The 57,671-nt window shown below is 39.0% G+C and carries 57 protein-coding genes and 3 riboswitches (2 of these 60 cut by a window edge); of the genes, 40 read left to right on the forward strand and 17 right to left on the reverse strand.

Features of this window, described 5'->3' with window-relative positions; genetic code table 11:
• The 3 genes from BFM98_RS00285 to BFM98_RS00295 all read left to right on the forward strand — a co-directional run.
• Positions 1 to 415, forward strand: the 3' end of a protein-coding gene (locus tag BFM98_RS00285) for a M20/M25/M40 family metallo-hydrolase (RefSeq protein WP_066036221.1). 701 nt of this gene lie to the left of the window's left edge; 415 of the gene's 1,116 nt are visible here — the last part of the coding sequence; its start codon lies beyond the left edge, outside the window; its stop codon occupies positions 413 to 415.
• A gap of 23 nt (positions 416 to 438) precedes the next feature.
• Positions 439 to 927 carry a chemotaxis protein CheW gene (locus BFM98_RS00290; protein ID WP_004231214.1) on the forward strand — a complete coding sequence of 163 codons (489 nt, stop codon included), beginning with the start codon at positions 439 to 441 and terminating at the stop codon, positions 925 to 927.
• A 137-nt stretch (positions 928 to 1,064) separates the two neighbouring features.
• A riboswitch (cyclic di-GMP riboswitch) is annotated at positions 1,065 to 1,156 on the forward strand.
• A 43-nt stretch (positions 1,157 to 1,199) separates the two neighbouring features.
• Positions 1,200 to 2,081, forward strand: a complete 882-nt coding sequence (locus tag BFM98_RS00295; RefSeq protein WP_066036258.1) for an amidase — start codon at positions 1,200 to 1,202, stop codon at positions 2,079 to 2,081.
• A 45-nt stretch (positions 2,082 to 2,126) separates the two neighbouring features.
• Here BFM98_RS00295 and nspC read toward each other — a convergent pair whose 3' ends face one another.
• The 3 genes from nspC to BFM98_RS00310 form a co-directional block, all read right to left on the reverse strand.
• Positions 2,127 to 3,266, reverse strand: coding sequence for a carboxynorspermidine decarboxylase (gene nspC, locus BFM98_RS00300; protein ID WP_004231219.1), 1,140 nt, complete (start codon positions 3,264 to 3,266; stop codon positions 2,127 to 2,129).
• Positions 3,263 to 4,492 carry a saccharopine dehydrogenase family protein gene (locus BFM98_RS00305; RefSeq protein ID WP_048392314.1) on the reverse strand — a complete coding sequence of 410 codons (1,230 nt, stop codon included), beginning with the start codon at positions 4,490 to 4,492 and terminating at the stop codon, positions 3,263 to 3,265. The genes nspC and BFM98_RS00305 overlap by 4 nt, the downstream gene beginning before the upstream one ends.
• A 426-nt stretch (positions 4,493 to 4,918) precedes the next feature.
• Entirely contained in the window at positions 4,919 to 5,125 is a 207-nt protein-coding gene (locus BFM98_RS00310) for a hypothetical protein (RefSeq protein WP_054549177.1), read from the reverse strand.
• Between the two features lie 202 nt (positions 5,126 to 5,327).
• On the opposite strand from BFM98_RS00310, the gene BFM98_RS00315 reads away from it, so the two are divergent.
• From BFM98_RS00315 to BFM98_RS00325, 3 genes are all read left to right on the forward strand, one after another.
• Positions 5,328 to 7,040, forward strand: a complete 1,713-nt coding sequence (locus BFM98_RS00315) for a methyl-accepting chemotaxis protein (RefSeq protein ID WP_054549178.1) — start codon at positions 5,328 to 5,330, stop codon at positions 7,038 to 7,040.
• A gap of 90 nt (positions 7,041 to 7,130) precedes the next feature.
• Positions 7,131 to 7,874, forward strand: coding sequence for a tetratricopeptide repeat protein (locus BFM98_RS00320; RefSeq protein WP_066036222.1), 744 nt, complete (start codon positions 7,131 to 7,133; stop codon positions 7,872 to 7,874).
• Between the two features lie 102 nt (positions 7,875 to 7,976).
• Positions 7,977 to 8,609, forward strand: a complete 633-nt coding sequence (locus BFM98_RS00325) for a LysE family translocator (RefSeq protein ID WP_048392317.1) — start codon at positions 7,977 to 7,979, stop codon at positions 8,607 to 8,609.
• A 30-nt stretch (positions 8,610 to 8,639) separates the two neighbouring features.
• Here BFM98_RS00325 and BFM98_RS00330 read toward each other — a convergent pair whose 3' ends face one another.
• Positions 8,640 to 9,689, reverse strand: coding sequence for a Cj0069 family protein (locus BFM98_RS00330; protein WP_066036223.1), 1,050 nt, complete (start codon positions 9,687 to 9,689; stop codon positions 8,640 to 8,642).
• Between the two features lie 160 nt (positions 9,690 to 9,849).
• On the reverse strand, positions 9,850 to 10,767 hold the full coding sequence (locus BFM98_RS00335) for a DMT family transporter (RefSeq protein ID WP_066036224.1): 918 nt from the start codon (positions 10,765 to 10,767) through the stop codon (positions 9,850 to 9,852).
• 106 nt (positions 10,768 to 10,873) lie between these two features.
• Here BFM98_RS00335 and BFM98_RS00340 point away from each other — a divergent pair, with 106 nt between their 5' ends.
• The 5 genes from BFM98_RS00340 to BFM98_RS00355 all read left to right on the forward strand — a co-directional run bounded on the left by BFM98_RS00340 (position 10,874) and on the right by BFM98_RS00355 (position 18,886).
• On the forward strand, positions 10,874 to 11,767 hold the full coding sequence (locus BFM98_RS00340; protein WP_066036225.1) for an AraC family transcriptional regulator: 894 nt from the start codon (positions 10,874 to 10,876) through the stop codon (positions 11,765 to 11,767).
• 98 nt (positions 11,768 to 11,865) lie between these two features.
• Entirely contained in the window at positions 11,866 to 12,909 is a 1,044-nt protein-coding gene (locus tag BFM98_RS00345) for a beta-carotene 15,15'-monooxygenase (RefSeq protein WP_066036226.1), read from the forward strand.
• 230 nt (positions 12,910 to 13,139) lie between these two features.
• The gene (locus tag BFM98_RS00350) at positions 13,140 to 13,364 is read left to right on the forward strand and encodes a hypothetical protein (protein WP_066036227.1); all 225 of its coding nucleotides are present in this window, start codon (positions 13,140 to 13,142) and stop codon (positions 13,362 to 13,364) included.
• 20 nt (positions 13,365 to 13,384) lie between these two features.
• Positions 13,385 to 13,549: a hypothetical protein gene (locus BFM98_RS23750; RefSeq protein ID WP_175400689.1), complete on the forward strand. Its 165-nt coding sequence runs from the start codon at positions 13,385 to 13,387 to the stop codon at positions 13,547 to 13,549.
• A 201-nt stretch (positions 13,550 to 13,750) separates the two neighbouring features.
• A complete protein-coding gene (locus BFM98_RS00355; protein ID WP_066036228.1) occupies positions 13,751 to 18,886 on the forward strand; it encodes an ATP-binding protein in 5,136 nt (1,711 codons plus the stop codon).
• Between the two features lie 21 nt (positions 18,887 to 18,907).
• On the opposite strand, the gene BFM98_RS00360 is transcribed toward BFM98_RS00355, so the two are convergent.
• Positions 18,908 to 19,609 carry a response regulator transcription factor gene (locus BFM98_RS00360; RefSeq protein ID WP_048392324.1) on the reverse strand — a complete coding sequence of 234 codons (702 nt, stop codon included), beginning with the start codon at positions 19,607 to 19,609 and terminating at the stop codon, positions 18,908 to 18,910.
• 177 nt (positions 19,610 to 19,786) lie between these two features.
• Complete coding sequence (locus BFM98_RS00365; RefSeq protein ID WP_054549185.1) at positions 19,787 to 20,251, reverse strand: hypothetical protein; 465 nt, start codon at positions 20,249 to 20,251, stop codon at positions 19,787 to 19,789.
• Positions 20,252 to 20,390: 139 nt separating this feature from the next.
• Here BFM98_RS00365 and BFM98_RS00370 point away from each other — a divergent pair, with 139 nt between their 5' ends.
• The 6 genes from BFM98_RS00370 (at position 20,391) to BFM98_RS24360 (ending at position 24,845) form a co-directional block, all read left to right on the forward strand.
• Positions 20,391 to 20,573: a DUF4177 domain-containing protein gene (locus tag BFM98_RS00370; protein ID WP_048392326.1), complete on the forward strand. Its 183-nt coding sequence runs from the start codon at positions 20,391 to 20,393 to the stop codon at positions 20,571 to 20,573.
• A 191-nt stretch (positions 20,574 to 20,764) separates the two neighbouring features.
• Positions 20,765 to 21,469 carry a dethiobiotin synthase gene (gene bioD, locus BFM98_RS00375; RefSeq protein ID WP_066036229.1) on the forward strand — a complete coding sequence of 235 codons (705 nt, stop codon included), beginning with the start codon at positions 20,765 to 20,767 and terminating at the stop codon, positions 21,467 to 21,469.
• Positions 21,450 to 22,826: an adenosylmethionine--8-amino-7-oxononanoate transaminase gene (gene bioA, locus BFM98_RS00380; protein WP_066036230.1), complete on the forward strand. Its 1,377-nt coding sequence runs from the start codon at positions 21,450 to 21,452 to the stop codon at positions 22,824 to 22,826. The genes bioD and bioA overlap by 20 nt, the downstream gene beginning before the upstream one ends.
• Positions 22,819 to 23,412, forward strand: coding sequence for a biotin transporter BioY (locus BFM98_RS00385; protein ID WP_048392329.1), 594 nt, complete (start codon positions 22,819 to 22,821; stop codon positions 23,410 to 23,412). The genes bioA and BFM98_RS00385 overlap by 8 nt, the downstream gene beginning before the upstream one ends.
• Positions 23,409 to 24,404: a biotin synthase BioB gene (gene bioB / locus BFM98_RS00390; protein ID WP_066036231.1), complete on the forward strand. Its 996-nt coding sequence runs from the start codon at positions 23,409 to 23,411 to the stop codon at positions 24,402 to 24,404. The genes BFM98_RS00385 and bioB overlap by 4 nt, the downstream gene beginning before the upstream one ends.
• Positions 24,405 to 24,722: 318 nt before the next feature.
• On the forward strand, positions 24,723 to 24,845 hold the full coding sequence (locus BFM98_RS24360) for a hypothetical protein (RefSeq protein WP_004231260.1): 123 nt from the start codon (positions 24,723 to 24,725) through the stop codon (positions 24,843 to 24,845).
• 41 nt (positions 24,846 to 24,886) lie between these two features.
• On the opposite strand, the gene BFM98_RS00395 is transcribed toward BFM98_RS24360, so the two are convergent.
• Positions 24,887 to 25,474, reverse strand: coding sequence for a LysE family transporter (locus BFM98_RS00395; protein ID WP_066036232.1), 588 nt, complete (start codon positions 25,472 to 25,474; stop codon positions 24,887 to 24,889).
• Between the two features lie 113 nt (positions 25,475 to 25,587).
• Here BFM98_RS00395 and BFM98_RS00400 point away from each other — a divergent pair, with 113 nt between their 5' ends.
• A complete protein-coding gene (locus tag BFM98_RS00400) occupies positions 25,588 to 26,142 on the forward strand; it encodes a helix-turn-helix domain-containing protein (protein WP_066036233.1) in 555 nt (184 codons plus the stop codon).
• Positions 26,143 to 26,184: 42 nt separating this feature from the next.
• On the opposite strand, the gene BFM98_RS00405 is transcribed toward BFM98_RS00400, so the two are convergent.
• Positions 26,185 to 27,348: an aminotransferase-like domain-containing protein gene (locus BFM98_RS00405; protein WP_048392333.1), complete on the reverse strand. Its 1,164-nt coding sequence runs from the start codon at positions 27,346 to 27,348 to the stop codon at positions 26,185 to 26,187.
• Positions 27,349 to 27,476: 128 nt separating this feature from the next.
• Here BFM98_RS00405 and BFM98_RS00410 point away from each other — a divergent pair, with 128 nt between their 5' ends.
• From BFM98_RS00410 to BFM98_RS00420, 3 genes are read left to right on the forward strand one after another with little or no spacing between them, the layout of a single operon-like run.
• Positions 27,477 to 28,874: an aminotransferase-like domain-containing protein gene (locus BFM98_RS00410; RefSeq protein WP_066036234.1), complete on the forward strand. Its 1,398-nt coding sequence runs from the start codon at positions 27,477 to 27,479 to the stop codon at positions 28,872 to 28,874.
• A gap of 48 nt (positions 28,875 to 28,922) precedes the next feature.
• On the forward strand, positions 28,923 to 30,161 hold the full coding sequence (locus BFM98_RS00415; protein WP_066036235.1) for a DNA polymerase IV: 1,239 nt from the start codon (positions 28,923 to 28,925) through the stop codon (positions 30,159 to 30,161).
• Between the two features lie 24 nt (positions 30,162 to 30,185).
• Positions 30,186 to 30,938 (forward strand): alpha/beta fold hydrolase, encoded by a 753-nt coding sequence (locus BFM98_RS00420; protein WP_066036236.1) that lies wholly within the window; start codon positions 30,186 to 30,188, stop codon positions 30,936 to 30,938.
• A 47-nt stretch (positions 30,939 to 30,985) separates the two neighbouring features.
• Here the strand turns inward: BFM98_RS00420 and BFM98_RS00425 are convergent, their stop codons facing one another.
• Genes BFM98_RS00425 through BFM98_RS00435 form a run of 3 tightly spaced genes read right to left on the reverse strand, consistent with a single transcriptional unit; the run spans position 30,986 to position 33,495 of the window.
• A complete protein-coding gene (locus BFM98_RS00425) occupies positions 30,986 to 31,840 on the reverse strand; it encodes an SDR family oxidoreductase (RefSeq protein WP_054549191.1) in 855 nt (284 codons plus the stop codon).
• Positions 31,837 to 32,865 carry a polysaccharide biosynthesis protein gene (locus tag BFM98_RS00430; protein WP_054549192.1) on the reverse strand — a complete coding sequence of 343 codons (1,029 nt, stop codon included), beginning with the start codon at positions 32,863 to 32,865 and terminating at the stop codon, positions 31,837 to 31,839. The genes BFM98_RS00425 and BFM98_RS00430 overlap by 4 nt, the downstream gene beginning before the upstream one ends.
• A gap of 30 nt (positions 32,866 to 32,895) precedes the next feature.
• Positions 32,896 to 33,495, reverse strand: a complete 600-nt coding sequence (locus BFM98_RS00435) for a glycosyltransferase family 2 protein (protein WP_066036237.1) — start codon at positions 33,493 to 33,495, stop codon at positions 32,896 to 32,898.
• Positions 33,496 to 33,751: 256 nt separating this feature from the next.
• Between BFM98_RS00435 and BFM98_RS00440 the strand changes: the two genes are divergently transcribed.
• Positions 33,752 to 34,840 carry a glycosyltransferase gene (locus tag BFM98_RS00440; RefSeq protein WP_066036238.1) on the forward strand — a complete coding sequence of 363 codons (1,089 nt, stop codon included), beginning with the start codon at positions 33,752 to 33,754 and terminating at the stop codon, positions 34,838 to 34,840.
• A 118-nt stretch (positions 34,841 to 34,958) separates the two neighbouring features.
• A complete protein-coding gene (locus BFM98_RS00445) occupies positions 34,959 to 35,399 on the forward strand; it encodes a GNAT family N-acetyltransferase (RefSeq protein ID WP_066036239.1) in 441 nt (146 codons plus the stop codon).
• Between the two features lie 93 nt (positions 35,400 to 35,492).
• On the opposite strand, the gene BFM98_RS00450 is transcribed toward BFM98_RS00445, so the two are convergent.
• The 5 genes from BFM98_RS00450 to BFM98_RS00470 all read right to left on the reverse strand — a co-directional run bounded on the left by BFM98_RS00450 (position 35,493) and on the right by BFM98_RS00470 (position 41,775).
• The gene (locus tag BFM98_RS00450; protein ID WP_066036240.1) at positions 35,493 to 38,993 is read right to left on the reverse strand and encodes a S8 family serine peptidase; all 3,501 of its coding nucleotides are present in this window, start codon (positions 38,991 to 38,993) and stop codon (positions 35,493 to 35,495) included.
• A 147-nt stretch (positions 38,994 to 39,140) separates the two neighbouring features.
• Positions 39,141 to 39,977, reverse strand: coding sequence for an energy-coupling factor ABC transporter ATP-binding protein (locus BFM98_RS00455; RefSeq protein ID WP_048392341.1), 837 nt, complete (start codon positions 39,975 to 39,977; stop codon positions 39,141 to 39,143).
• Positions 39,974 to 40,747, reverse strand: coding sequence for a cobalt ECF transporter T component CbiQ (cbiQ, locus tag BFM98_RS00460; protein WP_066036241.1), 774 nt, complete (start codon positions 40,745 to 40,747; stop codon positions 39,974 to 39,976). Before cbiQ ends, BFM98_RS00455 begins: the two co-directional genes overlap by 4 nt.
• Before the next feature lie 5 nt (positions 40,748 to 40,752).
• Complete coding sequence (locus tag BFM98_RS00465) at positions 40,753 to 41,025, reverse strand: energy-coupling factor ABC transporter substrate-binding protein (RefSeq protein ID WP_009370241.1); 273 nt, start codon at positions 41,023 to 41,025, stop codon at positions 40,753 to 40,755.
• Positions 41,026 to 41,028: 3 nt separating this feature from the next.
• Positions 41,029 to 41,775, reverse strand: coding sequence for an energy-coupling factor ABC transporter permease (locus tag BFM98_RS00470; RefSeq protein ID WP_048392343.1), 747 nt, complete (start codon positions 41,773 to 41,775; stop codon positions 41,029 to 41,031).
• Between the two features lie 149 nt (positions 41,776 to 41,924).
• Positions 41,925 to 42,109, reverse strand: a riboswitch (cobalamin riboswitch).
• A 251-nt stretch (positions 42,110 to 42,360) separates the two neighbouring features.
• Positions 42,361 to 42,542, forward strand: a riboswitch (cobalamin riboswitch).
• A gap of 146 nt (positions 42,543 to 42,688) precedes the next feature.
• Here BFM98_RS00470 and BFM98_RS00475 point away from each other — a divergent pair.
• The 17 genes from BFM98_RS00475 to BFM98_RS00555 all read left to right on the forward strand — a co-directional run.
• The gene (locus BFM98_RS00475; protein WP_004231296.1) at positions 42,689 to 43,060 is read left to right on the forward strand and encodes a (2Fe-2S) ferredoxin domain-containing protein; all 372 of its coding nucleotides are present in this window, start codon (positions 42,689 to 42,691) and stop codon (positions 43,058 to 43,060) included.
• 4 nt (positions 43,061 to 43,064) lie between these two features.
• Entirely contained in the window at positions 43,065 to 44,732 is a 1,668-nt protein-coding gene (gene cobJ, locus BFM98_RS00480) for a precorrin-3B C(17)-methyltransferase (RefSeq protein WP_048392344.1), read from the forward strand.
• A 14-nt stretch (positions 44,733 to 44,746) separates the two neighbouring features.
• Positions 44,747 to 45,682, forward strand: coding sequence for a sirohydrochlorin chelatase (locus BFM98_RS00485; RefSeq protein WP_066036242.1), 936 nt, complete (start codon positions 44,747 to 44,749; stop codon positions 45,680 to 45,682).
• Complete coding sequence (gene cobK, locus BFM98_RS00490; protein ID WP_004231302.1) at positions 45,679 to 46,440, forward strand: precorrin-6A reductase; 762 nt, start codon at positions 45,679 to 45,681, stop codon at positions 46,438 to 46,440. Before BFM98_RS00485 ends, cobK begins: the two co-directional genes overlap by 4 nt.
• A 12-nt stretch (positions 46,441 to 46,452) precedes the next feature.
• A complete protein-coding gene (locus BFM98_RS00495; protein ID WP_004231303.1) occupies positions 46,453 to 47,112 on the forward strand; it encodes a precorrin-8X methylmutase in 660 nt (219 codons plus the stop codon).
• Entirely contained in the window at positions 47,112 to 48,245 is a 1,134-nt protein-coding gene (locus tag BFM98_RS00500) for a cobalt-precorrin-5B (C(1))-methyltransferase (protein WP_004231305.1), read from the forward strand. Before BFM98_RS00495 ends, BFM98_RS00500 begins: the two co-directional genes overlap by 1 nt.
• Positions 48,220 to 49,422 (forward strand): precorrin-6y C5,15-methyltransferase (decarboxylating) subunit CbiE, encoded by a 1,203-nt coding sequence (gene cbiE, locus BFM98_RS00505; protein ID WP_254659971.1) that lies wholly within the window; start codon positions 48,220 to 48,222, stop codon positions 49,420 to 49,422. The genes BFM98_RS00500 and cbiE overlap by 26 nt, the downstream gene beginning before the upstream one ends.
• On the forward strand, positions 49,415 to 50,122 hold the full coding sequence (gene cobI, locus BFM98_RS00510) for a precorrin-2 C(20)-methyltransferase (RefSeq protein ID WP_004231310.1): 708 nt from the start codon (positions 49,415 to 49,417) through the stop codon (positions 50,120 to 50,122). The genes cbiE and cobI overlap by 8 nt, the downstream gene beginning before the upstream one ends.
• Entirely contained in the window at positions 50,122 to 50,907 is a 786-nt protein-coding gene (gene cobM / locus BFM98_RS00515; RefSeq protein WP_004231312.1) for a precorrin-4 C(11)-methyltransferase, read from the forward strand. The genes cobI and cobM overlap by 1 nt, the downstream gene beginning before the upstream one ends.
• Positions 50,900 to 52,021: a cobalt-precorrin 5A hydrolase gene (locus BFM98_RS00520; protein ID WP_066036244.1), complete on the forward strand. Its 1,122-nt coding sequence runs from the start codon at positions 50,900 to 50,902 to the stop codon at positions 52,019 to 52,021. Before cobM ends, BFM98_RS00520 begins: the two co-directional genes overlap by 8 nt.
• An 11-nt stretch (positions 52,022 to 52,032) precedes the next feature.
• Entirely contained in the window at positions 52,033 to 53,400 is a 1,368-nt protein-coding gene (locus BFM98_RS00525; RefSeq protein WP_048392351.1) for a cobyrinic acid a,c-diamide synthase CobB, read from the forward strand.
• Positions 53,393 to 54,031 (forward strand): precorrin-2 dehydrogenase/sirohydrochlorin ferrochelatase family protein, encoded by a 639-nt coding sequence (locus BFM98_RS00530; RefSeq protein WP_009370253.1) that lies wholly within the window; start codon positions 53,393 to 53,395, stop codon positions 54,029 to 54,031. The genes BFM98_RS00525 and BFM98_RS00530 overlap by 8 nt, the downstream gene beginning before the upstream one ends.
• Positions 54,028 to 54,795 (forward strand): uroporphyrinogen-III C-methyltransferase, encoded by a 768-nt coding sequence (gene cobA / locus BFM98_RS00535; protein ID WP_054549204.1) that lies wholly within the window; start codon positions 54,028 to 54,030, stop codon positions 54,793 to 54,795. The genes BFM98_RS00530 and cobA overlap by 4 nt, the downstream gene beginning before the upstream one ends.
• 33 nt (positions 54,796 to 54,828) lie before the next feature.
• Positions 54,829 to 55,389 (forward strand): nitroreductase family protein, encoded by a 561-nt coding sequence (locus tag BFM98_RS00540; RefSeq protein ID WP_048392353.1) that lies wholly within the window; start codon positions 54,829 to 54,831, stop codon positions 55,387 to 55,389.
• 13 nt (positions 55,390 to 55,402) lie between these two features.
• Entirely contained in the window at positions 55,403 to 55,939 is a 537-nt protein-coding gene (locus tag BFM98_RS00545) for a cob(I)yrinic acid a,c-diamide adenosyltransferase (protein WP_048392354.1), read from the forward strand.
• Between the two features lie 88 nt (positions 55,940 to 56,027).
• Positions 56,028 to 57,527, forward strand: a complete 1,500-nt coding sequence (locus BFM98_RS00550) for a cobyric acid synthase (protein ID WP_066036245.1) — start codon at positions 56,028 to 56,030, stop codon at positions 57,525 to 57,527.
• On the forward strand, positions 57,524 to 57,671 hold the 5' portion of the coding sequence (locus tag BFM98_RS00555; RefSeq protein ID WP_048392356.1) for a class I SAM-dependent methyltransferase. 689 nt of this gene lie beyond the right edge of the window; the window shows 148 of its 837 coding nt (coding positions 1-148); the start codon lies at positions 57,524 to 57,526; its stop codon lies beyond the right edge, outside the window. Before BFM98_RS00550 ends, BFM98_RS00555 begins: the two co-directional genes overlap by 4 nt.

A 57,671-nucleotide genomic window follows, 5' to 3' on the forward strand; every position in this document is an offset into this window, starting at 1 on the left:
GAATATTGTTTGTGACGAAGTGACAATCCTTGCAGAAGCACGCTCTATAGACAAAGCTAAATTGGATGCGCAAACAAAGCATATGCAAGATACGTTTGAACAAGTAGCTGCTTCTTTAGGCGCACGTGCAGAGGTAGAAGTGAAGCTAATGTATCCAGGCTTCCGTGTAACGGAATCGGATAAAGTAGTTCAGGTAGCTATGGCTGCTGCACGCAATATTGATCGTACACCGACACTAGGCATTTCTGGTGGAGGCTCAGATGCAAACGTCATCGCAGGCTTTGGTATTCCTACAGTTAATTTATCTGTTGGATACGAGGATATCCATACAACAAATGAAAAAATACCAGTAGAAGAACTTGAAAAATTAGCAGATTTACTAGTAGAAATCGTCAAAGAATCGGCGAAAAACTAACAGTCGAATAAGGATGTGACCCTATGGAAAGTGTCAAAGCAGTCGTTTTTGCTTGTGGGACAGAGGAGTATGCTGTGCCTGTGGAGCAAGCGATTTCAATTGAAAAATTAGAGCAAGTAACACCTATTCCTCATTTACCTAACTATCTTCTAGGCTTTACAAGAATTCGCGGTGAGCTTGTACCTGTTCTTGATTTTGAACGCATACTGTACAATCGTTCATCGAATACAGCAACTGCTCGTATCATTGTGTTGAATACAGATGTTGTTAATTATGGATTACTTGTTACAGAAGCACGTGAAATTCTTGATTTCGATGAATCAGTACTTCAGCAATTGGGTCTAGTCAATTATAGTAAAACACGCTATTTTACTGCGGTAGCTAATCTTGAAAATCGAATGATAACATATGTTGATCCAAAAATACTGGTTAATTCATTAGAGGGAATTAGGGAAATTATCGATTATTTACACAAAATGCTTGAAAATGAAAAGGAAAACGTAGAGGCTTAAGTACTCTACGTTTTTTTATGTTTGAATAGTAAATTTAACCTGTATTTTGTCGTTTTTACCTGATCATACATGTGACAATTATGCATTATACCTACAGACAAACAATTACTAACCGCGTATGATAATGATTAAGAAAAAACTGAAAAAGGCAAACTTCACCGAAAGGGAGGGACGCAAAGCCATGAGTCTAAACACTATAATTTCAGTGCAAGATTGTCAGGTTGCCAGGTTCTGTTCTAGGAGCCGTGGCGAGTAGAATGGAGTTAGTTCGTATGAAGAGACAATTAAAAGTATGGACCGCACTAATCGTCATCATGATTAGTTCATTAGCTTTATCAAGTGGAAAGGTTGATGCAATGTCTATACAGGAAAAGGCTACTTGGCTGTGGGATACATCCCTCATCATTGATGACCAAGAAAAAATATTATTATTTTTAGAACATAACGATGTCAATAAAGTTTATCTGCAAATCGATCAAGGCATAGCGAGCAATGACTATAAGCATTTTATTAGTAACGCTTCTCACAGAGGTATTCGCATTTATGCATTGGATGGTGCTGCAAGCTGGGTTTCAGCTGAGGGTAGTCGAAGCCAAGACGAATTGTTTAATTGGTTACATACATATAATGAGAATTCAACTGAATCTGAGCAATTTTCTGGGGTTCATCTTGATGTAGAACCTTATTTAAATAGTGGATGGAGCTTACATCAAGCACAAACGATAGAATCCTATCAAACACTAATAATGAAAGCAAGTGAGAAAGCAAGTCAGTTACAACTTACTTTAGAAGTAGATATGCCATTTTGGTTTGATGAAGTTCAGTATAATAACCAATTTGGAAAAGGGTTATTAGCTGATTGGGTCATTGAGCATACGGATAGTGTGACGATCATGGCCTATCGTGATGCTGCAAAAGATATTATCTCTATTGTAGAACATGAAATCGCGTATGCTTCCACTGTGAATAAATCAATTGTAATTGGTGTAGAAACAGGCGCTTCAGAGGAAGGGGAAAATATTACTTTTTATGATAATGGAGAAGCCTTTATGAATGAACAGCTTATACTTGTTCAGCGACATTTTTCAAATAACGATGCTTTTCATGGAGTAGCCATTCATTATGTGGAGAATTGGATGACCATGCGTCCATAAAAAAAGTCCTTCCAGTGTTAAACTGGAAGGGCTTTTCTATTGGTATTAGGACAGTCGACCACTGTAGTCCTCGAATTTAAATTCACGAATGACTTTAATACCTTCTTCATCATTATAAGAAACGATAGATGGTAAGTTGACACCGTTAAACATATGGTTTTTCACCATTGAATAATGAGCCATATCTGTGAATACAAGACGATCACCTGGTTTTAATGGCTGTTCAAACGAATAATCGCCAATCACATCACCAGCTAGACATGTTAGTCCACCTAAGCGATACGTGTGTGCTAATTCATTTGCTTGTCCAGAACCAATAATCATTGGACGGTAAGGCATTTCAAGTACATCAGGCATGTGACATGTTGCTGATGTATCTAAAATAGCAAGATCCATTCCATTTTCTTGAATATCTAGCACCGTTGCTACTAAATAGCCTGTATTAAGGGCTACTGCTTCACCTGGCTCAAGATAAACAAGCAGGTTATACTTTTCTTGAATATAATTAATGATGTTCACAAGTTTTTCTACATCATAATCATCACGTGTAATATGGTGACCGCCACCGAAGTTTAACCATTTCATTTGGTGTAAAACATCACCAAATTTTTCCTCAACTACTTCAATAATACGCTCTAATGTATCAGAATTTTGTTCACACATCGCATGGAAGTGTAAGCCATCGATACCATCAAGCTGTGATTTATCAAAGTTAGCCAATGTTGTACCAAGGCGAGAGTTTGTGTAACAAGGATCATAAAGAGCTGTTTCAATTTCAGAGTATTCAGGATTCACACGAATACCACATTCAATTGTTTTACCAGCAGATTTAACTTTATCCTTGAACTGAGCCCATTGGTTAAATGAGTTAAATACGATGTGGTCCACATAGCCTAGAAGCTCGTCCATTTCATGCTCAATATAAGCAGGTGCATAAACGTGAACTTCTTTGCCCATTTTTTCATAGCCAAGACGTGCCTCATGCAGTGAGCTAGATGTAATGCCCGCTAAATATTCCCCTACTAGCGGGAATGTTGAATGCATAGAGAAGCCTTTAAGGGCTAATAAAATGCGGCAGCCTGTTCGATCTTGAATTGATTTTAAAAGCTCAAGATTCTTTGTTAATAATCGCTCATCCACTACATAAGAAGGGGATGGAACTTTTGAAAAATCAATTGGTTTCATCGGCTTAATTCCTTTGCATCTAAATCAAGGTCTAATAATTCTGGGTTATGGCTTTCTTGCCATGGTAGACCCCATTTATTTAGTGCATCCATGAATGGATCTGGATTGAAATCTTCCACATTCCATACACCTGGTTTACGCCATTCACCGTTCATCACAAGCATTGCACCGATCATAGCTGGTACGCCAGTTGTATAAGAAATCGCTTGTGAACCAACCTCGTTGTAGCACTCTTCGTGGTCACATACGTTGTACACATAGTACGTTTTTTCTTTGCCATCTTTTAGACCGCGAATGATACAACCAATGTTTGTTTTACCTTTTGTACGTGGTCCAAGTGAAGCTGGATCTGGTAATACCGCTTTAAGGAAGTGGATTGGTTGAATCATTTGTCCTTCAAATTCGATTGGCTCAATTGACGTCATACCTACGTTTTCTAACACTTTTAAGTGTGTTAAGTATTTTTCAGAGAACGTCATCCAGAAACGGATTTGTTTTAAACCTTTGATATTTTTTGCAAGGGATTCAAGCTCTTCATGGTATAGAAGGTAAATATCTTTTGGTCCGATTTCAGGTAGGTTATACACTTCTTTTTTCTCAAGTGGTGCAGTTTCAATCCACTCGCCTTCTTTCCAGTAACGACCATTCGCTGTAATTTCACGAATGTTAATTTCTGGGTTGAAGTTTGTTGCGAAATGATATCCATGATCTCCCGCATTGGCATCCACGATATCGATATAGTGGATTTCATCAAATTCATGTTTTTGTGCATGAGCTGTGAAAACGCCTGTTACACCTGGGTCAAAACCGCTTCCAAGTAATGCAGTTAAGCCAGCTTTTTCAAACTTCTCTTTATAAGCCCATTGCCATTTATATTCAAATTTTGCCGTTTCAGGTGGCTCGTAGTTTGCAGTATCCACATAGTGCACACCTGTCGCTAAGCAAGCATCCATAATCGTTAAGTCCTGATAAGGTAGAGCCACGTTAATCACTACATCTGGTCCGAAAGCTTTAATAAGCTCAATAACCTCTTCTGTATTGTCTGCGTCTACCTGTGCAGTATGAATTTTTGTTTTTCCGCCGTCTAGTTTTTCTTTTAGAGCGTCACATTTTGAAACAGTTCTACTTGCGATACAAATTTCCTCAAATACGTCCGAATTTTGAACACACTTGTGTACCACAACACTGGCAACTCCGCCAGCTCCGATAATCAATGCTTTACCCAATTGTCTACCCCCAAGTTCATATAAAGTATTGTCAAACAAGCTGATTATACAGAAAATTGATATACTACTCAATCATTGTTTTAAAATTTTCTACAAAAAATTTTATTTTTCTACAACAATTAGACGTATACGGAGGGGATTGCCTCGGAAAAGAAGGGAATCATGAATAAATCTACAACGCCATTTTAGTAAAAATAGCTGTTGTATAGACTTAAATAATTGGTGAAGTTTCATCACAATTCATCCAAGATACTACGACATCAAGTAAATATTTTTCTAAATGAATGTTTTGACATAGTATCTCTTCCGATTGACGATTTGATACCATCTACTAAATCATTTCTACTAACTTTACATAAAAAAATCCCTCTACATATAGAAAGGGAAGGAACCACATTAAATCTGTGTACTGGAAAATGATGCATATTATTTCAGAAAACGATTGGATACTTGTTGTTTTTCTTCCCCCCATATATAGAAGAAAATCACAAGCAAAGTACTAAAAAAACCCATCACAAGAGCATACGTACTGAGGGCTACTCCCACTTGACTTTGCATGGCATAAATAAAAATGGCCCCTATTGTTAACAAGTTGCCTGTAACAATCGATACTAGATGAAAGCGTTTATTCATAGCAAGCCCTCCTATTAGATGAATTGGTAATGCTCAGGATTTAAGATAATTAACTTCAATTATCGCACAATTCAGAACTTTTTCCAATGTTTTTATCTTACTAGAATAATTAAAGATGCTTTTTTAATACATCTTTTTGTAGTATGATGAAACACAAAAGGAATATTCATAGATTATTACAAGAAAGGGGAGAGGATGGATCGTGAAATTACGCAATTCATTAACTTTTCAACTTGGGACGATTATCGCTGGTATTTTAGTGGTGATGCTAGGGATTACTTCGTTCGCTACATACATAACTGCTTACAATAAACTTTATGATGCTGCTGGTGTTGAGGCCTATGGCTGTGCCAATATTACGACAGGTTTGATCAATCCGCAACAATTGGACAAGGCCATTCAAGGCGACAAGGCTGTACAGGAAAGCATTGGGAACGATTTGAACTGGACAACAGGTCATAAAGATATTTTCCAAACACAATATATTTTATCGTTGGATGGCACATTATTAGCGCTTGATGATCATTTGGCTGAAAAAGGTTATGCCCCTGGTGATCAATTTTATTTAGATAAAGAAGCTATTGATATGTTGCTTACACATAAGCATCCAACATATTCACAGCCTTATACCTATGCAGGGATGGACCGTTTATCTGGCTATGCCCCTATTTTTAAAGACCATGATTCCAGTAAAGAAATTATTGCCATTAGTGTCATCGACTTTGATGCTAATATCGTGAAGGAGCGAACATGGGATGTTGTACGAAATGGGATTTTAATTAGTATTTTCCCTATGCTAATTGCTTCCATCATTACAGGCTTTTTAATTCGTCGTAAAGTAAGACCGATTAGTGTGCTGATTCAGCAGGCGAAAGAAATTGCCAATGGTAATTTAGCTGTACCTGAAACAAAAATTAACAGTAAAGATGAAGTAGCGGATTTAGCGAATACATTAAATCGAATGACAGCTAATTTACAAAATATGATTATGACGATGCGTTCCACTTCTAACACTTTAACGAATAACGCAGATGAAACCGCTTCCACCCTGAACGATATGAGCAATACCATTCAAGGTGTCGCTAATAATATCGAAGAGGTAACAAGTGCCGTGACGGCAGGGATGCACCATGCTGAAAATGCGACAGATGTTCTTACTTCTTTAGCGCAGGACCTTCAAATGATTCAAAGCAATACCAATAACAGTGCTGATAATGCTAGACAAACGATGGAATTAGCAACAGAGGGTGAGCGACTAGCAAAAGATATAAGCAATGATATGGCATTAATCCACAGCGGATCGGGTGAGGTACAACAAACAGTAGAAAACTTGGTTACATCTGCAACCAAAATTCAAACGATTACAACGTCTATTGCAAACATCGCATCACAAACAAATTTGCTAGCACTGAATGCTTCCATTGAAGCGGCTAGAGCAGGGGAGCATGGCAAAGGCTTTGCTATTGTTGCTGAGGAAGTACGGAAGCTTGCTGAGCAATCTAATCAAGAGGTATTGCAAGTTGAACAGCTTATTCAGGATATAATGAAGCATGTGCAGCAGGTCATGTCATCTACGAATGATAATACGCAATATATTGAAAAAGGAACAGAGACAGTACGTCTAACCGCACAATCTTTAGGAAATATTTCTACAGCAGTGGCTGCCACAGTAGAAGAAATGATTACCATTTCTAATGCTATGACCGCTGAAAACGAAAAATCTACACGTATTGTGCAGATGATTCAACAATTAACAGAATCTATTCGTGATATAGAAGAAACGATGAATATGATTACTGTCGCAGCACAGCAAACAACTGCAAGCATTGATGAGGTGGCACATGGCTCTAATGAAACAAATCACATGGCACACACACTCGAACAGCATGTAAAGGCGTTTAAATTAAAAGAATAATAGAAAGATTAGGACATGTTGGCTTTTGCTAATACTACTTAAATGGTAAACTAGCAATAAGATTTTTCTTTTGCGAAGGTGAGGATTTTAATGGTGGTAAAACAAATGAACGAGCAAGTTCAACAAGTCAATGACTTATTTTTGAGTGGTCAAGTAAAGGAAAGTTATCAACTAGCCAAAGAAATATTGGGCAATGATACAGCGATCGCAGAAGAGGCCTATCAAGTCATTCAGCAGCATGTGGCAATGCTAGAGGCAAATGGGTATGCAAATATGCCTCAGCCTACTGATGACAAAGCAAAGCAAAGTGTGGAACGTATAGATGGTTCATATCCAGAACGAGATGTTCTCGCAGCTTATATAGGTAGTCAGGATGATGAGCAATTTGGTAAAGTGGTCGATGAATTATTAGCAGGACCTATAGAAGCGCAGGCGAACGCCTACTATACAATGGCAGAATATTATGTCCTTGCAAAAGAACAGGATAAGGCATCAGTACAGTATGCGGAGGCAATCAAATTGCAGCCTAATAAGGCATTGTATTGGGGAGCATTTGCACAGTTTTTAAATCGTCACGAAGGTAGCCCTTATTTGGCATTAAGACTGATTGAAGAAGCAATACTCCTAGATGGAATGAATCCTCGTTGGCACTATATTCAAGGTAATATATTTTTCCAGCTAGTAGCAGCGACAAAAAATTTAAGCTATTTACCTGCCTTGGAAGAAGCATGGGAGAAAGCTAAAAAACGTTGTACAGCTAAGCAGGTCACATTGAAATTGGATTTGGAGAAGTCAAAAGATTTGTTAGCGCAATGGAAAAAGCAAATGCTCTAACAGGTATCTATTAATAATTATTTCCTTTCAAGTATAATTATGCTATAGTGAAACCATAAACGGACGTATGAAGCTTATCGATGACATGAAAGAAGTGTTTTTTTGAGTTTATATGTAGCGTATGTATTGGTAGGACTTGCCATTGCCATGCCTGTAGGAGCTATTACAGTAGAAATGACAAAGCAAGGACTCAAAAATGGTTTTATGCACGGCTGGGCAGTTGGACTTGGTGGCATGACCATTGATATTGTATTGGTTTTTGCTTTGTATATGGGACTAGCTTCCATCTTGGCTATGCCTTTAATTCAACTACCTATGTGGATTATTGGAGCGGGCTTTTTATTCTTGTTAGGCTATGATTCTATCAAGAACGCTGACCATGATATTACATTGGCAGGAGAAAAAGTAACCAAATCGTTTTTTGCCTCTTATTTTAACGGCTTACTAGTGGCCATTTCGCCTGGTAATCTTGTTTTTTGGGTCAACGTATTTGGTGTGGTGCTAGCAAAATCTTATGGACAAGGGGAGTCAACGAGCTTTTTAATTATTGCTGCTGGTGTTTTAAGTGGAATTTTACTCCACGATATCGGTTTGCTGACCATTGTCTCGGTTACTCGTAAAGCTATGAATCGGAAGATGATTAGGACATTTACCATTGTCGCAGGATTCTTATTGATTGGTTTTGCTTGTTATTTTATCTATGAATTTATACAAGGAATTAAGATTTATATATGAAAAGTGCGATCCCTAAAGATCGCACTTTTTTTATTGCGCAATAGCCTCAGTATGCTCTTTTAAACAAGCTAAAATTTCTTCTGCTACTTCATGCGCTAATGCTAGTTCTGAAGTAAAGCCCACACAAGAACAATTCATCTCACCTAAAATATAGCAATCTTCTCCGACTTCATTGGTATCTAGCATAAAGTCGGCTGTCCAGATTAGCGGTAAATCATAATTGCCTAGTAGGTTTGTTACTTGAGGGAGCTGCTTTAAAAAGTTTTGTACCAGCTCTTGCCAGTCTTCAGGTTTGTCATAGCGATATTGAGCGCCAGAGAATAGAGTTGCACTAAAGGCATCCTCGGTAGCAGCTGGTTTTTTATGTACGACGTGTACAGGATGATCGCGCAACATGAATAAGCGGATTTCGCCTTCTGTAATCCTTGGAAGAAAGCGCATATCGATTAACATACCATTCGTCCCTGTAATATACTGCTCACAAAATGTCATAAAGTCGCCAAGCTGCCAATATTCTACATGATTATCTTTTGCTTCAGTACATTTGATTTGTGCATCAAGTGGCACTTCAGTGATACCCTCTGCTAGCGGTTCCACCAATTTTACACGCCAAATACCTTCTCCAGTTGAACCACGATTTTGCTTCAAAACACGCTCTGTTAAGGCTAAGGAAGTAGGGAATTGTTTTTTGAATGCTTCGATTGTGTAGTGGGCAAATGTATCATCAGGTACTAAATTTGTTGTCGTCAGTTTTGATAATACGTCTTTTGAACCATAGCTAATCATGGCGTCTGGATGTGGCATCCCTATAACGCCAGCTTGGCATAGCTCTCGTAGCATAGCAAAGTACTCTTCCTCATGCTGTAAGTTGCCTGGGTTAATGCGAGATACATAGGCAATACCATGTTCCTTAACATAGTGATAGATTTCCTGCTTTTTTGTGATATCAAAGAAGAGTACCTCTGCATCCTGTCCACGTTGCTGTAGCGCTTCCACCATTGGCATTGTATCTGGGCGATAGCCATCTGGTCCTTTATCTGTGCCGCCTTCCACCTCGAAAAAAATAACTTTTTTATCCATAAAATACCTCCTTATATCTGTTGTTATGTTCAGTATAGTAGACAAATAAGGAGAAAAGATAGATAAAATATGTAAATTTTATGTATAAATTCATATATTACTATCTCGGTAATAGGAGGTATTGACTATTAAAATTCATAACTCTCTTAATTTTCTGTTTTCAAGCTTGCTTTTTCTGAAATACTGTAAGGTATAAAATCATAAGAAGAATTAGCAATGTACCAATAAACTGATAGCCACCAAAAGCAATCTTTAACCACCAAACACTTGTGATGACAGCCATTAATGGTTCAAGACTACCTAGTAGGCTTGACTCCTTTGGTGAAAGATAGTGCAAGCTAGCAATATAAAACCAAAAAGCGAGCATGGTCCCAAAAATAACAATAAAGAGAAAATAGGCAATGGTTGAAAACGTCCAATTAGATAGATCGATAGCCCATGGTGGGTGAGCTATACTCATTACTATACCACCGATGATCATCGACCAGCCGACAACTAGTAATGAATGGAATTGTTGTAAAAGTGGGACGGCATAAATGGTATAAAATGCAACAGAAAGACCAGATAAGATACCCCATAACACAGCCATAAAAGGAACGGACAATGTTGAAAAAGAACCGTTTGTTAATAATAAAAAGGTCCCCACAAGTGTAAGTGACACAGCTATACCATCCTGCTTTGTCAATGGACTTTGCCTCGTTAGAAAGTAATAAGCCATGATAAACAGTGGTGCTAAATATTGCAATAATGTGGCTACAGCTGAATTACCAATAGCGATTGACATCATATAGGTGTATTGGACAGCAAGCATGCCGAGTAGGCTAAATAAAATTTGTCTAAAAGCATTTTGCTTTGTGCGCCATATGACGAAAATGGATTCATGCCGATGGGTCATTTTATATATAGCTATTAGTAACAGACCTGCTAAAAGTAAACGACTAGAAACAAGCCAGCCGACCTCTAAATTGTCCTGCTGAAATAGTCGTTGGGCAACGGTCCCTCCGATTCCCCAGAAACTTGCTCCAAGAATAACTAGTAGAAAGCCCAGTGTACGTTTATTTTGGATAATTTGATTCATCTGTTTACATCTCCTAAACTATCAATATAAGATGATTATAAAGTGACTAAGTGGAAATAAATATCGATTTAATCCAATAAAATATCAATATATTGAGGTGTTAGAGATGCCGTTAACACATATTAAAATTGCCAAGGATTTACAAGAATTAACCTTGCATGGAACAAAAGAATTTCCAGTTGCCTTGTATGAAACGATTATGCGATTAGAAAGCATGGATTTTCTACCTCTCCATTGGCATAAAGAAATACAATTTGTTTTGATAAAAAAGGGATGTGCTCAGTATCGAGTGGGGACCGACGTTTTTGTTTTGAAGCAAGGCGAGGGGCTTTTTATTAATGCCTCTGGATTACATGAAGCAAAGCCTTATCAAATCGAGCAAGCGATCGTTTATTGTGTAAATGTCGATCCAAAGTTAATGGGGGGGCATGAGGGCAGTATCTTTTTCTCAAAATATGTAGAACCGTATATTACAAGTAATCGAATACCTTATGTCAAACTAACAGGAGAGTTGGCACAGAAAGTAGCAACGATTGCGGAATTAATGCGAGAGCAAACCGCTTTTTTTGAGTTAAAGGTACGGAGAGAGCTTCTATTTATTTGGGAATCCATGCTAACCCAATCCTTATTGACAGAACAAATAATGGATTCTGCCACTATTGTGCAGCATGAACGAGCAAAAGCTATGCTAGATTTTTTACATGCACATTATCAGCAGAAAATAGCATTAGAAGATTTAGCTAGCCATGTGTATATAAGTCGCGCTGAATGTAGTCGTTTTTTTAAGAAAATAGTGGGCATGACACCGTTTACCTATTTATGCCAATATCGACTGCGCAAAAGCATAGAATTATTGAAGGGTAATGAGCTATCGATAACAGAAATAGCTGTTAATACAGGCTTTAGTACCGTCAGTTATTATATTGAAAAGTTTAAAGAATACACTGGCTATCCGCCACATGTTTATCGTAAGAAGTTTTTAAGTGTGAAAAATAATTGAACGTGAATGGAAATAGGACCATCTTTTATTCTCAAATTCTATACAAGATGAACCATTTGGCATAAAGTAAAATTATTAGTAGAGAGGGGGCATTGAGAATGATGGTCTTAAAAAGTAAGCAAAATATTTGGCTAGCCTTATTATTAGTGGTATTAGCGAGTAACTATACACTCTATAATACAGGATTTGGCACATCCCTTTTACCTATCGAAACAAATGGTGTTGTCATGGGCTCATTAATTGACTGTATTGTGGTGGTGCCTGTGCTATTTATGCTTTATAAAGGTAAATTTTCATTAAAGCAAGCCATCCTATTAGCTGCAGCTGGCTGTATTGCTGCACGTTTTATCATTCCTATGGAACACCTTCAGCCTTATGTGGCAGTGACATGGGCTGGCTTTGCGATTGAAGGGTCTATTATTCTATTAGAAATTATCCTAGTGGCAACACTTGTACGATACCTGCCAAAAATCCTAGGGGAAGTGCGGAGAAGCTCTTTACCAGATCTCTTTTCATTTTCAAAAGCTGTAGAAAAACATGCACCTAAGCATCCAGTTATTCAGATGATCTGTGCTGATTTATTAGTGCTTTATTATGGTTTCGCGAGTTGGAAAAGACAAGAACGACAAGGTTTATCTTTGCATAAAAATTCTAGCTATATCGCTTTTCAGCTCATGATTATTCATGGGATTGCTATTGAAACGATTGGTATTCACTGGTTGCTACATGAAAAGTCAATGATACTTTCCATTGTGTTGCTTGTTTTTAATATTTATTCAGTAATCTTCTTTCTTGCGGATATGCAGGCTATTCGCCTAAACCCTGTTTATGTCACAAATGATACATTGTACTTATCTCTGGGATTAATGAAACGTACTGAAATTCCTTTTGCTCATATTGCTGAAATCATCGAAGACAAGGAGCGGTTAGAGGGAAAATTATCAAAAGATACGATAGACTTTATAGCACGTGATTTTGGTGAGGCCTATCCGCATTTTATTTTGAAAATGAAGGAGCCTGTGAAAGTAACGTTTATGCTAGGGATCAAGAAGCACTATAGTCACATAGCCATTAAAGCAGACCAGGTTCAAGAATTTAGACAAATGCTTGTAGAAGGAATGGCAATGAGCCAACATCATTAAAATTACTTATAAAAAAGTAGTAGTCAATGTTTTGTCATCAAAACATTGACTATTTTTTTATTGATTGATTTTAATACTATTTAAACTAATTTTAACCTTCGGATTTTATAGTTTTAATGTACTGAGAATGATTGATTTACAGGAGGGCTTTGTTTTAGCGAAAGATTGATAGGTTGAAAATTGTATACCTGAGATAAAAGGGGAAGTGTATTAACAGCACGAATTAGTACATGATTACAAAACCGCAATGTTCAACATGGCTATATGGAAGTACCAATAACGAAGAGATCAATCAAATACAGTCTATGACAGAGCAACAGCCTTTGGTATGTAGTGAACGGATTGAAATGACAAAATTCCAGCCTGCACTAGCAGAATTAAGCACAGAAAGACGATATGAGCAGATTACATATTATGTAGAAACACCAGATCACTTGTTCCAAAATTTTCTTTAATAAAAGGCGAAGCGCATTTATTGGAGAAATATTATAATAAGCTTATTGAGCAACATACCATTTCTGACAGCATTACAAAAATTTTTATTCCCGTACATCCAATCGATGTTCTTAAAGAACAAGTAATGTTAGAAAATGTAAGAGTAACAAAAGATACGAAAACAAAAACCTCTGCATCTTTCTAGTCAATCAAAATCTACGAGCAAGTATTCCTTTACTGGTGTTTTTTATGTAAAGGATATCTGTCCTATTATGATCGACACTACAACAAGTAAAGAGGAGTTATTGAGAAGCGCTACTATCTGTTCATTCGAAGAGTAGCATTGCAAAAATATAAAGCGGTTACAAAGATGATAAATACTAGCATAGAAGAGGAGGGATTGTGTATGAACGATTGCATTCTTTTACAGTCTAGTCAAGATTGGCATCTACAGAGAATGTATATGAAGAAGTTTAACAAACTGGTACTGGTAAAAAGTGTTCATCATAATTCAGCAGAGACAAGAGCCAAACTACAATATGAATTTTCCTTGTTTTCGAATGAGCAAAATCCTTGGTTATTAAAGCCAATAGCTATTGATTATATAGATGATCAATATGCGATCATCTATGAAAATTTTAATGGAGTCCCCTTAAAGCAATTCAGTAATAACTTGATTTCTTTGCATCAATTTCTCCAGATTGCCATTGACCTTGTTAATATTTGTATGAAAATGCAACAAAGTGGTTTACTTTATCTACACCTACATCCTAATCAAATCTTAATCAATCCTAATTCTTTAAAAATAAAACTATTAAGCTCTGAATTTAGTACAAAATATGATGTAGAATCTCCAGTTGTGATTGAAAATCCCTATGAACGACTAGAACAGCTACCCTATTATGCACCTGAGCAAACTGGCAGACTACATTTAGAGGTAGACTATCGGACAGATTTATATGCACTGGGGACCATTTTTTACGAAATACTGGGCGGTCAATTGCCTTTTCAAGCAAAGGATGCCGTCGATTTGATTTATGAAATCATCACAAAAAAACCAGAACCATTGGTAAGTATAGACAGTCATTATCATTCATTGCTTTGGGAAATGATTGAAAAGCTATTAGCTAAAAACCCAGCTGATCGTTATCAAAGTGCCATTGGTTTGAGAGAGGATTTGCTACAAATCCAACAGAAACTTTTAGTAAACGAACCGCTTGAAAATTTCCTGCTTGGTGAACAGGATTTGCATCTGAATACGGGACTGTCTACTAAGCTTTATGGGAGAGAATCGCAATTCGCAGAGCTTTCCTCTGTTTTTCATCAGGTTGCAAAAGGTGACAAAAAGATGGTTACGATATCAGGACAAGCAGGGTATGGAAAGTCCAAGTTAGTTCAAGAATTAAAGGGTGAAATAGCGGCCGCAAAAGGCTATTTTATTACAACTAAGTATGAGCAATTGCAATTAGAAAATGACTATTCCATTGTTATCCATCCTTTAAGGAGTTTATTGAAATTTATTTATATGGAAGGTGAAAGGTCTGTCCATTTATGGAAAAAATTATTTCAAGAGGTTAAATTAGTTGTGACAGATGAACTTATCCATCTATTACCTGAACTTAAATGGTTTGTGAAGGAGGAAGTACACTTCCAAAAAGAAGTTAGCCAAAATACAAAACAGCTCCATTCCTATACGTTTATATCGATTCAAAAAATTTTATTAACATTTGCTATGCAGAAGAAACCAGTTATATGGTTTGTAGATGATTTGCATTGGGCCAATCAAAGTACAGTTGAAATTATGACCCAAATTTTTGAGCAACACCGAGCAGGATACTTTATGATGATTGGTACATTCCGAGTGAATAAGGACAGCGCAGAGGAGGAAAATCAGCAAAGAACTTCTAGTTTTTCGAGCGGTCATCATATCCATTTACCCTTGCTTCAGGAACAACATGTTCAACAATGGTTGGAGGCGTCTTTCCATGCAAAGCCTCATACCATACAGATAATTGCCAAGCAATTATTTAATTTGACCAAAGGGAATCCGTTATTTGTGAAAGAGGCGTTTCGATCACTCCAGCAAGATAACACAATTTATTTTAATGCAACAACAAAAGAATGGGAGTTTAATCGTAAGAAATTTAATTTATCCCGATTGAACAACGAGCTACTTGTCTTTATTGAAACTAGAATGGCTAATTTAACAACAGAAGCCCATGAGATTTTACGCATAGTTGCATGTTTTGGTCAGCGCTTTGAATTTACAGATGTCTTAAAGCTCGTGTCCTTATCAGCTCAAGCGTTATTAAAACACCTGGAAACACTTGTTGAGAATGGCTTTATTATTCCGTTAGATGCCCATTATAAATGGGCAAGTACGTTAGAGCATGAAGGAATTTTACATACATTTTCTACCAAATTCCAATTTGTTCACGATCGTATCCAACAAGTAGCTTATCAGGACTTATCAGGGCAATTGCGTGCTAAATACCATTATCAAATTGGCCAGCTTTTAACAGATGACTCTCAAATGGCTGCAGATCATGATCGATTAAGCGAAATCGTCATGCATTTCAATTACAGTCGCCACTTATTGACTGGGGAAGAAAAGCAAAAGCTGGCTATCTGGAATTATCAACTCGGTATTGAGGCTAAAAGAATAGGGCTCTTTGATAATGCGCTAAAATTTTTTACAACTAGTAAAGAACTATTGACGCCTGATCATTGGGAGACTAGGAGAGAACAGTCGGTTAAATTATATGCAAATTTAGGTGAATGTGAATATTTAACTGGCCACTACGAACAATCGGAAATGCATTTAACAGAAGCTTTGCAACATGCAGAGACAAAATTAGAAAAACTGATGATTAACAATTTGAAAACGGTATTATACATTGAGTCCGATAACCCTACTATTGGTCTAGAAGCAGGCTTGGCAGGTTTTCAAGTTGCGAATCTTAAAATTTCAGCATATCCTAAAAAGTCACAGCTTCTAAAAGAGTATCTATTGTTGAAATGGGCATTGCGACATATGTCTGACCAAGACTTGTTGCAGCATCCGCCAACGAATAGTAAAGAAATTGATATTTTGATTCATTTAATTATTAATATGACGGCAAGTGCTTTCCTATTAAATCCTAACTTAACAGGCATTCTTTTAATGAAAGGGCTGCGTTTACAGTTGAAGTATGGCGCTACATCGAAAAGCGGCATGGTATTGATTAACTATGCTATGCTTTTAAATGCAGGTTTTGCCAATATAAAAGAAGCCACTCGCTTTGGCAAACTTGCCATCATTGTTGCGGATAACCAAGAAAGCATATATATCAAGGGCCATACTTATTATGTGTATGGCGTGTTTATCAGTCATTGGACAGAGCCCTATGAAACCAGTATTCAATATATTAATGAGGCTCAAGCAAAAAGCCAAGAGCTCGGCTTATATCATTTAGTATCCTCAGCATCATGTTTTATTGTCGCTATACGCCTTATTCAGGGTGTTAACCTAGAGGATTTACAACAAGAAATTAGACGACAACAAGATGAATTTTCTATTCATGCAAGTACCCTTTCGATTGACTTTTTAGCCGAAATGGGGAGATGGATGAATATCCTCCGCTCTCCTCATCATCCTGTACATTGGGCCTGTCCTATCACAATACAGGATCAGCCTGCTATTAAAATCATGCATTATTCAGTGCGTTTAAAAATGTCCTTTTTATTAGCGGATGAAATACAAGGGAAAGCGATTCTGGTTGAATTAAAGAAGCTAAGTAAGGACAGTTATACATTACCAATCACCACAGTCTATTATTTTTATCGGGCCATGTGGCAATTTCACTTTCTGCATAGTCAAAATTGTCAGGTACAGGAGCAGAGGTTATTTTTAACGGATATACGTCAAAGCCTCAAGAAATTTAAGAAATGGGCTGTTTATTCTTCAGAAAATTATGAGCATCTCTATGCTTTATTAATGGCAGAGAATTACCGTTTACACAATAACGACAGTGAGGCAGAACTCTATTATGACCGAGCAATACGATTAGCAAGTATGAATGGTTTTGTACAGGATACAGCATTAGCATATGAACGAGCTGCAAACTATTATCTCGCAAAACAGCAAAAGAAAACGGCAAGGCATTATATATTGAATGGTATTCAAAGTATTGAAACGTGGGGAGCAGAAACAGTTGCTAGAAAATGGGCAAGAGAATATCAAGTGCATCGCAAACTGGAGAATCACAGTAGAGAATCACTCACGTTTGATATGATGACGGTTTTTGAAACGACTCAATCATTTGCAACAGCTATTCGTATGGAAGATTTACTGCATAAAATATTGTTTTCACTGTTAAAGCATGTGGGGGCAGATAGTGGCTATTTCATTCATAAACAGCAGCAGGAATTATTGGTGTTAGCAAAGGCGGAAGCTGCGGAAAAAACATTTACGATGTATGATCAACAAAGTATGGAGAATTTTAATGCGAATATGCAATCGATTATACGCTATGTTCTTAATAGTAAAGAGCATGTGATTATCGACAATACACAAATAACACAGCATCCTCTTTTCTCCTATTCGACGGCTAAATCTATTCTTTGCCTGCCGATTATCCATCAAAATGAAATTATTTCGATATTGTATTTTGAGAATACTTTAATGACGAATGCCTTCCATCCATCTCATGTTCAGCTATTGAAAGTGATTGCGGCTCAAATTGCCGTTTCTTTTGAAAATGCGAAAATATATGGAGATTTAGAAAAACGTGTTCAGTTGCGTACTAGGGAGCTAGATGAGACGAATCGGCATTTGATAAAAATGAATGAACGTTTAGAAAAAAATGAACTGGAACGTAAAAAACTCTTGCATAGTATTTCCCATGAATTACGCTCCCCGTTAACCTCTACATTAGGGTATATAGAACTTATGCTAGAGGGCGTGATTGATGACGCAGTAGCCAGAAAGAAATATTTAATACGAAGTAAAGAAAGGCTATTATCATTAAATAACTTAATTCAAGATTTGTTTGATTTAGCAAATCTAGAAGCTGGTAGAGCAGAATTTTCTTTTACAGAGGTAAAGGCAAAGGAATTATTTTTACAAATGGCAACCCGTTATGAGGATGAAGTAAAACAATCAGGATTAACATTCAGTGCTCACTTTTACGGTCATGAAGAAGCTCAGCTACTGATTGATAAAACGCGAATCAATCAAGTGATTGAAAATATCATGACCAATGCAATGAAATATACATCAAATGGTGGTATTCAATTGTCCTTCCATGTAGAGGACAAGCACTTGTTTTGTTCGATTGCAGATAGTGGCATTGGTATTGCTGAGAGTGATCTTCCCTTTATTTTTGATAGCTATTATCGAGCAACTAACACTCATGAAGCACATTCGCATGGCATTGGCTTAGCTATCTGTAAACAAATTGTTCGCCAGCATAATGGTGAGATTTTTGTTGAAAGTCTTGAAAATGAAGGAAGCATATTTAGCTTTACATTACCACTAGTTAAGGTATTGGCAAAAAATTAAAAAGGGGTGGTGAGTGTTTTCTTACTTCTCACCACTCTCTTTTTTATAAACGAATTGGTAGCCAAAACCTCTCACTGTTTGAATCCATTTCGGCTTTGAGGGGATATCTTCAATTTTACGACGAAGCGTACTAATATGGACAGATACGGTTTTCAAATCAGTGACACCGTCATAGCCCCACACATGATCAATGAGTTGATCGACACTAATCACTTGATTCGCATGCTCAATTAGAAAAAAGAGGAGTAGCTTCTCCTTCGTAAATAAATTTAAAAGCTGTCCATCCTTATAAACATTTTTCTCATCTAAATGTATGGACAAATTATCTATATGTACGATATTACTTTTCTTTGTTGGGTTTCTTCTTTTTAAATTTGCTTGGATACGGGCCAATAATTCTTTTGGAATAAATGGCTTTGTCATATAATCATCTGCCCCCACCTCAAAGCCCTCAAGTTTCTGTTCAATTAGATGATTGACGGTCACAAAAATGATAATGACATCCGATACATCACGGATTCTTTTGGCTAACTCGAAGCCTGTACCATCTGGTAAATTAACATCTAACAAGATTAAATCTGGTTGTTGCGTGACAGCGAGATGCCAGCCACTGGATAGAGATGATGCCTTTAATACATTATAGTTAGCATTAGCTAGCGTGAGCGATAAAACCTCCATAATATCTATATCATCTTCCACTATTAAAATTTTCTCGTTCGACATATCTATTAATCACCTTCCTATTTCAAATATACCAACTTTTGTCTAGGTTGGGAATTAGAAGGCTTAGGACTCGAATGATTTTAGAATCCCTCATAACCTTAGTCAAAATAATCATGCGAGTTTACTAAAAATAAATAAAGACTTCTATTTCCCATTAGAAATGAAGTCTCTAAAAAATTAATCTAAGTGTGCGATAGCTCGGAGTAGATCATCACGGATGGCCTCCCAAAATTGCTGTTGAACACTATCACTGTACGTATAAAGCTCTTTATGTTGAACATGGTCATAGATGGCAGCAATTGTTTCTTGATGAAAAGAGAGACGATGGTTTAATAGCTTTCGTTCTTCTTCAATACAAAATAGTTTATAAATATCGGATAAGCGTTCAAACTTTGCTAATTTCTGTGTCATCACTTCATATTGTGTTTGATGAAAACGCCCTACGGCAGAAGTCATTGAGATTTTTGCCCGATGCTCTGCTTGTAATGTCCGATACTCTTCTTGACGGATGGCCACACGATACCAAAATTCATAACGATTAGGTAATTCTTTTAGTTCATAGGTAAGTAATGATTTTAAAATTGAATGCACTTGTTCATATGTATCGATGATCTTCGCTGGTTCTTTAAAAATGCCAAACATACTACCACCCCCATGTAGTTTAATACTACGAGTGAAGATTAAAATCCTTTAAAATAATCATAATATTCAAAAGCGAGAACCTGCTAATTATTGAAACCCTGACTCCGTAGTTACGTAAAGATTTACAGGGGGTGAGTCAATGTATGAGTATAAATTTGTACAAACACATTTAGGTAGCTTTTTTCAGGAATCTACCTATCGGAAAACAATCGAAGAATACGCGAAGCAAGGTTGGCGTTTAGTGCAAGTATTGCCGATTGCTTATAATGGTCATGGGAAACCAACAGACTATGAAATCATTTTTGAGAGATTATTATCATGACTATCAATGAACGCTAGATTTCTGCCATAAATGGTGGGAGTTTAGCGTTTTCTTATTTTAATACAAAATTTGCTGTTTTTATTAACAAAAATAGTGTATTCAGAAAAATATAGAATTAGCATTTACAAAACAAAAATATATGTGTTAACTTAAATAGTGTTAATGGTTAACTTAAAAGAGGGAGGTTAACAATGCAACATTTTTGGGTTGTCGGTACAGATACGGATGTTGGGAAAACAATTGTCACCACCATGTTGATGTGTCATTTACAAAAACAAGGCTTGAAAGTTTCACCATACAAGCCTGTGCAAACAGGAGAGGTATACGAAAACGGTCGTGGCTATTATCATGATACAGCCATGTATGAAAAGTATTCCTTACAAAAGCTTCAACAAGAGCATCTCAATAGCTATTCATTTAGAGAAGCTGCATCGCCACATTTTGCTGCACAACTGGAGGGGCAGCAAATTGATGTCAATGAGCTATTATTGCGGATTCAATTATTACAAGCGTCCTATGATGTTGTGATATGTGAAGGAGCGGGTGGGCTTTTTGTTCCTTTTACTGCTCCCCATGGGATGACGCTGCTTGATGTCATCGTCAGTAGCAAGCTGCCAGTAGTGCTTGTTACAAGGACATCCCTAGGAACGATCAATCACACATTATTAACAATAGATGCATTGCGCTCTCGTGAAGTTGACGTTCTTGGCATAGTGTTTAATGGGAACACAGGTAGCAGTATGGAGCAAGATAATATACAAACGATTTTACAGTACCATCCCTTGCCCTATGCGATTATTCCAAAGCTACAAAATTTGTCACAGCTAATGGATTATGCCATGACGCACACAACACTGTTTGAAAGGCTTTTTAACTATGAAACAAGTATTAACTGATTTACAGCTAAGAGATTTACGTCATGTTTGGCATCCATGCTCACAAATGAAGGACTATGAGGCATTTCCACCCATCGTCATAAAAAAGGGGCAAGGCGTGTGGCTTTATGACGAACATGATCAGCGTTATTTGGATGCTGTATCTTCTTGGTGGGTTAATTTATTTGGACATGCCAATCCGCGTATTAGCAAAGCTTTAAGTGAGCAAGCATTTACATTAGAGCATACGATCTTTGCTAATTTTACACATGAACCAGCCATACAATTGGCTGAAAAATTAACCGCATTAGCACCACAGGGATTACATAAAGTCTTTTTTGCCGATAATGGCTCATCTGCTATTGAAGTTGCACTGAAAATGAGCTTTCAATACCATATGCAGACGGGGAAACCAGCAAAAAAGCGCTTTCTCGCCTTGACGGATGCCTATCATGGAGAAACTATTGGTGCTTTATCCATAGGAGGGGTAGGGCTTTACAATGAAGTTTATCAGCCTCTGTTATTAGATACTGTTCGTGCTAAAGGGCCAGATTGCTTCCGCTGTCCATTTCAGGAAGATCCAGCAAGCTGTAATGCACCATGTAGTCAATTTGTTGAGGAACAACTTCAAGCGCATCATGAGGAAATCACGGCAGTTATTATTGAACCATTAATTCAGGCTGCAGCAGGTATGAAAATGTACCCACCTGTCTATTTACAGCGCTTACGGGCGTTGTGCTCACATTATGATGTGCATTTCATTGCAGATGAAATTGCTGTCGGTTTTGGTCGGACCGGTACATTATTTGCCTGTCAACAAGCGGACATCATGCCAGATTTTATGTGTTTATCAAAGGGGCTAACAGGTGGTTATTTACCTTTATCAGTTGTCTTAACGACGGAGCAAATCTATGACGCTTTTTATGATGATTACGGAACAATGAAGGCTTTTTTACATTCGCATAGCTATTCAGGCAATACATTGGCCTGTCGTGTGGCACTGGAAGTATTAACGATGTTTCAAGAGGAACAAGTGATGGAGATGATTCAGCACAAGGGACAATACATGCGAGCGTTAGCCATGGAAGCTTTTTGTGATATGCCTTATGTGGGTGAATACCGACAAGTTGGTTTAGTGGGAGCGATTGAACTAGTAAAGGACCGGAGGACAAAGGAAGCGTTCGCCAGTGAGGAGCGTATCGGCTATCAAATTTATCAACGGGCTTTAACGAAAGGCTTACTCATCAGACCGCTCGGCAATGTTCTGTATTTTATGCCACCTTATATTATTTCTGAAGAGGAAATGTCATTTATGATTCATACAACGAAAGAGACAATCGAACAATTTTTCCAGGACAGGGGGGCTAAGGTTGGGTAAGCGACAACAAACATTAGCGCTAGTCATGATTGCCATGTTTGCTGCTCTAACAGCAATCGGAGCTTTTGTTAAAATTCCATTGCCTGTCGTACCGTTTACATTACAAATTGTTTTTGTATTTTTAGCAGGCTGTTTATTGGGAAGTCGGAATGGTTTTTATAGTCAACTTGTCTATATCAGCGTGGGCTTAGTAGGCTTACCTGTTTTTACACAGGGTGGTGGTATCACATATGTCTTACAGCCAACTTTTGGTTATCTGATTGGCTTTGCCCTAGCCGCCTATGTGATTGGGTTCATTATTGAAAGGATTGAGACGCCGACGAAAAAGCATTTTATTGCAGCAACCATTATTGGGCTAGTTATTATTTATGCTGTGGCTGTTCCTTATTTGTATGTAGCATTGAATTTCTGGTTAGACATGAAGTCAAGCTGGTCACATGTGTTTGTTGTCGGCTTTTTAAGTAGTATTGTCGCTGATTTTTGCTTAGCTATTACATCAGCGCTATTAGCTGAGCGCTTGTATAAAGTATTTCAGTCAGCAAGAAATGTGAAATTTTCACACGTAGAGGGGGAGAATGTAATATGAATTATTACCAATTAGCACAAGAAGTTATTGCTGGAAAGATCATTAGCAATGAAGAGGCACTTGCCATATTAAATAGTGAGGATGATGCGCTATTACAGCTTATGGATGGTGCTTTTATGATTCGTCGTCATTATTATGGTAAAAAAGTTAAATTGAATATGATTATGAACGCCAAAAGCGGATATTGCCCCGAGGATTGTGGCTATTGCTCCCAGTCCTCTAAATCAACGGCTCCTATTGAGAAATATCCATTTATTACAAAAGAGGAAATTTTAGCAGGTGCAAAACGAGCGTTTGACAATAAGATTGGGACGTATTGTATTGTAGCCAGTGGTCGTGGGCCAACACGTAAGGATGTCAATGTCGTGAGTGAGGCGGTTGCTGAAATAAAAGAAAAGTATGGCTTGAAGGTTTGTGCCTGTCTTGGCTTACTAAAAGAAGAACAGGCACAGCAACTAAAGGAAGCGGGGGTGGATCGCTACAATCATAATTTAAATACATCGGAACGTCATCATTCCTTCATCACGACCTCACATACATATGAGGATCGTGTCAATACGGTAGAGATTGTGAAAAAGCATGGAATTTCACCTTGCTCGGGTGCCATTATTGGGATGAAGGAAACAAAAGAGGATGTCGTCAATATTGCACGCGCACTCCATCAATTGGACGCTGATTCTATTCCTGTAAACTTTTTAAATGCAATTGATGGCACAAAGCTAGAAGGGACAAATGATTTAAATCCCCGTTATTGTTTAAAGGTTTTAGCTTTATTCCGCTACATCAATCCGACAAAGGAAATCCGTATTTCAGGTGGTCGTGAAATCAATTTAGGCTCACTTCAGCCACTTGGTCTCTATGCAGCTAATAGTATTTTTGTTGGGGACTATTTAACAACAGCAGGACAGGAAGCGAATAGCGATTATCGCATGCTGGAGGATTTGGGCTTCGAAATTGAATTAACACATAAACAAGAAGAAGTATTTTGTTAAACTTATGACATGTAAATCTACTACTACAGCAAAAACCGTACTTTTGTACGGTTTTTTGGTTGTAGTGAAAAGAGACGGATAGACCTGACTTCACTGGCAGTGGATATACCTATAAAATCAAGGTTTTCACAAATTGTTCAATGAAAGCGTTTTGAAATTGAACAGTTTGTGAAGACCTTCACATATAGCTTTCTTTTTGAAAAAATCAGCGTAAAATAAGAATCAAGTAAGGAATTGTTATAAAACAGTTGATAAGTCGTATCACAAATTTTGGTGGTTGTTATATTACAAAAATAATGAGTGAAGGGAGCTTTTCACATGTGGGTTATTACAGTTTTTGATAAAAAGGACGTTCGAATTTTTGAGTACGCGAGCAAAAATGAGGCAACAGAAGCTTTAGCAAAATTCAAGAAAAATGCCGTTTTAACGTATACAAAATAAGTTGCTGATAAAGCAGCCCTCTACCGACAGAGGGCTGTTTTTTAATGTACAACAATGGAAACAGCACTGTACATTAATAATAGTGCCATGATCATGTTAAATGGTTTTCGATATTGCTGTAGTGCTTTTTGAAAAACGGAGCCACATAATGCCCAACTAAATGTACTGATTACCCCTACTAGCGCTAAAAAGAACGAGAAGAGTAGATAGCTTATGTAGGATGAGTAGTAGGGTAGGATGTAAGTTGCGACAACAGTAAGACCAAATAAAATACCTTTTGGGTTAATAAATTGAACGAACGCTCCTAAAAAAAATAGGTTTCGTTTTTCTTCTTCGTTGTCGTGATCCTCTAACTCTTTGCTTGTTAAAATTTTATAAGCCAGGTACAACATATAGCCTACACCAAATATGGTTAGGGGTAATTCAATGGCAGGTAAAATGTTTAACATGATCGTGTTAAAAAAGCTACTAAGACCAATAATGATGAAAAAACCAATCCCTACACCTAAACAGAATGGAATCGTTTTCGCTAAGCCATATTGTTTAGCAAAAACCATCGCCATAAAATTATTAGGGCCAGGTGTAAAGCTTGTAATGATGATAAATAATAAAAAGGAAAATACAGGCAAAACAATCCCTTCTTTCAAGTTGTATGATATAATGCACGAAATAGACTGTATAACGTCGGTCTTTTTATTATACAAAACGTACGTTATATTGTACATGCAAGGAGGGCTTTTGGATGGAAGAAATTCATCTCGTCTTTGCGAGAAATTTAAAGGCAATTCGAGAAAGGGAGAAATTAAGCTTAGAGAAAGTTTCTCAGCTTAGTGGCGTGAGTAAAACGATGATTGGTCAAATTGAGAGGGGAGAATCCAGTCCAACTTTGACTACAATTTGGAAAATTGCAAATGGATTAAAGGTTTCGTTTACAGAGCTTATTCATCCTCCCCAACCTGAGACGGAGGTTATTCGCGGTAAAGAAATTCAAGTATTGAAGGAAGATCATGGCCGATATATGGTGTATCCTCATTTCCCCTATCAAAAGGATAGTCGTTTTGAAATATATACAATTGAAATCAAAGAAAATGGAACGTTAGATGCTGAGGCTCATCGAGAAGGAACGGAGGAATATATAACCGTTTTTGATGGGGAATTAATCATCCATATACAGGGTCAGGATTATCGATTAACAAGTGGTGATGCCATACGATTTAAGGCTGACCTTCCACACACATATAGCAATCCAGGTAGTACAGTAACACGACTTAGTATGACTATTTACTATCCACATTAAAAAACGTATAAACGCTTTTCACAGCGTTTATACGTTTTCGTTTTATAAAATACTAGCTAAACGTTTAATTCCCTCACGGATGACTTCAGGTGTTGCATTTGTATAGTTAAGACGCATTGTATTCACATTCGTTTTTGATGTGTAGAATGGATCGCCAGGCACGAAGGCTACCTTTTGTTCCATCGCTTTATTGAATACATCAAGGGCCGGTGTACCGTCCTTCATTGTTGCCCAAATGAACATGCCACCCTCAGGTCGAGTATATTCAACATGGGCAGGGAAAAACTCCTGCATAGCATCAAGCATCGCATCCGACTGATTTTTATATAAAGCAATAATTTTCTTTACATGTTCGGTATAATCATTACTTGCTAAGTAATCGTAGATAACATATTGTGAAAAAATATTAGTATGAAGATCAGACGCTTGCTTCGCTGTTTCAATATGCTGCAATAGCTCTTTGTTTTTTGTGATAATAAAGCCAAGACGCATGCCTGGTGTGACCGTTTTAGAGAAAGAACCTAGTAAAATACTATTTTCTAATTTTCCAGCACCGATATATGGAAGTGGCTCCCCTTGGAAACGTAGCTCCCCGTATGGATCATCCTCAATTAAAGCAACATCATATTTTGCCACTATTTCGCAAATTTGCTCACGCTTTTCTTTCGAATATGTGAGTCCTGTTGGGTTTTGGAAGTTCGGCACCGTATAAATGAATTTTACATTTGGTTGTTGTAGAGCACGCTCTAACTCTTCTAAGTTAAGACCATCATTTTCTAGCGTAACACCATGGAAAGTTGGCTCTGTTAAAGTAAAGGCTTGGATAGCCCCTAGGTAACCTGGCTCTTCGATGATAATGCCATCGCCTTTATTGATAAGTACTTTACCAATTAGTTCAAGCGCTTGCTGTGAACCTGTAGTAATAAAGACATCGTCAGCATGTACATCAAGTCCATGGACACGTTGATATTTCGCGGCAATATATTCACGCAATGGTGCATAACCCTGTGTGGATGAATATTGGAATAATCGGCTGCCATTTACTGTAATAGCATGGTCTACGGATGCTCTCAATGCATCAATCGGGAAAGAAATCGGGTTTGGAAGCCCGCCTGCAAAGGAAATAACGTCCTCGGCATCTGTCACTTTTAAAATATTTCGAATAAATGAGGATGGTGTTTTTAAGATTCTTTCAGAATATTGCATAATTATCGGTCCTTTTTTTCTGATTTTTTAAAAATTATATCATTGTCATCGTGTGCATACAATATTATCATTGTATGCAAGACAATTAAACTATTGTATGCAAATTAAGAGAAAGAAGGGCCTAGTGAATGCCTATTAATTCATTTGACGAGTATCCAATGAGTTGGAAGCCGGATATTAGCAATATTTCTGCTCCGTTATATATAGCCATCGCACATCAGCTAGAACAAGATATTAAGGATGGAAAGCTAGTACCAGGCACAAAATTGCCACCCCAGCGTGAATTAGCTGATTTTTTAGATGTGAATTTGAGTACGATTACAAGAGCCTTTAAGCTTTGTGGCCAAAAAGGATTAATTTATGCCTCGATTGGCAGCGGTACATTCGTTTCAACAGATGCGGCTAGCAATAAAATGTTACTGCCAACCAACCATGCCACACCTATCATTGAAATGGGCTCTGTTTTACCAGATAATTTTGTTAATGATGATATTACACGCTTTATGAAGAAAATGATAAACGAACCTAGTTTTAGCATGCTATTTCAATATGGACGACCTGAGGGCAATGCATGGCAAAACGAAGCCGTGATGAAGCTACTCGAACTAGTAAATTTTCAAACAGATCAGCCTATTCTTCTAGGAGCAGGCGGACAAAATGCCATTGTGGGAACCCTTGCAGCTTTATTTCAGCCAGGCGACCGTATTGGTACAGATCCAATTACCTATGCAGGCATTAAAACAGCTGCAAATATGCTTGGTATCCAGCTTGTGGCTATCCAACAATGTCAGGGTGAAATGACAAAAGAAGGATTACTATATGCTTGTAAAAATGAGCATATCAAAGGAATCTATGTGATCCCTGATTTTCATAACCCAACGACTCATACGATGTCAGTAGAAACAAGAAAAATGATTGCAGACGTGGCAAGACATAAGGATTTGCTTGTAATCGAGGATGCTATCTATAGCTTTCTCAAGGAGCAACCGCTTGCTCCGATTGCTTCTTATGCACCCGATAAGGTTATTTACATTGCTAGCCTATCTAAAACACTATCACCTGGTTTACGATTATCCTTCCTTGTGACACCGCCTGCGCTACGTAAAAAAATAATGGAAACGCTCTATAATATCAACATTTCTGTTTCTCCTATCATGCTGGAGCTTGCAGCACGATTAATCCATGAAGGTGTTGCCCAAACGATATTAGAAAAACACCGAGCATATGCCAAGCAGCAAAATGCGCTTGTCGATCAGTATTTAGGGGATTATCACATATTAGGGGATGAGGAATGTATTTTTAGGTGGCTCCAATTGCCTGACAAATTTACGGGTGTTCAATTTGAATTGTTAGCTTCGAAAGCTGGTGTACAAGTCTATGCAGCGGAACGCTTTGCCGTAGGGAATACAAAGCCTGTCAATGCCGTTCGTTTAGCCATTGCAGCACCAGAATCTCAACTTGAGCAAGCGTTAATTATTTTAAAGGACCTCCTCGAAAGTAATGGTGATTATGCATTTGTTGATTAGAGGTTATGGGGCGTATAATAAGGCTAAGAAAGAAACGAGGTGATGAGCATGGCACATAAAGGGCGTGTTATTTTGCATGTGGATATGAACAGTTTCTATGCTTCTGTGGAGCAAGCACATGACCTAAGTTTAAAGGGGAAGCCTATCGCAATTGCAGGGAACCCAAAGGAACGGCGTGGCATTTTAGTAACTTGTTCATATGAAGCAAGAGCGCTAGGCATTTATACAACTATGACTGTTCATGAAGCGAAGCGTAAATGTCCTGAGCTATTGTTATTACCTCCAGATTTTCAAAAGTATCGTCATGCATCTAAAGAAATGTTCACCATTCTTCGAAGCTATACACCATTAGTAGAGCCTGTTTCGATTGATGAGGGCTACTTGGATGTGACTGAGCTAAGCAAGGAACGGCATGCCTTAAGTATTGCCCAGGAAATACAAGCGCGCATTTTAGCTGAGCTGGATTTACCTTGTTCCATCGGTATTGCACCGAATAAATTTTTAGCGAAAACAGCCTCTGATATGAAGAAACCAATGGGGATTACCGTACTACGAATACGGGATATTGAACAGCAATTATGGCATCGTGAGGTTGTCAACATGCATGGGATTGGAGCAAGTACTGCTAAAAAATTAAATGCACAAGGCATCTTTACAATAGGTGATTTAGCTAAGACAGAAGAATTTAAAATGAAGCAAATTTTAGGGAAGAATGGGGTACGGCTTCGAGCAAGGGCCAATGGGGTGGATCAGCGCATGGTCGATCCTGAGGCAATCTTTGATACGAAAAGCGTTGGGAATTCAACAACATTACCAGAAGATGTAACAGATGTTCGTACACTTCATAAAACAATCGAAGGTCTATGTAAAAAAGTGGTGGAGCGTCTTGATGCGAAGCGCTTAGCAGGTTCAACTGTGAGCATTCAAATTCGGGATGCTGATTGGCATAATCATACACGTTCGAAAACAATGTCCAATGTCCTGTATCGTTATGATGAAATTTACGACATTGCTTGTACTTTATTTGATAAGCATTGGGATGAATCTCCTGTAAGATTACTTGGTGTAACGGTTTCCAATGTGGTGGATCGTAAAGATTATTCACAGCAATTATCGATATTTGATTTTCAGGAGCATGCGAAAGATGAACCGATTCTCAAGCTTGTCGATGAAATTGAGGGACGGTTTGGCAAGGGGATTATAAAACGTGGTGTAGATTTAGGGAAACGTTCCTCCTATCAATCCCAAACAAGCTTTAGTAAAGATTTTTTAGATGACCATGAATGAGAAAGAATGAAAGTAGGTGTATCTATGCAATACAAGGAGTATGGGGATGCTAACAATCCTTTCATGATGTTTATTCATGGAGGGGGCGTTGGAGGGTGGATGTGGGATCAGCAAGTTCACCATTTTTCCCATTATCACTGTGTTATACCTGAGCTAATGACACACAATCCATTTTCCATTGAACAAAGTGCGAAAGAGCTTCTTCTGCTTATTGAGAAAAAAGCCAAAGGGAAGCCTGTTATAGTAATTGGTTTCTCTTTAGGAGCGCAAATCGCTATTCAAATGCTAAGTCTACAGCCTAGTTTAATCGATTTTACGATCATCAATAGTGCGCTCGTGATACCCTCTCCTACTGTAGAAAGGATGCTTCAACCGTTTATTCGACTGTCATTTCCGCTTATAAAAAATAAAACATTTGCGAAACTTCAAGCAAAAGCCCTGTACATTCAAGAAGATTATTTTGAGCGTTACTATCAAGAGAGTGCCACGATGAAAGTAGATACATTGATTCAAATTTTGCGAGAAAATATGTCGTTTTCCATCCCAGCTGACTTTAACAAAGCTCAAGGAAAGATTCTAATAACTGTGGGAGAAAAAGAGAAAAGCAACATGAGAAAATCTGCTAAAGCACTTGTGCGAAGTCATCCAAATAGCAAGGGTGTGTTATTGAAGAACATCGGTCACGGCGTCTCATTAGCCCAGCCTGCATTTTTTAATCGCTTTGTAGAGAATTGGATTAAGGATGGTCAATTACCTGAAGGGACAGTTATTCGGTAGGGGAACCCCATTACGAATCGTCATCCATAATGGAGTTGATGTATGGATCATTGAAAATAGTGAGGATATAAGTGTTTATGCTGCAATATCCATTCCTTCATCTCTATCATCATTTCTTCGTAGCTAGGGACAATAAATGAAAAGTCATTTCTTGTATTTATTAATGTTTTATTGATTTGAACAACGTGATGAGGAAGAATTTTTATACTGTTGTTCAGGAAGTGCTTATTAAATAGATGCAGTAGATCGTGTTTAGAAATATTTGTCGTATTGACGAGATGATAGAGTCCTGTTAAATCTTGTTGTGCAGCGCGTTCAATGGCTTTAGCCAAAGTAAGTGTTGTCACTCCCGTCCAAATAGCACCCGAATAGCCATAGACGGGACTTTTTTGTTGCATAAACCAATTGAAGAGTCCGATGCCATCCTTTTTCAAATCAGGACCAATTATGGAATTACGAAATGTTATGTGCTTGTCGTTATTCACTTCCCCTATACCTTTTGTGCGGTCATAAAAGGTTTCCCCGTCTAGTACACTATTTTCATAGTAGGGAGCACTTTTGCCTGAAAATACGCAGTCGGTACTTAGATGAATAAGCTTTGTGTGACGATTTTCAAGGAGAGATACAATGGCATGCGGTAAATAGCTATTCAGTAAAACACTTTGGGCAGGATGAGCCTCACAAGCATTGTTTAAAACACCAATACAATTAATGACGACATCTACCTCATTGTCTAGTAGTAGCGACCTTAAAAAATGGGAGTCTGTCACATCACCTGTTCTATTATTGCCATAGGGAAAAGGGGTTCGAGAGTATGTTGTTACATCATGCCCTTGTTCACATAAATAGATGGCAATGGTATGACCAGCCATGCCTGTAGCACCGAGCACTAAAAATTTCATGGTTTTCCTCCTGTCCAATGAAGGAGCTCTTCTTGTATAAGAGGCAATGTTAATAGCTTTACTTTAATGTCAGCCACACTTAATTGTTGGGTATTGTTCGAGTTATATTCATCCGTTAATGTAATTTTTGGAGAGCCCTCATCGAGGTATTTTCCATAATTTAAATCCCGATTATCCGCGGGGATTCGATAGAAATGGCCCATATCAATAGCTTTTGCTGCTTCCTCCTTCGTACATAATACTTCATACATTTTTTCTCCGTGCCGTGTTCCGATAATTTGCATGGCGTTGTTTGCTTGAAAGATCTCAAGTAAAGCCTGTGCTAAATTTGCTATTGTGGCAGCAGGTGATTTTTGCACCATAATATCCCCGTTTTGAGCATGTGAGAATGCGTACAATACCAATTCTACCGCTTCCTCAAGGCTCATCATAAAACGTGTCATATGAGGGTCCGTAATCGTTAAAGGTTTCCCAGCCTTTATTTGTTCAATGAATAATGGGATAACCGAGCCTCGTGAAGCCATGACATTACCGTATCGAGTGCCACAAATTAGGGTATGGTGAGGGTCAACCATTCGTGACTTTGCAATAAACGTTTTTTCCATCATTGCCTTGGATATACCCATCGCATTGACAGGGTACGCGGCCTTATCTGTCGACAGGCAAATGATTTTCTTGACGCCAGCTTGAATGGCGGCTGTTAGTACGTGATCTGTTCCTAAAATATTGGTTTTCACAGCTTCTAAGGGAAAAAATTCGCAGGAGGGAACTTGCTTGAGAGCGGCGGCATGAAATACATAGTCAACATTATACATCGCATTGTGAATGCTTTGAATATCGCGGACATCCCCGATATAAAATTTAATTTTTGTATGCTGATAGTGTTTTCGCATATCATCTTGCTTTTTTTCATCCCTTGAAAAAATCCGAATTTCCTTGATATCCGTATTTAAGAATCGCTTTAATACGGCGTTCCCGAAAGAGCCCGTGCCTCCAGTAATCAATAATATTTTATCTGTAAACATTGTATAGTTCGTTACACCTCCTGCATGCTATTATTTCAATCCTCTTTGATGTAGGTCACATTCTGAGTTCTCCCTAGGGTAGTTGTACCAATAAGCAAATTCGTTAGTATATTTACTTGTCGGATTTTTATCCATCAGGGCACAATTAAAATCCCAATCTCCTGCAATATCTTTGCGTATCGTAAATTTCGCATCTCCAATTAAACTTCTCCTGATAATCTTAAATTGCCCAGGTAAGGAATAGCGGTTGGATTCATCTTTAATAAAAGCAAAGCCATTTTTAATAATCATGTTGTAATAGTAAATATCAAATGTGCCATCCACTTGTGCTAGTACATTGCGAATAGCAGGTAAATAGTGGTCATCACTATCGATGATGGCTATATAATCTCCTGTTGCTTCTGCAATGCAGCGATTGTAGGCAACACTCGCACCTAAATTCGTAGGATGAACGATGATTTTTAAAGCTGCACAGTTTTTCTGATAATCCTGTAAAATGGCTAGCGTATTGTCTGTAGAGCCATCATCTACCACAAGAATTTCATAGGCATATTCTTTAGGAATACTATCAAGCATCGTTACGATCCATTCTTCGCTATTAAATGCAGGTGATAAAAAACTAATCTTCATCTGATCCCTCCATTCTATGTTCATTAGTAGAGTTGTTCCATGTGACTGAGTAGATCCTTTAATACAATATGCGTAGACGTAGTGCTACTGTAGGCAATTGCTTATTTTAGGATGTTTTTAAGAGAGTGTTTTTAGATAGAATTTTTATGTTTACTAGAGATATGGCATAAGAAAGACGAAAATTTACTAACATAAGCACATTTAGCAAGAGAGGTCATAAACTAGCGAGAGCGCTTTTTTTAGAAAGAGGGATACGATGACAAAAAGAATAGCATTTATTTGTAGCGTGGAATCTTACAAACTTTCGGATGCCCATATTTTCAAAGATTTGTGTCTAGTGCCTATTTTATTGGGGGAACATTTAGGCTATGAGGTCACTATTGTCACGACAGAAATGAATGAAGCTCTACTTCAACAAGTCTTTCCCACTGTAAAATTTGAGTCTGTACCATTTGAAGATGATTATGTGGTGAATATGAATGCCTATTTAGCCCAGCATGCAAGGGACATCGACATTGCCTTTGCTATTGGACCCTATCCATCCTATTTAGCTATTTTGAAAACCTATAAGCATTTTAATCCAAATGGCAAAATTTATATGAAATTAGATGTTAATCGATTTTGGCTAAATCGATTAAAAACCTATCCCTATTTTTTAGAGTTGTTGCAGCTTTGTGATCTCCTTACCTCTGAATGCATATCTATTCAAACAGCAATCAAAGACTTTTCACAATTGGATGTTAAACATATACCCAATGGTTTTTATGAACATTTCCCCACAGAGCCAGTGCCGTTTCACGAGAAAGAAAATAGAATTCTAACAGTTGGGCGATTGGATGCACCAGAAAAGCAAACAATTTTGACAGTTAAGGCATTTTTAGCAGCACAACTGCCAGATTGGGAGCTTCGTTTAGTAGGGCCGATGTCAGTCTCATTTCAAGAAGAGCTGAGACTATTACTAGATAGTCATCCGCTTGCCGCTCAAGTAACGATGGTAGGACCTGTTGTTGATAAGGTTCAGCTAGAAGAGGAGTATCGTAAGGCTAAAATTTTTTGCTTAACGTCTTTAGTCGAATGCTATGCCCATGTCTTTGCGGAGGCAGCTAAAAATGGTTGCTATATCGTGACAACAGATGTGGATGGTGCTGCTGATATTACACAACAACAGCGTTTTGGTACAATCCATCCTACACATGATTGGGAGGCGATAGGTCGGACATTGCAACAAGTTGCAGCACAGGAATCATTATTGGCAGATACTTGTGTCCAGCTTCAAGCATTTGCCCGCAAGGAATTAAATTGGAGGCAGATCGTCAAGAAGGTTGCCAATTATTTAGGTGAATAAAAGTGAATCTTTTCTGGATTGAGAGGAGTATTCTTTTCTTTATACCAGTATTTCCTATATAATAAAAACTAGTTTTATAAAGCTAGACAATCATGGGTAGACACAAGGGGAGACTAGAATGGAAATACTACAAGCAACAATGGAAGAACTAGAGGACTTAGCAAAACTGTTTGATGAATATCGTCAATTTTATGGAATTGAGTCAGATATAAGCAGTGCCAAGGCATTTTTACAATTACGATTGGCCTTGAAAGAATCCGTCATTTTTATCGCGCTGATGGATGACAAGATAATTGGATTTACACAATTATATCCAACATTTTCGTCCATTGCTTTACAGCGAGCCTATATTTTAAATGATATTTATGTAACAGAAGATGCTAGAGGCCTAGGGGTGGGCAAGGCATTGATGGAAAAGGTATTTCATTATTGCGAGCAACAGTATGCTCGCTATGTCACGTTACAAACGGCGGCTGATAATGTAAATGCACGTAAGCTTTATGAAAAGCTACAAATGAAGCAAGATGAATATTGTAATTATGTTAAATATTTTATGTAAGCCGAAGTGGTGAATCTCATCGTTGGATGAAAATGCTTCTTTCAGATCATAAATATCCCCTAGATCGTTTTGATCTAGGGGATATTTTTAATTCTAACTATTTATTTCAAGCGTATAGGGTTGTGTGCTAGCTTTGCCATCAAACTCACTTACTTCAATATAGTATTTGCCTGCATCAAGCTCCACCGTACCAACCTCGGCATCACCAACACCGTAAAGATCGAATGTTTTGACGGTTTTTCCGTTTGCATCTAACACTCGAATAACACCATCCAACGCTTTTTCTGTTTGGAGTGAGAAGAAGACTTCGCGTTTCTGATCGTTATTCCATTCAAAATAGTCTTTATCACCAAATGGTATACCTGCATTTAAATATTGCGTTGCAACCCATTTCTCATCCTTTTTTACAAGAACAGATGGCTTGCTAGGTACTCCATTTACTAATTTTGAATCCGCATCTTCATCCACATGCTTATGATCAAACAATGTTAATGTATAAGGCTGAATCGATACTTGGCCAAGCCCCATGCTGTTGACTAGAATAAAATAGCCTCGATCCTTCTTCGCCTTAAACGATGTATTTACATCGTTTGTACCCATCATTCCAAGTAACATTTCAAGAATATTATCACCTAAGCCAAATGGAATTTCTGTCTCCATTTCTTTGGCATCAATCTTCATATTGCCGTTCGTATCTTCGATGATAGCTCCTGCAAATTTCAAGTCTTTTTGTAGTTCTTTAGGTAGCTGAGCTAATTGTTCATTTGTAAAGGGAACCGAAGAAAGAAGCAGACTCATGACTTCATCATTGCCTTGTTGCTTATAGTAATAATAATCTACATCATCTTGATAAATCAGGTGGTCTCTATAAGTAGTACCTGGTTGAATTTTTAGCGCTTTTGCTTCCTCATGATTGTTTGGATTGTACTCTGCTGGAATATCGCCTATTTTCTTTGTTTTCAATGTATAAGGCTCAGCAGATCGTTCTCCAGCATTGACAACGGCTACCACGTATGTTTTGTCCTTTTTCAATGGTATGACCTTTGCATCGTCTTCGTTACCAGCTGAACCAAGTAGTAGTGCCAGTATACCAAGGTCATTAGTTAAGGAAGAAACGGGAATTAATTCTTTTGTTTCTTCATCATATTCAAACACTGTACCTGTCGGCATTTGGTTCATGCCTTTCAAAAAGCTGAAGCTATAAAGGGCGTCTTCCTTCGCTTTAAATAAGAAATAATCCTCATCATAATCTGTTTGGAAATAAGCTTTTTGATCGTCACCTATTTCAAAGCGGATTGCCTGCTTAATGATAGGGTCAACATTTTCTAGGTTGCCTGAAGCCGTAGGATTCAATAACATACTCATCAGGCTGTCAATTTCATTACGTTTTTTTATGTTGTTTTCTATAAGCGGTAATTGGCTCTCTGGAACATTTTCTTCGATCATGGCTTCATCTACAGGTAGACCATCCTCATCAGGTGGGAGGGAAACTACTTCACCTTTTAATGTGTAAGGGATCATCGATTCGCTGATCGTTTCTTCTTTTTCGATGCCGCCACTAAAGAACATCTCCATAGAAAACTCGCTATTACTTTCATTAGATACACTTAAAACGTACTCTTGATCTGGAACAGCGTCGATAATCATACGAACCGGTTCACCTTTTGCTGTACCATAAGCGGTCTGCATTGGATAGGCTTCTTCTTCACCTTCATCATTTTCAGCTTGATCGATTTCTTCTGGTGGCACAGGATTAAAGTCATCTTTTAGATAAAGCTCCATAGAGGCAGTGACACCTGGAATTCCCGATAGATCAAATTGTAACGTCGTCGGTTTTTTGACAGAGAACGTGAAGTAATCTTGATCTTGTTGTTGATCTTTTGACAGTAATGTATAGTTTTTACCTGCTGTACTGTATGGGAACTTTTTAATAGGCTCCATCGTAGACTTGTCTATTGTATCAATTGGCAAGTCCTTCGTCGTTTGTGCTGTAAAAATGTAAGTAGATTTGCCTTTTAAACTATAGCTTCCATTATGATCTTTGACACCAATAACAAGCGTTCCCTTTTGATCTGCTTTAAATAGATAACCTTCTTTTTTTCCTACGCGAACATCATTGACATGGATAGGCTCTACATCTCCAATCCCGCTATTTGGGTAGAAATATAAATCAAAGGCATAGTCGTATTTGTCAGCGCCTTTTAATGTTAATTGAGCATATTCATTTTCTTCTAAATCGACTTTATACCATTTCTTTTCGTCTTGCTGTTCAAAAGCACCCTGTTCTGTATTTAGCTTATTTTTAGCAAGGATCTTGGCGTTCTTAATACGATCTTCCTTTGTCTCTGAATAATGCTTAGGCAATTTATTTAAATCAAATTGTAATGCTTTTACAGGATCAACTAATCCGTGACCATAAGTAAGATCATAGCCTTTCTCGCCCAAATCTTGTGCGGTCATTTCTAAAATCGCTTCTATTTGATGCGGTTTTAAAGATGGGTCTTTGGATTTAAGAAGAGAGGCGATACCTGCCACGACAGGAGAAGCCATGGATGTTCCACTAAACTTGACAAAAGATGATCCTTTCTTCGCATCATGAACGGTACTATAAATGTCTTCACCTGGTGCAACAATATCCACAGATGGTCCGTAATTGGAGTAGCTTGATAGTTTGTTGCGTTCGTTTGTTGAACCAACACTAATGACACCTTCGAAAGAAGCGGGGAAGGAATATTCATCTGTCGATTCATTTCCTGCGGCCGCCACAATTGTAATCCCACTATCAATCGCCTTCTGAACGGCTTCCTTCATCAGGGGAGATTCACCATAGCCTCCTAGACTCATATTAATGACGTCAACGCCCTGCTCAATTGCATAAAGAATACCCTGTGCAATAATGAAATCATTAGCACCTTCTTTGCCGTTAAATACATCAATTGGCAGTAACTTTGCATTCGGATTAATCCCATGCCCACCTACGCCATTATCTTTTGCTGCGGCGATAATACCTGCCACATGTGTTCCGTGATCGCCTGAATAGGTAGTATTAGCAGGTGCTGCTGCATTATAGGGTGGGAGTACTTGTGACTTTAGATCGGGGTGTTTAAAATCTACACCAGAATCAATGACAGCAACTGTGACATCATGGTTGCCTGCTAATTCTAGTGCCTTATCCATTTGCAGTAAGTTTAAATGATACATCTCTTGTTTTTTAGGATCAGCTTCTTTATTAAAAGAATGATAGATGTAACTAGGAGATACACTTGATATTCCGTTTTGCTTTAAATAGTAAGAGACGGCTTTTTCGATCGATACGCCTTTATTTAGTTGTACAACATCATACCCTAATGAAGGAATGGAGCGGATGACCTTGGAGCCAATTTTTTTATGTACGTTTTTATCAAGACCTGAATGCTTGATAACAATTGTATCCTTACTCATCCATTTTTCTTCATTCTTCTCTGTTTGTTTCGCACTGTTTGCCAGCATGTTTTTCGCTTTATGCTGAGGTGCCTCAGCAAAGGCAGAAGCAGCAGGAACCATGAGTGCAGCAGATGCTACAACAGCGACTGATTTTTTATACCAACTTTTCAATTGTTATCTCTCCTTGGTGTTATAAATTAAATCTCGACTATATTAATACGGACAAAGATTAGAAAAGTTTCGTAATGGAGGAAAATTTTTCTTTGCTATTTTAATTTTTGGTAGGTATAACGAAAAAACCTAGCATTATTAAAAGCTTTAGATCTGTTCTATTAATTGTTGTAGCTCCTGCTTGGAACGAGGGATGTTGATATTTTCCTGCAATAGCTTCTTTTTTTGCAAAGCTATGACCATTTCAAAAATCCATGGACGTTCAAGATGCGCGCGATGTAACAATTCGTCTTCATAAAACAAGGTGATTGGATCACCGTTATAAATAATTTTTCCAGCCTCCATAACAATGATTAGATCTGCCCATTCATAGGCGAGAGGTATGTCATGGGTTGCTAGTAAAATGGTTCTCTCACCATCATCTAATTTGGCTAAGTATTGTAATACTTGTGTAGCATAATAATTATCAAGACCTGCTGTTGGTTCATCTAACAAAAGGACAGAGGGCTCCATCGCTAAAACACCTGCCATTGCTACACGTTTTTTCTGACCTACGCTTAAAAAATGAATGGGTTTATCAAGCAAATCTTCCACTTCGGTTTGCGCAACGGCCCATGCTATTTTTTCTTCCGTTTTTTCAGTAGACCAGCCGAGATTCAATGGGCCAAATGCTATATCTTGCTTGACGGTCCCTGAAAAAAGCTGATGATCTGCATTCTGAAAAACAATGCCGACTTTTTGGCGTAGGGCCTTTAAAGCTTTTCGACTATATTCCAGATCGTTGCCTTCGAATACAATCGTTCCAGCTGTAGGTTTTAAAATACCGTTAAGATGCTGAAATAAAGTCGATTTTCCTGCGCCATTATGTCCGAGTATGGCGATTTTTTTACCTTTTGGAATGTCTAATGTAATATCTGACAACGCCTTCGTACCATCCGCATAGGCATAAGATAATTGGTTGAGTTCAAAATAAAATGCTGTCATGTAAAATACCCTCCATATATGATGAGGACTAGTAAAATAGCTGCCATGCCTAGCCAATTTTTCTTGCTATAAGAGCCCATCTCTTGCCAGTAGACGGCCTCGCCTCCACGTGATTGCACGGCATTGTTGAGCTCTCGGCTACGCTGAAACATTTCCACAAATAATGTCACAATAAGCATGGAGACAGAGCGTAGCCATTGCATCGGTGAATGATAGCCAAGACGTGCTTGCTGGGCGAGATGTATATTTTGCATGCTTTCTAAAAACATAAAAATAAAACGATAGATTAGTTCGACGAGCTCCACTAATAAAGAGGGGAGTCGCCATTGTCGTAGCACATAACATATTCCTTGTACGGAAGTGGTTAGAATTAAAAAGTATAAACAACTAATGCTACCAAGGACAATAAAGAACAGCTGTTGCGCTGCTAACACACTTGCATTCCCAATAAAGACAGCCCAATTCCTAAATGTAAACGACCAAATATGGGCAGGGAGTGTATTCGTTGATGATGTAAAGGAAAGTAAAATAGATACGAGACTTGTTAATAAGAAAAAGCTAGGTAGCAATAATAATTTGCCGTAGTATGCAAGCGGAATTTTTGCACCTAAAATGATAAAAGCACTCATTACAAAAAATGTAATGAGTGAAAGTCGTTCATCTCTCATGATGAGCGTTATGAGAAGTAGTCCAAGTGAAAATATCATTTTTTCTAGCGGATGAACGGACGCTAGCTTATTCAGATAGGCATACTTATCAATGAGTAACATAATGGTTAACCTTCTTTGTGTTTGCCACGCATATAGCCGATGAAGTAGCCAATAAAGCCAGCTCCTATAGCTGCCTGTAGCACGAATAATAAGCTTTCGATTTCACCACTTGGTGGCTCCCATAGACTTTCAAACCATGGTTCATATTCCGCATTAATTTCACCAATAGCTGCTTCTGCTTCTCCATCAGCACCACCAAATTCAGCACCTTTTTGTATGAATAAGGGAATGATGGCTAACAACACAACAATTGCTAATAACAATAAATTTTTCTTCATTTGTTAATGTGCCTCCTTTGTTGAGAAAACACGTAACGTTTTTAATTCGCTAACATTGTATTTTTTCAAGAAATTCATCACAATGACCGTTAAAATTCCTTCACTCACTGCTAAAGGAATTTGAGTTAAGGCAAAAATACCTGCAAACTTTGTAAAGGATGCCATAAAGCCTCCAACCTCTGAAGGAAAGGCTAGTGCTAGTTGTACAGAAGTCACAATGTATGTACCTAAATCACCAAGCATAGCTGCAAAGAATATGGCTAGTGAAAATGACAACCCTACTTTTTGAGCCCCTTTAAAGACAAAGTAAGCAATAAAAGGACCAACAATAGCCATAGAAAAGGCATTAGCCCCTAAAGTTGTAATTCCTCCATGAGCTAATAATAAAGATTGAAATAATAAAACGATTGTTCCAATTACACTCATTGCTAGAGGGCCAAAGAGTACTGTCCCAAGTCCTACACCAGTTGGGTGAGAGCAACTACCTGTAACTGAAGGGATTTTTAGGGCGGATAGCACAAAGGCAAAGGCTCCTGAAAGCCCCAAAAGCATTTTTGTTTCAGGATTTTCATCAATGGTTTTTCGAATAGAACGCAATCCTAGAATGATAAATGGGATAGAGATCACCCACCAAAAAATAGCCCATTCGATTGGTAAAAAACCTTCCATGATATGCATGGCAAAGGCACGTTTTGGCACGATTAAAAAGGCCAGTAAAAAATAACTAAGTTTCCACCATGATAATTTCAAAAAGCTTTCCTCCTAACTAATTAATAGATTTTTAGAATATTGCGTGCGTAATTAAAAAAAGCACTTCTCCTTAGGTGGAAAAGTGCATAGCTAAAAAAGCAAATAACAGTCTCATCTGCTAAGCCGCACACCTATCCTCGTAGGTTGAAACGATCACTTATTTTTCGGCAGGTCTCCTGGCTCTAGTTCAATGCTTTATAGGTCTTCCCATCCGTTAGACAGTGACATATTCTATAAAGCTCCCTATTACAGTGGCGGGACCGCGCCGGACTCAAACCGGCTTCCCTTTTAAGCAAAATGACAAGCACTTTGCACCGAAAAAAATTCAAATTGTGAGATTTCACGACAAAGTGTAACATGAATTTCCATAAATATGCTATACCTTTTATGAAATTTTTTTAATTAAAGGTCAACGGTGAATATTCTGATAAAATTTTGTGCGCAAATTATATAGATTGTATAAATTTCATACCTAGTTCCATTCAAAATTGATAAATTTGTCATAAATTTTTAAAGAAATATTGAAATTTTAAAATAATAAGATATGATAAAGACAGTTTTCTATTTAAAATTCTAATAAAAATTTCATATAAAACGTCAATAAGTGCTCGAATAGCTCGAGATAATAGGGAAATTGGTGAAAATCCAATACAGCCCCCGCTACTGTAATAGCTGATGAAATCGCAAAGCCACTGGTGCAAACTTGGGAAGGTGCGACAGTAAAATGAAGCTTAAGTCAGGAAACCTGCTTATTTGATTGTGCATGCAAACTTTTCGGAGGGAGAAGTTGAAGCGAAAGCGGGTACCTGTATTTCATTCTATTCGTTTTTATTTGGCTTCTACAAAACCTTTACTCTTCGTTATAGAGTAAAGGTTTTTCTTTTTCCAAAAAGCAAATGAGGGGAGACAGAAGATGACAACTTGGAATTTAGAGGGGATGAAAACACATCTCTTTATTTGCAATGGCAGTAGCTGCATGAAAAAGGATGGGGAGGAAATTACCTTAGCCATTCGAGATGAGATACAGCGGCAAGCACTCGATCAGGAAATACATACGACAAGAACGCGCTGTAATGGACGCTGCAAGGATGCTTGTGTGGTAATCGCTTATCCTCAAGGAAACTGGTATCGTGTGCCATCAACAGAGCATGCTAGAACACTAGTACAAGATTTACATCATGAATCCTTATACAACGAACATGTCTTTACACTTCGTGAAGGTACATTACAGCGTACTGCTCAAACAACTGCTATTAAAGGGATCGAAAAGGTGAAAGAGGGGTAACAACATGGCGCAAAAAGGAAAAATTTTCGTAGTAGGCTTTGGACCTGGAGATTTTAAGCATATTACGACACGTGCAGTAGAGGCTTTACAACAAAGTGATATGATTATAGGCTATAAAACCTATGTAGAGCTGATTCAAGATTTAGTAAGTGCAAAATCGATTGTTAGTACAGGCATGACAGAAGAAGTGTCGCGTGCACAGGAAGCCGTTCGTCAAGCCGAAGCAGGGAGCATCGTCTCAGTAATTTCGAGTGGTGATGCAGGCGTCTATGGCATGGCAGGATTAGTCTATGAGGTGTTAATTGAGCTAGGCTGGACAGAAGCAACAGGAATTGAAGTTGAAATTGTTCCTGGGATTTCTGCGATTAATTCATGCGCTAGCATACTTGGTGCACCTATTATGCATGATGCTTGTACAATCAGTTTGAGTGACCATCTAACACCTTGGAATTTAATTGCAAAGCGTGTCGAGGCAGCTGCAATGGCGGACTTTGTCATTGCTTTATACAATCCTAAAAGTGGACGTCGAACAAGACAAATTGTCGAGGCTCAACGAATACTCTTAGAATATCGTTCGCCAGACACACCAGTTGGGCTTGTGAAAAGTGCCTATCGAGAACGTCAAGAAGTGACCATGACAACACTAGCAGAAATGCTAGAACATGATATTGGTATGTTGACAACTGTCATTATCGGGAATTCGTCAACATTTTTCTATGACAATAAGATGATTACGCCCCGCGGTTACCAACGTAAATATACTCTGGGTGAAGAGAAACAGCCATTACGTCCACATCAACGTTTACGCGAAGAAAATGAACCTTGGGCAATGAACCAAGAGACGGGAACAGCGCGAAATGACTTTACGGCTGACCCTAATGCAGGGCGCTTTAATAAACCCAGTATAGCCGCTACGCCAAAGCCTAAAAAAACAGCTCTTGAAATGGCTACAGCGGCACTTGCAATGGTAAAAGGGACAAGCGCAGTCAAAGTAACACCGAAGCTTGTACAGCAAAAAATAGAATCTATTTTTGAATTAGCAGTAAGTCCTGGTGTAGCCAATAAGTTTTTTACTCCCCAGCAAATGATGACGTTAGCGGAGGTCGTTGGGGATGAGGGGACGATGGAATACACACCAGATCATCAAATTCATTTGAAAATACCAACGACTGCCCCTGAACAGATCACAGAGAAATTACAGGAAGTAGGGTTTTTATTAGCCCCGATTGGTGATGTGTTATCACTGAAGGCTTGTGATTTTTGCTACGGTGAAAAGGCTGATTCAATACCATATGCAGAGGAAATACAAGAAAAACTAGGCGGTATGTCCTTACCGAAGACATTAAATATTGGCTTTAATGGCTGTGGGATGGCCTGTTATCGGGCTGTATTTGATGATATTGGTATCGTCTACCGCAAAAGTAAATTTGATGTCTTTATTGGAGCAAAACCAGTCGGTCGTACAGCACACGCAGCACAGCCTGTTGTAGAAGGGCTGGAGCCTGAGCAGCTGATTCCACTCATTACAGATATTATTGAAGAATATAAAGCAAATGCTCATCCAAATGAACGCTTATTTAAATATTTTAAACGTGTGAAAAAAATACTGCATTTTACGTATCAAGATATGTCTTCCAAAATAAAAGTAGAGCCAGCTCCGTGCGGCGACTAGTAAGGAGTAGAGAGATGAAAGCTATTTTATTTGTCGGCCATGGGAGCCGTTTAGCAGCAGGAAATGATGAGGTTCGTACATTTATCGAACAAATGACACCGCGTATTGATGAACAATTTTTAGTGGAAACTTGTTTCCTTGAATTTGCTTCACCTAACATCGAAGAAGGTATTACAAACTGTGTGAAAAAGGGAGCTACAGAGGTACATGTAATTCCAATCATTTTACTGCATGCAGGCCATTCAAAGCTGCATATTCCAGCGGAAATCGAGCATGCACGTGAGCATTATCCAACGATTACCTTCACATATGGTCAAACAATTGGTATCCATGATGAAATCTTTGCCATTTTACAAGATCGCCTAGCTGAAATTGGCTTTAATTCAGAACAAGAGCAGGAAGACACAGCGATTTTATTGATTGCACGAGGTGGCAGTGATCCATCTGCTAATGGTGATTTTTATAAAATCACGCGACTTTTATGGGAAAAACTACCTGTAAAATACGTAGAAAGTGCTTTTATGGGTGTCACAGATCCACGAGTTGAAGAAGGAATTGAACGTTGTGTCAAACTAGGTGCAAAAAAAATCATCATGTTACCATACTTTTTATTCACAGGCATTTTGATGGAACGCATGCATGGCATGTGTGAGAAGTTTAATGAACTTTATCCAGATTGTGATATTCAAATTGCTAACTATTTTGGCTACCATGAACGGTTACAAAATGTTTTATTAGAGCGTATTGAACAGGCAATCAACGGTACATCAACAGGTATGCAAGATCTAGAAGATTATCGCGCCTATGCGGCAGTACATGGACATGCACATCATCATCACCATCACGATCACGATCATGGACATGCGCATCATCATCATCACGACCATCACGATCATGGGCATGACCATCATGACCATGACCATCATCATGAAGAGGAGCCGGTAAAATGATTTTCATGTTAGCAGGGACAAGTGATGCAAGGGATCTAGCCCTTGCATTACAACGTGCAGGTTATGCGGTAACCGCTACGGTCGTCACTGAATCGGCAGCCTCTAGTCTTGCTGACGTTGGTCTGCCACATTTAATCGGTAGACTGACAGCTGAGGAAATGGCGACCATCATGACAGAGCAGGGCTATCAATTGGTGGTAGATGCTTCTCATCCATTTGCGGAGGAAGCCTCTAAAAATGCGATGGCAGCGGCAGAGCAGGCAAAGATTCCTTATATTCGCTATGAAAGAGCTCATGAACATTATGCCCATCCTTTGATTACTGTTGTAAAGGATTATGAGGAGGCAGCTCAGCTAGCTGCAGAAAAACGCGGTGTCATTATGCTAACGACAGGTAGTAAAACACTCGCTACATTTACAAGGGTTTTACAGGGCTTAGAAAACACAAGAGTAATCGCTCGTATGCTTCCACGACTGGATAATATGGAAAAATGTGAGGCACTTGGCGTGGCGCAGCGAGATATTGTGGCTATTCAAGGTCCGTTTTCAAAGGAATTAAATGAAGCTCTATTTCGTCAATACGGAGTGACGTTGATGATTACCAAAGAAAGCGGTAAAGTGGGCTCAGTTGATGAGAAGCTAGAGGCAGCTCTCGCATGCCAGATTGAAACGATTCTTATTGCACGACCAAATATACAGTACGGCCAACAATATTCAACATTTGAAGAAGTATTACAGGCTGTTGAACATACAATTTAGGAGGCATTTTCCATGGATTTTAAAACAGATTTTAAACCATTAACGGTAGACCCAGATAAAATTTACGATTACAGTTTCTCTATTATTGCAGAGGAAATGGGCGAGCATGACTTCTCAGAAGATGAATGGAAAGTTGTACGTCGCATTATCCATGCATCAGCTGATTTCGAGCTAGGTCGTAGTGTCATCATTACACCAGGTGCTATTGAAGCGGGTATCAAGTCTATTCTTGCAGGACGTCATGTCATTGCAGATGTGCAAATGATTGAAAGTGGCTCTGGTAAAAAGCGTTTCCAAAAACATGGTGGTGATTTGCATTGCTATATTGCGGATGAAGATGTATCAATAGAAGCGAAAAAACAAAATACAACACGTGCCATTATTTCGATGCAAAAGGCATCAAAATTACATGAAGGTGGTATTTATGCCATTGGTAATGCACCGACTGCATTGCTGGAATTGATTCGATTAATTAAAGAAGGGCTAGCAAAACCAGATTTAATTATCGGTATGCCTGTTGGTTTTGTGTCAGCAGCTGAGTCAAAAGAAGAGCTGCTTAAACTAGAAGGGATTCCGTACATTACAAATGTTGGTCGTAAAGGCGGTAGTACAGTGACGGTTGCTGCTTTAAATGCCATCTCACTTTTAGCGGACGAACAGGCGAAAAAATAATGGAGCGGAAGCCAAAAAAGGACCCCAAGGACATGCGTCACGGTTACACGACGGGAGCCTGTGCAACTGCTGTATCAAAGGCTGCACTGCTTGCCCTTATTACTAAGGAGGAGCAAGAGACAAGTACGATTCATTTACCTATTGGTCGAGATGCAACCTTTACAATTGAAAAATGCATATTTGAAGAAAATGCTGTCAGCTGTGAAACGATTAAAGATGCTGGTGATGATCCTGATGCGACCCATCAGGCACTCATCGTTGGCACAGTGAGCTGGGCAGATACACCTGGGATTCATTTAGATGGAGGTATTGGTGTCGGGCGTGTCACAAAGCCTGGCCTGCCAGTGCCTGTCGGAGAGGCAGCCATTAATCCTGTACCCCGTAAAATGATTTATAGCACGGTCCAAGGTGTGTTGGACGAATTTCACATTACTCGAGGCGTGAATGTGGTGATTTCTGTACCTAAGGGTGAGGAGATTGCTAAAAAAACGTTAAATGGACGACTCGGTATACTTGGGGGCATCTCAATCTTAGGCACAAGGGGAACCGTCGTGCCTTTTTCGAGTTCTGCTTATATGGCTAGTATTGTCCAAGCCATCAGTGTAGCGAAAGAGGCTGGCTGTGAGCATTTAGTGGTGACAACAGGTGGACGAAGTGAGAAGTTTGCGATGAAACAATACCCACATCTAGCAGAAGAAGCGTTTATTGAAATGGGTGACTTTGTAGGTTTTACATTAAAGCATTGTAAGCGTCTAGGCATCAAACAAGTTTCACTCGTTGGGATGATGGGGAAATTTTCTAAAGTCGCACAAGGAGTCATGATGGTGCATTCCAAAAGTGCACCAATCGATTTTAATTTTTTAGCACAACTGGCAGAGGATATAGGGGCAGATAGAGAAACGATAGCACAAGTTCTGGAGGCAAATACAGCTTCACAAGTAGGTGAGATGATGATGGAGAAGGGCTATGATGCGTTCTTCCATCGTTTATGTGAGGCTTGCTGCTATTCCTCTATCCATCATATTAAGGGCGGTTTAACGCTTTCCACATCGATCTATTCGATGCAGGGACAATTATTAGGAAGGGCTGATGACATTGCATCGATCGATGAAGTTGATTGGGATCGGGGATAACGGATTAGCAAGCTTATTACCTCAATACCTTCAGTGGATTGAAGACTGTGAGGTACTTGTTGGTGGTGAGCGAGTACTTGATTTTTTCCCAGACTATAGGGGTGAAAAAATCCTGATAAAAGGAGGTCTTTCAACACTTGTTGAAAGATTGTCTGAAGAAACAAGAAATACCGTGATTCTTGCATCTGGAGATCCATTATTTTATGGCATCGGAGGCTACTTAGCAAAAAAGCTACAAATAGAGGTTTATCCCTATATGAGCTCCGTCCAGCTTGCCTTTGCGAAAATGGGAGAGAGCTGGCAGGATGCTTACGTAACGAGTATTCATGGACGACCAATGAAGGGCCTGGCACAGCGAATTGATGGCAAAAAGAAAGTGGCACTTTTAACCGATGCAGAGAATAGTCCGAATGCTCTTGCTAAATATCTAAAGCATTTTGGTATGACGGAATATCGTGCGTTTGTAGCCGAAAATTTACAGGGCGACAACGAAAAAAGTGGCTGGTACTCGCTCGATGAAATGGAAGTTACTCATTTTTCTCCTTTAAATGTCGTGGTTTTAAAACAAACAATAGCACCGAAACGCTACACACTTGGGATTGATGATGAAGAATTTTCACAACGAAAGCCAGATAAAGGACTTATTACGAAGAAAGAAATTCGAGTTTTAAGTTTGCAAGCCATGCAGCTTCAACGGGATAGCATTATTTGGGATATTGGCACATGTACGGGATCAATGGCCATTGAGGCAGGTAAGCTTGCTCCTGAGGGACAAGTTTTTGCTGTAGAAAAAAATGCCCCTGATTTAGAAAACTGTCTTCAAAATCAACAAAAGTTTCGAGTCGATATAACTGCTATCCATAGTAAAGCACCAGAGGGTTTAGACAACTTTCCAGACCCTGATGCCATTTTCATCGGGGGCACTGGTGGTGAAATGGTTGAGTTACTGCAGTTATGCTGTCAGCGTTTAAAGCAAAATGGGCGCATTGTCTTAAATGCGGCGACTATTGAAAATTTATATAAAGCTGTTGAGGCATTTAAAGCTTGTGGTTTTGCTGTTGACATTTTACAGGCTCAGCTGGCACGCAGTAAACCAATTTTAGATATGACACGCTTTGTGCCATTAAATCCAATATACATTATTTCCGCTTATCGAAAGGAAGAAAATCATGAGTAATCTAGGAATTTTATATGGCTTGGGCGTTGGTCCTGGCGATCCAGAATTAATTACAGTAAAGGCATTTCGAGTGATTCAGGAATCACCTGTTATTGCTTACCCAAAAAAGCTAAAAGGCAGTAAAAGCTATGCCCATCGTATTGTAGATGTGTATATTAATCCAGAAGAAAAAGATATGCTTGGTCTTGTATTCCCAATGACGAAAGATGAGGCTGTTTTAGAACGTGAATGGACAAAGTCAGTAGAACTTGTCTACGAAAAATTACAAGCTGGCAAAGATGTAGCCTTTGTTACAGAGGGCGATCCATTATTGTATAGTACGTTTATTCATATGATGAAGCTAATGCAGGACAAGCATCCAGATGTCGAAATTCGTACGGTACCAGGGATTTCTTCTTTTAATGGCTCTGCATCACGCTTAGGCATTGCGTTAGCGGATGGTGATGATCGTGTTGCGATTATTCCTGCGTATGACAATTACGAAGCTATGCGTGAAGCGATTGAAACACATGATGCTGTTGTTTTTATTAAAGTGGCGAAAGTGATTGATTTAATGCTTGAAGTGCTACGCGATTTAGATTTATTAGATAAAGCATCCGTGGTGACAAAGGTAACATCTGATGAAGAAATCATTTGGGATGTGCGTGAGTTGGATGGTGTCGATTTAGAATATTTAACATTAATGGTGGTGCGTAAATAATGAAAAAAATCTATATTGTCGGCGCTGGTCCTGGTGATCCAGATTTAATTACAGTCAAAGGTTTACATATGTTACAAACAGCGGACGTTGTCATGTATACAGATTCTTTAGTGAGTGAGGACCTTATTGCGAAAGCTAGACCAGATGCGGAGGTCATTCGTACAGCTGGTATGCATTTGGAGGAAATGGTTGCTGTGATGGTGGACCGGGTCAATGCTGGTAAAACAGTGGCACGTATGCATACAGGTGACCCAGCGATGTATGGTGCCATTATGGAGCAGGTTGCGCTATTAAAAAAGGAAGGCATTGGGTATGAAGTCATTCCAGGAGTTAGCTCTGTATTTGCATCGGCCGCTGCTATCGGAGCCGAGCTAACAATTCCTGATCTAACCCAAACCCTTATTCTAACACGTGCAGAGGGGCGCACGCCTGTACCAGAATTTGAAAAGCTGCGTGATTTAGCGAGCCATCATTGTACAATTGCCTTATTCCTTAGTGCAACGCTGACGAAAAAAATTGTCAAAGAGCTACAGAGTGCTGGCTGGGCTGATGACACGCCTGTAGCAGTTATTCAACGTGCTTCATGGCCTGATCAAAAAATTGTACGAACGACTTTAATTGAATTAGATGAAGCGATGCGTGTGAATGGTATTCGTAAGCATGCGATGATTTTAGCGGGCTGGGCATTAGACCCGAACATTCATGATAAAGATCAATATCGTTCGAAGTTATATGATGCAAGCTTTACACATGGCTTTAGAAAAGGTGTGAAGACGAGTGATTGAGTTACAAGAGGGCGTGTTACCAGAGGTTGATCAACGTAATCCTTATGCCGTTGTAGCCATTACGAAGCATGGTGTCCAAATAGGACGTCGTCTGCAGCAAACTTTTGCAGCAAGTGATTTATATTATATGAGTAAATTTGAACAAGGCGATGAAGAAGAAAAGCATATTCAACTATTTACAGGAACAGTGCGCCTGCTATTGCCAACACTATTTAAGCAATATAAAGGGTTGATTTTAATTATTTCACTAGGGGCAGTTGTACGAATGATTGCACCGATTTTAAAGGATAAAAAGACAGACCCTGGCGTTGTGGTGATTGATGATCGAGGGGAAAATGTTATTAGCGTATTATCAGGGCATTTAGGTGGTGCCAATGAGCTAACACACGAGGTGGCAGCTGCACTTGGTGCAAATCCAATTATTACAACCGCTTCTGATGTGCAAAAGACGATTCCAGTTGATTTATTTGGAGCCCGCTTTGGCTGGGTATGGGATAGTGCGGATAAATTGACACCTGTTAGTGCATCTGTCGTAAATGAGGAACATGTGGCCATTGTACAGGAAACAGGCGAACGTGATTGGTGGATGCGTGATACACCGATGCCAGAGCAAATTAAAATCTATCCATCCACACAGGCAGCCATCCAAGCTACTCCCCATGCCACATTATTAATAACAGATCGAATCATTGAACCTGAAGAAGAGGTTCTTCTAGAAAATGGTGTTATTTATCGACCAAAATCCATTGTGCTAGGAATGGGCTGTAACCGTGGTACATCGTTAGAGGAAATTGAACAAGTAATCGATGAAACCTTGGCAGAGCTAAAGCTCTCGAAAAAAAGTGTGAAAGCCTTATGTACGATTGATTTGAAGAAAGATGAGCAATGTTTCCTAGAGATTACGAAGAAATATGATTGGGAGTTCGTTACGTATACACCGAATGAATTAAATGAAATTGAATTTCCATCACCCTCTGAAACAGTTTTTAAATATACAGGCGCATACGGCGTGAGTGAACCAGCAGCTATGCGCTATGCACAGGTTCCATCACTTCTATTAGAGAAGAAAAAATCGGGTAATGCTACGATTTCAGTTGCTAGATACCTATTTTAAGGAGGAAGTCCATGCAAACAAATCGCTTTGTACTAGCTGGTACGGGTAGTGGTGTAGGCAAAACTACTTTTACCATTGGACTGATGAAGGCACTTCAAAACAAAGGGAACGTGGTACAGGGCTTTAAATGCGGTCCTGATTATATCGACCCAACCTATCATACAGCTGTAACGGGCAGAGTATCTCGTAATATTGATAGCTGGATGTTTTCACACGAAGCAGTCCGTGATATTGTGGCACGTGCAAGTATAGATGCAGATGTATCTATTATTGAAGGTGTGATGGGCTTTTATGACGGTAAAAGCCCTTTATCTGACGCTGGGTCTGCTGCTGATATTAGCGTAGTGACAGAGAGTCCTGTTATTTTAATTGTCAATTGTGCTAGCATGGCGCGTAGCGTAGCAGCAGTTGTGAAAGGCTTCCAATTACTATCAGATAAGCCGAATATCGTTGGTGTTATTGCGAACCAGGTTGGTAGTGTCGGTCATTACGAAATTGCGAAGGCAGCTATTGAACAAGAATGCGGCATACCTGTTATTGGCTACCTAAAGCGTGAGGAAGGGATCGATATCCCGAGTCGTCATTTAGGGTTAGTACCTGCTATTGAAAGAGGAGAGCTAGATTCATTTTTTGATAAACTAGGGAACCTGATGGCGGAAACGATTGATTTGGATCAATTAATACATTTAACAAAGGCTCCTATCTTGCAAGAATCAGGCCATTTATTTAGGGAGGAGCCTTCACGAAATATTTGTATAGCAGTTGCAAGAGATGCAGCTTTTAATTTTTATTATGAAGAAAACTTGGCTTTGTTACGTGCGAAAGGTGCGACACTACAGTTTTTCTCACCGCTTGCGAATGAGCCTGTACCAGCTGAAGCAGATGGCTTGTATATTGGTGGTGGCTTTCCTGAGGAATTTGCAGAGTCACTTGCTACCAATACAGTCGTTAAAGACTCTATTCGTCAAGTCATTGCTAAAGGTCTTCCAACATTAGCTGAGTGTGGGGGCTTTATGTATTTAACAGAGGCCATTACAAATAGCCATGGCGACCGCTATGACATGGTAGGGGTAATTCCTGGAGAAGTGGCGATGCAAACAAAACTAGCAGCACTTGGTTATCGTGAAATTTTTGGCACAGCCGATAATTTCTTAATTGGTGCTGAGGAACAAGCGAAGGGCCATGAGTTCCATTATTCCAAATATAGTGGTTCTCACAATACAGCAGCCTATGAAACGATTGGTCGTTTTGGCAAAAAGAAAGAAGGCTATCAAGAAGGAAATTTAGTGGCTGGCTATACTCATTTCCATTTTGTATCAAACCCAAAGCTAGTTGACAATTGGTTAACAGCTTGTAAGAAGGTGAAAAGTAATGACTAATTATTTTCCTATTCATATCAATCTAGAATATAAAACAGTTGTGATTGTAGGCGGGGGTCACGTGGCAACGCAGAAGGTAGCATCCCTGTTACCAGCAAAGGCAAACATCGTGATTGTCAGTCCAACCTTACATAACACATTACAGTCACTTGCAGAGTCAGGGCAAATTACTTGGAAGCAAAAGGAATTTGAACCTCGTGATTTAGATGACGCCATTCTCATTATCGCTGCAACGAATGTGACAGCAGTTAACGAAGCCGTTCAAGAAGCAGCACAGCATTGGCAATTAATCAACCGAACAGATAAACAAAGTGAAAGTGATTTTATTACGCCTGCTACTGTTCGCCGTGGTCCATTGGTGGTAACTGTTTCGACATCGGGAGCAAGCCCAAGTCTAGCCCGCAAGATTAAAGCAGATTTAGAAGAGCAATTCGATGATGCTTATGATGACTATGTATGCTTTTTACAGCAAGCTCGATTAATGATTGCTGCTAAGTATGATAAAGGTCCACAAAGACGTGCGGCATTACAAGCATTGCTAGAGCCAAACATCCTTGAATGGACACGTCATGGTGAGATCGATCGACGAGAAGCATATTTACAACAACTATTGATGGGAGCAACGCAATGAAGGATGGAATCGTATATATCGTGGGAGCAGGTCCTGGCGATCCGAAGCTCATTACTGTGTATGGACTGGAATGTATTCAAAAGTCTGATGTAATTGCTTATGACCGTCTTGTAAATCCTAAATTGCTTGATTTTGCAAAAAAGGATGCGGAGCTAGTTTATTGTGGCAAATTACCTGGGAAGCATCATCTTATTCAAGAGGAAATAAATGCATTACTCGTTGAAAAAGCACAAGAAGGTAAAATTGTTACACGCCTAAAAGGTGGCGATCCCTTTGTTTTTGGACGTGGCGCGGAGGAAGCTGAAATATTAAAAAATCATGGCATTGCCTATGAAATCGTTCCGGGGATTACAGCAGGAATTGCAGCTCCTGCATACGCAGGAATTCCAGTTACACATAGGGACTTCGCGACAAGCTTTGCCCTTGTAACTGGACATGGTCGTGAAGAAAAAGGACAAGATTTTTTGAATTGGCCCGCTTTAGCTACGGGTATAGATACCGTTGCCTTTTATATGAGCGTTGGTAATATTGCCTACATTGCTCGCAAATTAATCGAAAATGGACGGAAGGCAACAACGCCAGTAGCGGTCATTGAGTGGGGAACAACTGCTCAGCAACGCACGATTACAGGGCCGCTAGATGAGATAGCCAGCATCATTGAGCGTGAAGGGTACCATAACCCTTCTATGATTGTTGTTGGCGAGGTTGTCAATGTACGGGAAAAAATTCAATGGTTTGAAGAGCAAGGACTTACCTTTTCATAATCATTTCTTATAAGCGCACAAGGAGGAAGCACTATGACTGTCATTGAAGCATTAAAAAAACGTCGAGCAATTCGTAATTACACGACACAACCAGTAGAGAAAGAAAAAATTGAGCAAATTTTACAGGCAGCAACCTATGCACCAAATGACCGGATGCGTGAGCCCTGGCATTTTTATGTCATTCAAGATGAAGCCATGAAGCGTTATGAAGAAATGGCAAGTGCTTATTTACAAGAACGCTTTCCCACGAAGCCAAATTTAGTGGAAAGTTCATTAAAGGTTGTACAAACAACCCCTGTAGCCATTGTGGTGACAGCTGACATAGTAGAAGGGGACACAGATGCGACAGAAGATAATGTCTTTGCTGTATGTAGTGCCATTATGTCTATGTGGTTGACAGCAGAGGAGCTAGGTCTTGGCTTTGTTTGGCGTACACGTGGTGTTGGCCTCGTACATGATCCTCGTATGCATACGTTTATTGGTGCAAGCGACGCTCAAAAAGTAGTTGGTACAATATTTATTGGCTACCCACAGGAGCAAGAACAAACCGACAAGAAACGAACGCCGTTTGCAGAAAAGACAACATGGCTGTAAGGAGGCTATCAGTATGGCAAGAAAAGGCTTGTTTTTAGTATATACAGGTGAGGGTAAGGGCAAAACGACAGCATCTCTTGGCGTTACATTGCGTGCAGTTGGTCGAGGCTTAAATGTGCGTTATCTGCAGTTTATCAAATCCCCAGAACGTACTTATGGAGAGCAAATTGCCCTTCGTAAGCTAGGCGTAGAAATGGAACAAATGGGCATAGGTTTTACATGGACAAAAACACCTGAGGAGCATCGAGCTGCATTAGCCAAGGCTTGGAAAAAAACGAAGGCAGCTCTACAGGATGACAGCATTGATTTATTGGTCCTAGATGAACTCAACAATGCCCTAGCGATCACCAAGTTTCCAATCGATGATGTCCTTCCCCTAGCAGAAGTCATCGAGGCAATCCAACACCGCCCTTCTACAATGCATTTGGTTGTCACAGGACGAAGTGCGAATCCAGCATTACTAGCAATGGCTGATTTAGTGTCAACCATTGAGGCGACAAAGCATTACTATGATGAAGGGATTCCAGCGGTGAAAGGGCTCGAATTTTAAAGCCCTTTACAATTGCTGGAGGGAATACACACGAAGCGAAAACGAATACATGCGTTCTGCCATAGAATAATTACGGAGGAGAGTGACTATGCCAGCAAAATCAATCATGATTCAAGGAACAGCTTCCGATGTTGGAAAAAGTATGATTTGTACTGCACTATGTCGTATATTTTCAGATGATGGACTGAAGGTAGTCCCATTTAAATCACAAAATATGGCTCTTAATTCATTTGTTACAAAGGATGGCGGTGAAATCGGCCGCGCACAAGGGGTACAGGCAGAGGCGGCTCGTGTTGTTGCAACGACAGATATGAACCCTATCTTGCTGAAACCGAAGCAAGATATGATGTCAGAGGTTATCGTTCATGGTAAGCATTTTTTAAATATGGATGCCAAAAGCTACCGCAATAATTTTGTGCAAGAAGCGATGCCAATCGTAGAAAAATCAGTTCGCACGCTTCAACATACATATGATGTTATTGTCCTAGAGGGCGCTGGTAGCCCAGCAGAAATTAACTTAAAGGATCGCGATATTGCGAATATGCGAATGGCTCATTTAGCAGATGCAGCGGTAGTCCTCGTTGCTGATATTGATCGTGGCGGTGTCTTTGCCTCGATTGTTGGTACACTGGCATTGTTAGATGAGGAAGAACGAGCACGTGTTAAGGGATTAATTATCAATAAGTTTAGAGGAATGCGTGAATTACTGGATGATGGTTTGGCATGGGTGGAGCGCGAAACTGGTATTCCGGTACTTGGTGTGATTCCTTATGTCGATGTCAATATTGAAGCAGAGGATTCTCTTGCATTATCGTCACTACGTTTTAAAAAACCAAAGCCAGGCGAATTTGCTGTAGATGTAGCCATGATTCGTTTACCTCGTATTTCAAACTTCACCGATATTGATCCATTTTTCGATGAGCCTGAGGTGGGTGTACGTTTAATTGGTCATGTCAATGAATTAGGTACACCAGATTTACTCATTCTGCCAGGAACGAAAAGTACAATGGATGATTTAGCTTGGCTAAAAGCACAGGGCTTCGATCAAGCCATCACACATTTACGTGAGTACGGTACTAAAATTATTGGCATTTGTGGCGGTTTCCAAATGCTTGGTGAAACATTACTTGATCCAGAAGCAGTGGAGGGGAATGGTGAATCTGCAGATGGTCTTGGGCTATTACCGATGGAAACCATTTTTGTAGGCAATAAAAAAACGGTGCAAATGACAGGCGTAAGAGGGCAGGACACATTGACAGGCTATGAAATCCATCTAGGGCGTACAAAAATTTTACGTGGTGCGGTATCACCGTTTTTACTATTAGAGGATGGAAGAGAAGATGGTGCGGTTAGTCAAGATGAGCAAGTGATTGGCACATATTTCCACGGCTTGTTCCATAATCGTCCCTTTACCCGCCAACTCGTCAATGAAATACGAGTGAAAAAAGGGCTAGCAGCTTTACCAAGTGATGTGAAAAGTGACGCAGAACGAAGAGAAGATGCCTATAATATGTTAGCCGACCACGTTCGTGCAAATCTTGATATGAAAAAAATATATGAAATATTATCGTTAGAGGTATCTATATGACGAGAAAAGGACCGTTAGCCATTAACTATGAGGCATTATGGCAGGAAGGCATGAAGGACTGGCATGGCAATATGCCTGAACGAATGGTGAATGATCAGCTAGAGGAGCAATTTTGGGCCCAATCAGTGGCACGTAAAAAAGTGG

This window comes from Lysinibacillus sp. AR18-8 (genome assembly GCF_001705465.1).
Taxonomy (GTDB): domain Bacteria; phylum Bacillota; class Bacilli; order Bacillales_A; family Planococcaceae; genus Lysinibacillus; species Lysinibacillus capsici.

What these genes read in the sequence shown, in the direction of transcription:
- BFM98_RS00290 (WP_004231214.1), top strand. Translation starts at nt 439, where the DNA reads ATGGAAAGTGTCAAAGCAGTCGTTTTTGCTTGTGGGACAGAGGAGTAT.
- BFM98_RS00295 (WP_066036258.1), top strand. Translation starts at nt 1,200, where the DNA reads ATGAAGAGACAATTAAAAGTATGGACCGCACTAATCGTCATCATGATT.
- nspC (WP_004231219.1), bottom strand. Translation starts at nt 3,266, where the DNA reads ATGAAACCAATTGATTTTTCAAAAGTTCCATCCCCTTCTTATGTAGTG.
- BFM98_RS00310 (WP_054549177.1), bottom strand. Translation starts at nt 5,125, where the DNA reads ATGAATAAACGCTTTCATCTAGTATCGATTGTTACAGGCAACTTGTTA.
- BFM98_RS00320 (WP_066036222.1), top strand. Translation starts at nt 7,131, where the DNA reads ATGGTGGTAAAACAAATGAACGAGCAAGTTCAACAAGTCAATGACTTA.
- BFM98_RS00330 (WP_066036223.1), bottom strand. Translation starts at nt 9,689, where the DNA reads ATGGATAAAAAAGTTATTTTTTTCGAGGTGGAAGGCGGCACAGATAAA.
- BFM98_RS00335 (WP_066036224.1), bottom strand. Translation starts at nt 10,767, where the DNA reads ATGAATCAAATTATCCAAAATAAACGTACACTGGGCTTTCTACTAGTT.
- BFM98_RS00340 (WP_066036225.1), top strand. Translation starts at nt 10,874, where the DNA reads ATGCCGTTAACACATATTAAAATTGCCAAGGATTTACAAGAATTAACC.
- BFM98_RS00345 (WP_066036226.1), top strand. Translation starts at nt 11,866, where the DNA reads ATGATGGTCTTAAAAAGTAAGCAAAATATTTGGCTAGCCTTATTATTA.
- BFM98_RS00350 (WP_066036227.1), top strand. Translation starts at nt 13,140, where the DNA reads ATGATTACAAAACCGCAATGTTCAACATGGCTATATGGAAGTACCAAT.
- BFM98_RS00355 (WP_066036228.1), top strand. Translation starts at nt 13,751, where the DNA reads ATGAACGATTGCATTCTTTTACAGTCTAGTCAAGATTGGCATCTACAG.
- BFM98_RS00360 (WP_048392324.1), bottom strand. Translation starts at nt 19,609, where the DNA reads ATGTCGAACGAGAAAATTTTAATAGTGGAAGATGATATAGATATTATG.
- BFM98_RS00365 (WP_054549185.1), bottom strand. Translation starts at nt 20,251, where the DNA reads ATGTTTGGCATTTTTAAAGAACCAGCGAAGATCATCGATACATATGAA.
- BFM98_RS00370 (WP_048392326.1), top strand. Translation starts at nt 20,391, where the DNA reads ATGTATGAGTATAAATTTGTACAAACACATTTAGGTAGCTTTTTTCAG.
- bioD (WP_066036229.1), top strand. Translation starts at nt 20,765, where the DNA reads ATGCAACATTTTTGGGTTGTCGGTACAGATACGGATGTTGGGAAAACA.
- bioA (WP_066036230.1), top strand. Translation starts at nt 21,450, where the DNA reads ATGAAACAAGTATTAACTGATTTACAGCTAAGAGATTTACGTCATGTT.
- bioB (WP_066036231.1), top strand. Translation starts at nt 23,409, where the DNA reads ATGAATTATTACCAATTAGCACAAGAAGTTATTGCTGGAAAGATCATT.
- BFM98_RS24360 (WP_004231260.1), top strand. Translation starts at nt 24,723, where the DNA reads ATGTGGGTTATTACAGTTTTTGATAAAAAGGACGTTCGAATTTTTGAG.
- BFM98_RS00400 (WP_066036233.1), top strand. Translation starts at nt 25,588, where the DNA reads ATGGAAGAAATTCATCTCGTCTTTGCGAGAAATTTAAAGGCAATTCGA.
- BFM98_RS00405 (WP_048392333.1), bottom strand. Translation starts at nt 27,348, where the DNA reads ATGCAATATTCTGAAAGAATCTTAAAAACACCATCCTCATTTATTCGA.
- BFM98_RS00410 (WP_066036234.1), top strand. Translation starts at nt 27,477, where the DNA reads ATGCCTATTAATTCATTTGACGAGTATCCAATGAGTTGGAAGCCGGAT.
- BFM98_RS00415 (WP_066036235.1), top strand. Translation starts at nt 28,923, where the DNA reads ATGGCACATAAAGGGCGTGTTATTTTGCATGTGGATATGAACAGTTTC.
- BFM98_RS00420 (WP_066036236.1), top strand. Translation starts at nt 30,186, where the DNA reads ATGCAATACAAGGAGTATGGGGATGCTAACAATCCTTTCATGATGTTT.
- BFM98_RS00425 (WP_054549191.1), bottom strand. Translation starts at nt 31,840, where the DNA reads ATGAAATTTTTAGTGCTCGGTGCTACAGGCATGGCTGGTCATACCATT.
- BFM98_RS00430 (WP_054549192.1), bottom strand. Translation starts at nt 32,865, where the DNA reads ATGTTTACAGATAAAATATTATTGATTACTGGAGGCACGGGCTCTTTC.
- BFM98_RS00435 (WP_066036237.1), bottom strand. Translation starts at nt 33,495, where the DNA reads ATGAAGATTAGTTTTTTATCACCTGCATTTAATAGCGAAGAATGGATC.
- BFM98_RS00440 (WP_066036238.1), top strand. Translation starts at nt 33,752, where the DNA reads ATGACAAAAAGAATAGCATTTATTTGTAGCGTGGAATCTTACAAACTT.
- BFM98_RS00445 (WP_066036239.1), top strand. Translation starts at nt 34,959, where the DNA reads ATGGAAATACTACAAGCAACAATGGAAGAACTAGAGGACTTAGCAAAA.
- BFM98_RS00455 (WP_048392341.1), bottom strand. Translation starts at nt 39,977, where the DNA reads ATGACAGCATTTTATTTTGAACTCAACCAATTATCTTATGCCTATGCG.
- cbiQ (WP_066036241.1), bottom strand. Translation starts at nt 40,747, where the DNA reads ATGTTACTCATTGATAAGTATGCCTATCTGAATAAGCTAGCGTCCGTT.
- BFM98_RS00465 (WP_009370241.1), bottom strand. Translation starts at nt 41,025, where the DNA reads ATGAAGAAAAATTTATTGTTATTAGCAATTGTTGTGTTGTTAGCCATC.
- BFM98_RS00475 (WP_004231296.1), top strand. Translation starts at nt 42,689, where the DNA reads ATGACAACTTGGAATTTAGAGGGGATGAAAACACATCTCTTTATTTGC.
- cobJ (WP_048392344.1), top strand. Translation starts at nt 43,065, where the DNA reads ATGGCGCAAAAAGGAAAAATTTTCGTAGTAGGCTTTGGACCTGGAGAT.
- BFM98_RS00485 (WP_066036242.1), top strand. Translation starts at nt 44,747, where the DNA reads ATGAAAGCTATTTTATTTGTCGGCCATGGGAGCCGTTTAGCAGCAGGA.
- cobK (WP_004231302.1), top strand. Translation starts at nt 45,679, where the DNA reads ATGATTTTCATGTTAGCAGGGACAAGTGATGCAAGGGATCTAGCCCTT.
- BFM98_RS00495 (WP_004231303.1), top strand. Translation starts at nt 46,453, where the DNA reads ATGGATTTTAAAACAGATTTTAAACCATTAACGGTAGACCCAGATAAA.
- BFM98_RS00500 (WP_004231305.1), top strand. Translation starts at nt 47,112, where the DNA reads ATGGAGCGGAAGCCAAAAAAGGACCCCAAGGACATGCGTCACGGTTAC.
- cbiE (WP_254659971.1), top strand. Translation starts at nt 48,220, where the DNA reads ATGAAGTTGATTGGGATCGGGGATAACGGATTAGCAAGCTTATTACCT.
- cobI (WP_004231310.1), top strand. Translation starts at nt 49,415, where the DNA reads ATGAGTAATCTAGGAATTTTATATGGCTTGGGCGTTGGTCCTGGCGAT.
- cobM (WP_004231312.1), top strand. Translation starts at nt 50,122, where the DNA reads ATGAAAAAAATCTATATTGTCGGCGCTGGTCCTGGTGATCCAGATTTA.
- BFM98_RS00525 (WP_048392351.1), top strand. Translation starts at nt 52,033, where the DNA reads ATGCAAACAAATCGCTTTGTACTAGCTGGTACGGGTAGTGGTGTAGGC.
- BFM98_RS00530 (WP_009370253.1), top strand. Translation starts at nt 53,393, where the DNA reads ATGACTAATTATTTTCCTATTCATATCAATCTAGAATATAAAACAGTT.
- cobA (WP_054549204.1), top strand. Translation starts at nt 54,028, where the DNA reads ATGAAGGATGGAATCGTATATATCGTGGGAGCAGGTCCTGGCGATCCG.
- BFM98_RS00540 (WP_048392353.1), top strand. Translation starts at nt 54,829, where the DNA reads ATGACTGTCATTGAAGCATTAAAAAAACGTCGAGCAATTCGTAATTAC.
- BFM98_RS00545 (WP_048392354.1), top strand. Translation starts at nt 55,403, where the DNA reads ATGGCAAGAAAAGGCTTGTTTTTAGTATATACAGGTGAGGGTAAGGGC.
- BFM98_RS00550 (WP_066036245.1), top strand. Translation starts at nt 56,028, where the DNA reads ATGCCAGCAAAATCAATCATGATTCAAGGAACAGCTTCCGATGTTGGA.